We start from the raw sequence: 57,671 nt of genomic DNA on the forward strand, positions 1-57,671 counted from the left end.
CAGATCGTTCGAATTATTCTGAACTTCAGGTTTTTCAACGTTGACGGTTTTTGAACTGAACCGCCGGGAAGAGCGCTGAACCCCAGTCCAGCGCCCTCTGTGCAGATAAGCAAAGGCGCTGATCAGGGGGTTTTTGCGGTTTCCTGTGCGGTGGATTCGCCGCTGTCGGTCCCCTTGCCACTTTCCTTGCGGCGGGTCGGATCGGTCGGACGCAGGGCGTCGTTGTCACGCTCGACTTCACCCGGTGGCCGAGGTTCGTCAGGGTGTTCAGTGGGGATTTTCGGTTTCATGTGGGTTCTCCTTCAAGCGTCGGGATCGTCAACCTCATGAGCAACGTTCACGGCAGGCGAGTCTTTATGGGATTGATCGGCCTTGGCCTTCAAGGCTTGCCACTGTTCCAGGTCGATGGCGCCTTGCCCCAGCAAGTCATCGGCCACCCGCAGCAGTTCGGTGTAATGGGCGTCGGGGGACTGCTGCCAGTATGCCTTGTCTTCGAACAGGCGCTGCCATGAGGCAAGGTCAGGTGGTTTGAGGTCGTCGCTCATGGCGGGCTCCTGAGTACCGGTGTCTTAACTTAGGAGGCTGTCGCCCAACCGAGAGTTCCGACTCAATACCCGGTCATTTCCAGATACCCCTGCCCACCGTGGCTGCCGCTCAATTGCACCGGCCCTTCCCAATAGGGAATGCGCAATGCCATCCACGCATTCGGGTTGAGGGCATTGATTGTGACGTCGAGGTGTTTGTCGGGGATTTTGATCGACCAGCGCACCGGCATCGAACGTCCGGCGACTTTGGCGGTGTCTTGCGGTGTGAGGCTGATGTCGGCGGCGTTCAGCAACTGCGTCTGGCCCTGAACGTCGACCCAGGTGCCGGTGAGATAAGGCGCGCCGTCCTTGTGCCGCATGCGGTAGAGCATCACCTGTTCGCCGCTGTCCAGGTGCAGGGAAAACCAATCCCAGCCAGTCTGGTTGGCGGTCAGGGGTTGGCTGCTCCACTCACGGTCGAGCCAGGCCGGACCGCTGACTTGATACGTTTTGCCGTCGATTTCCAGCGTGCCACTGGCCTGAAAAAACGGCTGGCTGTAGTAGTACGACGCCTGCCCTTGTTCGGATTTCTGACTGAAGCCTTTGTCTCCCTGAAGCACCAAAGGACGTGTGGAGGTCAGCCGCAGTTGATAGCCAAAATCCTTGTCCCGGGCGCTGAGTTGAAGATCCGCCAGAGGATCGGAACCCTGACTGCTGAAACGCCAATCATCGATCCACGCGTTGAACGGCGCGAGACTTACCCCAGCCTGACCCACGCCACCACGGGCATAGCGCTCAGCGGCGTGATGCACCGTCGCCGAGGTCACGGCCGCGTGGCCAAGCCAGATAATTTGATTGCTCCAGCCAGACTGCTCGGGCGTAGCTTTCAAGGCGCTGCGAAACAACGTCCACTGCGCGCCAAACTCGCGACCCTGATCGTCCTTGAGGTTGGCGGTGACGTACCACCATTCAATGCGAAAACCGTCATGAGGACCGTGATCCGCCGGAAAGCTGAACACGCGACCGGGCACCACCGGCGTAAACGCGGTGGCTTGATGACCCAGACCCGCGAAGCCTTTCTCTACAGGCGCCGAGTTATCGCACCCGCCCAACAAAGCCAATAGCAACACGCCGAGCTTAATTTTCATGAGCAAAGGACCTCAACAGATCCGCCGGTTGCGAGCGATGCAGCGAGTACAGCGGCCACGCCGACGCCAGTAACGTCGCCAGCAGCGCCAACCCCATCAACTGCAACAACTGCATCGGAAACACCCGCAGCGGCAAGCGCCAGCCGAAGGCCTGGACATTGATCACCGTGTCCAGGCACCACGCCAGTGCGATCCCCAACGGTAACGCCAGCACCAGGGTCAGCACCGCCAGCAACCAGGTCTGCCCGAGATTGAGCAGCATCAATTGCCGGCGAGTCACGCCGAGCGCCCACAGGGGGGCGAGTTGTCCGAGGCGGCTCTGACTTTGGGTCAACAGGCTGATGAACAGCGCCACGCCCGCCACGCAGAGGGTCAGGCTGTTGAGCGCGGCGGTCGCGGAAAAGGTGCGTTCGAACACTTGCGTGGACCAACCCTTGAGCCGGGCCTGGTCGACGATGCGGCTGTCCTCCAAAGAAAAGCGTGTTTGCAGCGTGGTCAGGAACGCAGGGATCAACGGCGGGTCGATGCGCAGGTTGAAACGGCTCGGGGTCAGCTGCGGCCAGCCGCGCAGCAGATGGTTGACGTTGACCAGGATGTGGCCCTTGGGATTGCCGTAATCGGCGTAGATGCCGACGATCCGTGGCGACCAGACGCCGTTCGGTGTGGGAATCGTCAATTGATCGCCCAGGCGCACCTTGAGCCGACGGGCCAATTGTTCGCTGATCATCACAGCATCGTCCTTGGCCAGTCGGTCCCAAGGGTTGTCGCCCAAGCCTTCCAACAGTGGCCAATGCTGGCGATACGTCGGGTGATCAATCACGCCGAAGACCTCCGCCGGCCAGCCTTGCAACTGGATCGACACTTGCCAGTTGGGCAGCACTGCCGTGAGCTCAGGTTGCTGCTTGAGCCAGGTTTGCAGCTCTCTGGCCTGGGCCGGATTTCGCGGATTTACGTACAGTTCGGCGGTCAAGCGTTGTTCGAGCCAATCGCTGAAGGTCTGGCGAAAACCGGCCGTCATGCTGCCCGCACCAATGTTCGCCGCCAGTGCCAACAACAGCGCCATCAGCGCCAGGCTCAGGGCCGGCAGTTGCTCACGGCAGTCGGCAAGAAACCATTGGCCGAGCACCGAGCGACTGCGTTGCAGCACCAGGTTCAACACAATGTTGAGCACCACCGGCAACGCCAGTGCGGCGCCGATCAACAGTGCCGCCATCAGCACGAAGCCACTGCTCAGGCTGTCGCCAAAGATCAATGCCAGCAGCGCGACCACCGCGGCAATCACGGCGACCCAACCCTGGCGCCGCAACCAGCGCGCGTGAGCCTGATGCCAGGCTTGTGGATCGGCCAGTGCCAGCAAAGGCAGACGCGCAGCCCGCAACAAACTGTTGGCACCGGCCAACAACGCACCGAACAGGCTCAGGCCGACGCCGCTGAGCCACCACCACGGACTGAGGTTCAACTGCCCCGCCACTTCGGCACCGTACAACCCGCGCAGACTGGCGGCGACGTCCGGCAACAGCACGCTGGCCAGCAGGTAGCCGCTGGCGACCCCGGCCAGTCCGCCGATCAACGCCAAGCCACCCAGTTCAACGGCCAGACAGGTAATGAGCAATCGCGCACTGACGCCACAGGCACGCAGGGTTCTGAGCAAGCCACGGCGTTGTTCCAGCGCCAGGCCGATCGCGGCGTGGACGATGAACAGGCCGACCACGAATGACAGAAAACCCAGAGCATCGAGGTTCAAGTGAAAACTCTCGGTCAGGCGCGACAAATTGTTCTCTTCGTCGCTGGTCTTGAACTGCAGTTGTCCCTTGAATTGATCAGGCAGGGTCGCGGTGAAACCCTTCGGCAGCAACAGGCGCGACAGCTGATCCGGCAGGCCGAGAATCTGCTGGGCGAAGCCGATGTCCACCAGCAACACACCCGGAGCCATATCGGACTGGGCATACAGCGGCGGCAAGCTCTGGCCACTCGAACTCACCGGGCGTTCGCCCTCGTGCAGACCCAGTGCCTGCAACGTCTGCGGCGCAATCCAGGTACTGCCCGGCGGGCTGAAAAACTCGACAATCTGCTCAATCGCCAACGCCTGCCCGGCCACTGCGGAACCCGCGGGCAGCGACACCGGCTCGATCCCCATCAGCTGCAAGCGCTGATCGTCATGGCCCTTGAGCGTCACTCGACCTTGCAGGACCGGCGACACCGGCCAACCCGCACGGCGCAGGTCGACAAACACTTGCTGGGAAAAGGTCGCGCCGCTGGGCGCACTGAGGCTGGCCTGGGGTTCGCCGCCGATCAACTGACTGGCCCGGGCATAACTTTCACGCGCCTGACTGTTCAGCGCCTGCACGCCGGTTAGCAGGCTGGTGGCGAGCCAGAGCCCGGTCAGCACACTGAAAAACTGCACCGGATGCTGCCGCCAATGACTGAGCAGCGCCCGCAGCGTTTCGCGAAAGACCCGCACCTCAGCGCTCGTCCGCGCCAGCCAGACGGCCACCGTGGAGCACTACTTTTTCTGCCAGCCGCGCGGCAACCCGTGGGCTGTGAGTGACCATTAATAAAGTGGTGGGACTGTCGTCGAGCAACTCCAGTAATAGCTTCAAGACCTCATCGCTGGTGGCTTCATCGAGGCTGCCAGTGGGTTCGTCGGCCAGCAGCAGTTTTGGCTGTGACGCCAGGGCCCGGCCCAAAGCGACCCGTTGCTGCTGGCCGCCGGACAGCTGTTCCGGATAACGCCGCAGCAAATCCCCCAATCCCAGACGTTGCACCAGATGCGCCTGCCAACGCGGATCATGCCGCCCCGCCAGTCGCGCCTGGAATGCCAGATTGTCCTCCACGCGCAAACTGCCGATCAGGTTGAACTGCTGAAACACCAGACCGATTTCGGTCCGTCGCCAGTTCGCCAGTTGCCCTTCGCTCATCTGCTCCAGCCGATGTTCGCCGCTGCGGATGCTGCCGCGATCGACCTTGTCCAGCCCGGCAATCAGGTGCAGCAAAGTGCTTTTGCCACTGCCCGACTCACCCATCAACGCCAGGCTGCTGCCGGGTTTCAAGGTGAGGTCGACACCTTGCAGAACCGGTAATGGGCCCTGAGGAGTGGCGTAGCTTTTGAAGACGCCTTGGACCGTAAGCATGGGGAAAACCGTTCGATGTGCGTGGAGCAAGGATAGCGGACGGCAGCGGCACCGCGTTATCGACGCAGGCGATGCGGTTTTAGATCTTCACCGCCACCCACGTAAAACACAACGGCAACTGCGCCGTTTGCCGTTCATACCGATCATAGAGTTCCTCGCGGTTGGAATGCGGGTACTCCTTGAAGTGGCTGATCTGCAATCCGGCGTCGATCGCCCCCGTGAAGATGGCGCCCAGGGTGTGGACAAACCAGTAGGACAAAGGCGCCTGCTGGTCGACTTTGCCTTCGTAGACGATCGGCTGATCCTGCACGAAGGGTTCACTGCGAAAATACGAGCTGTCCGGCCGATACGGATCGGCTGACTCGGGGTCGAACATTTCCAGGAAAGGGTGGGTTTCGTACACCACCAGGCTGCCACCGGGCTTGAGGGTTTGTACGACATGGCGCAAGAATTCGGCGATGTCCGGCATCCAGTTCAACACGCCAATGGTGATCAGCGCCACGTCGAAACGGCTGTGTAGCTCAAGCGGCAGATGATGAATATCCGCCTCGATGAACTCAGGCGCATGGGGCGAGCGTGACGCCAGCTCGCGCGCCTGATCGAGGAAGGCCTCGGACTGGTCGACGCCCACGACGCGGTGGGCCCCCAACGCAAACAACGAGATACTTTCACGCCCGTTGTTGCAGCCCAATTGGACGACGTCCTTGCCGTCGACACCCACGTGTTCCAGCAAACCTCGGAGGGTGTCGTCCAGGCAGCAAAAATCCCCATCACCAACAGCTGTCAAACGGGCCTGCCATTCGGGGGTGTCTTTATGGTGTGGGGCGGAGTCATTCCAGGCATCGCGGTTGCTGGCGATGGCTTTTTCTTTTGTCGGCATTTCCATTGCGCGCTCCAGACTGGGGTCTTGATTGACCGGCACGAGTCTAGGTCAGGGTTTCGAAAAACCCAATCGAGTCTTTGTTCACATCTTGTAATCCGGGCATCGCGAACGCGCGCTCGTACGGCAGCTATAGTTAATGACCTTGGGGAAATGCGGGAAAAACCGATTTCGCAGGTGTCACCATGAAAAAAACCGATTTGACGCTACTGTTCGCCCTCTGCCTGACCGCCACAACCGGGGCTCACGCGGACGACAGCCTGCCCCCCACTAGCGATTACAGCAGTGAGTTCAACTATTACGGGGCCGACCAACCCTTTGCTCACCCCGTGCCTCCGTCCCTGAGCGCGGTGCCCCCCGGATCCTACATCCCGACCGCCCCCCAGGATTTCATCCCCATTTCGAGCCAGCATGAGTTCTACGACTCAAGATTGCCGACGGTAGCGGATGCCACTGTGCGCGTGTTCATCCGCTCTTACGATCAGGTACGCGGTGTCTACGTGAACGAAGAAGTCCTCGACCCCACGTGCCTGCTCGCGTGCCTCAGCCGTCAGGGAACAGTGATGCAATAGGCCTACCACTGGCGTCTGTCCGGGCGCGCGAGGCCGAGTTTTTCGATCCGGTAACGCAGCATGTCGCGGCTCAGGCCCAGCAGTCGTGCGGACTTGGTGACGTTCCAGTCGGTCTTGTCGAGCATCTTGCGCACCATGTCGCGCTCCACTTCCGGCAGGTTCATGGACTCGGTGCCGTTGTAGCCCGGACGCGGCTCGCTGTGTTGCGGTTCTTGTTGAAACATCAGCGGCTCATCCACCAGGCTCAGGCACACATTCAACTGATGCGCGGCGATGGTGTCGCTCTGGGCCAGCAGCACGGTTTGCTCAAGCATGTTGCGCAACTCGCGCACATTGCCCGGCCAGCTGTAACTGAGCATCAACGCTTCGGCCTGGTCGCTGAAATGCAGGTTCGGTTTGCCATAACGTTTGCCGTGGATCGCCAGGAAGTGCCGGGCCAGCAACAGGATGTCTTCCCCACGGGCATACAGGCGCGGCACCTTGATCGAGATGATCCGCAAACGGAAGAACAGGTCGCGACGGAACTTGCCCTGCTGGACCATTTGTTCGAGGTTGCAGTTGGTGGCGCTGATCACCCGCAAATCGACCTTGCGCTCCTTCACCGAGCCAACCCGGCGGATGGTCCGGTCCTCCAGCAGTTTCAGCAATTTGGCTTGCAGCAACAGGTCCATCTCGCCGACTTCATCGAGAAACAGCGTTCCGCCATCGGCCGCTTCCACCAGCCCGACGCGGCGGTCCTTGGCGTCGGTGAAGGCGCCTTTCTCATGGCCGAACAGTTCCGACTCCACCAGATTGGAAGGAATAGAGGCGCAGTTGAATTCGATGAACGGGCCTTTGGCACGCGGGCCATCGAAGTGCAGCGCCCGGGCCACCAGCTCCTTGCCGGTGCCGGTCTCGCCTTCTACCAACACCGGCGGCAGATCGGTATTGGCCATGCGCCGTTCGGCGTCGAGTAGCTGGCCAATGGTGCTTTTGAGGTACTGCATCGGTGCCGATTCGCCAATCAATGCCTGCACCCCTGACTTCTGCGCTTCGCGCTCCTGATAGAACGACAGCGTGCGTTCCATTCGGTCGGTGGCCAGCGCCTTGTCCAGCAGCAGCTTGAGCTCCGGCAAGGCCACCGGTTTGGTGACGTAATGGAAAGCGCCCTCTTTCATCGCCACCACGGCGTCTTCGACATTGCCGTATCCGGTCATCATGATCACTTTCAGATCCGGCGCGCTGATGCGCAGCTTCTGGATCAGGTCGTGGCCGCTCATGCCCGGCAGCGAGTTATCGGTCAGCACCACGTCAGGGACGAAAGTGCCCAATTGCTTCAGTGCATCCTCAGCCGAGTGGCAAACCGTCACCTCGAAGTCCTTGCGCTCCAGGTAAGTCTGAATATTCTCGGCGAGGAGTTCGTCATCCTCGACCAGCAGAATGCTGTGCTCCATATTCCCCTCCCGTTGCCACTTTAAAATTGAGACAGACGCGGGTTCCTTCCTGCTCTTGGCTGGTCAGTTCGACCGAGCCTTCGAAACGCTCCATTATTCTTTTGACCAGGGCCAGGCCCACGCCCAACCCTCCTTGTTTGGTGGTGAAAAACGGCTTGAAGGCCATTTGTTGTTGCTGTGGGTTCATGCCCTTGCCGGTATCGCTCAGGGTCATGCGCACCATCCCGGGCTGCGGCGTTTCAATATCGATACTCAGCACGCCGCCCGTGGGCATGGCTTCCAGGGCATTGGAAAACAAGCTATTAAGAATTTGCGTGAGCAGCACCTGTTGGCTGACGACCGGCGGACAACTGCGAGGCGTGAAACGCATGTCGACGTTGGAGCGTTTGATCAGCGCGTCGAACGCACTCAGCGTGTCTTCGATGACCAGCACCAGGTCTACCGTTTCGTAGTCGTCGTTCATGGGTCGCAATGACACCAGCAACTCCCGAACCCAGCGCGACATGCGATCGACCTGACTGATGATGTCGCCGATGTTCTTCTGCGCATTCTGGCTGGCGATTTCCTGAGCCAGTTCGGCGCTGGAACGAATGTTGGCCAACGGATTACGCAAGCTGTGAGCCACTGCCGAGGACATTTCCCCCAGCGCGACAAAGGTTTCATTGTTGATCAGTTGTTTTTGCTGGCTCTGCAGCAGCATTGCCGCACGTCGCACAATCCAGAACAACCCGAGGTAGATGGCCAGACCGCCAAGCAAGGTTGCCAGCCAGATCGACCTGAAACCGCGCTGGATACGTTCCACCAGGTCCGCGGGCTCCTTGTAGATCTCCACCATGGCGATCACTTTGCTCTTGTCGGCATTGAACATCGGGATGTAGTTCTCGATGAACAGGTATGCAGGCTCACGAAGCAGCCTTTGCTCGGGACGCTCCTCATCGATTTCGTGGTAGCTGGTGGACACCGGTTCCTTCATTTCGAAAGAGTCGTCCAGTTCTTGGTCACCTTCGATACGCACGCCAATCAGCTCCGGATTGGTCGACCAGACCACGGTGCGATCCAGGGCGTACACCGTGGCCAACAGAATGTCCGGCAGATGCTCCACATGATCGAGAAACTCGACGCGCGAAGCTGCGCGAGAGGCTGGGCTCACGTCGGGATAGGCGTTGTCCTGGCGTGGGTCGAGCATTTCACCCATGGTTCTGTTCGGGGCAATCGCGGCATGGCGGATTTCGGCATCACCGATGGCCTGGACGAACTGCGCGGTCAGCATCGAATCGCGCTCGATGCTCTCCTCGACCACGAAGCGCGTGGAAATGTAGCCCAACCCCAGCGCCACGGCGGCGATGATGAAAAAGCTGCCCAGGGAAAACCAGCGCAGCAAATTGAACTGTCCTCGCCAGCCCTTGGCTACTGCTGCCGACGTCACCGACGCAGGTATTTTTTGTTGTCCTGGTATCTGCATAGGACCTTCCCGGATGCCCTGCACCAAGCCTTTTCAGCCGTGGTTCGGATCAGTGTAGGTGGCATTGATCGAGACTGACGGCGCCGATGATAGTATTTCGCCGCTATTGCGTTTGCGCTGCCTGTAGCGGTTGCTGACGATCGGTTTCTTCTTGCAAAAATCCCATAATTGACTGCGCAGCGTTTTCATCCAGACGCAGGTTGGGCATGGGGATTTTGTCGAAACGTTCAAACAGTTCCATCGCGATCGGGTCTTTTTCCGCCAGCATGCGGTCCGGCTCGCGAATCCAGCGACTCAGCCATGCCGGATCACGCTGGCGAGTGACGCCGATCAGGTCCGGGCCGATGCTGCGCATGCCGATGCCCTGCCCGTCCATCGGGCCCAGGCTGTGGCACGATGCGCAACGGGTGCGAAACAACTCTTCGCCGTTGCTCGGCGGACGGATCTCGGGCGCATCGGCATAACTTTCTTCAATGCTGGGCTGTTTCCAGTTCTGCAGCGTGTTGGCCAACTGATCGGCCAGAATCCACGGATTTTCGAAAGGTGAAGCTTTCATCCACCGGCCCGTGGTCTGGTTGCCGACGATCAGGCTCAGGTTGTGGTCCTTGCTGCGGCCGTTGTCGACGCCTTCGATGAACAGCCCGAGTTTTTTGCGCAGGTCGGTGACGGCCTCGAATTCCCCGGTGAGAAACTGCCAGCCCGGCCCGACCTTGAAGCGCTGCGCGTAGGCTTTGAGCACTTGCGGTGTATCGCTCAACGGGTCGATGCTGATCGAGTAGAAAAAGATGTCTTGGCCGACCCGGTCCCCCAGCAACTGTTGCACCTGGCGCAGGCGCGCGGTTTCCAGCGGACAGGAGTCGCTGCACGTGGTGAAGATGAAATTGATCACCACCACTTTGTTCTTGATCAGGTCATCGAAAAAACGCACCTGCCGACCGTCCTGATCGGTCAGCAAAGTGTTGGGGAAGTAATCGCCGCCCCAGGGTGTCGCCGATTCCGTCGGCGACGGTGTACTTTCATGAGCGAGCAGCGCCCAAGCGGCCAGCCCACAGGTGACCAGCAGCAACATCAGGTACATGCCCAGGGCGCGGGAGCGCGGCGTACGTGATGTCATGTCGGCTCCCCTGCGGTTCATGGTGTGACCTCTGCTTTAGTCCCGTAGCCGTCGCCGGTGCGGAAGGTTGGCAGCGCAGCGGAGTTCACGTAGCGCACACCATCCCAGCTCGGCAACGGCGTCGGCATCAACTGCAGTTGCCCCGGTTTCTCAATGTCCCACCGCAGCAACATGGAGTTGTCCTCATGTTGCGTGTTGTGGCAGTGCTCCATGTAGGTGCCGGCGAATTCGCGAAACTGGATCGCAATCTCGACATTGTCCGTACCATCCTTTTCCGAACCGACGCGATACACGTCCTTACGTGCCCATTTTTCCCATTCCGGTGGTGGCTTGCCGCCACGGCTGAGGATGATCCCTTCCTCAAAGTGCACGTGCACCGGGTGGCCCCAGCCCGTGTCATTGCCCTTGATGTGCCACACCTCCAGCGTGCCGAAACCCGTGACGCCGGCGTCGGTCGGACCGCTGGCCAGTTTGGTCGAGACGTTCAGGCGGCGCGGGTCCATGCGAAACCCGAAACCGCCGTCGGTCTTGACCGTCCAGGGCGCTTCATCGGTGCCATCGGAACGGCCGAAGGTAAAGGTGCGGTGGCGGGCTTTGGCGAGCAGCGCCTTGTCGGCAGCATTGTCGTGGTGAATCTTCAGCGGGATCATCATCAGGCCTTCAGCCTTGCCCGGTTTGGCCGGTTCATAAGCGGCCGGGTCCATGGCCAAGTCCTGACCGGTGTAGGCCTTGACGTTCAATTGCAAGACCTTGCCCACTGCCGGGTCGCCCCCGTCCCACATGGGTCCCTTGCTGGTTTGCTTGAGGATCGCCTTGTACTTTTCGGACAGCACGTCACCCAGGGAGACGGGTTCTTCCGGACCCTTGCCGTCTTCGTGCACCAGCAGGTTGACGAAGAACAGCTTGTCGCCCGGCTTGATCCCGTTTTTCGAGAAGTTAACGAGGATGTCGTGACGCTCGGCGATGCCCAGGGTTGGCAAAATCGCGTTGTGGTTCTGTTTATCACCGTCGGCATCCAGGTCCATGCTGCCGTCGAACGGCACGCTGTGCTCCATGATATTGCCGTCGTTGGCAATCATGTGGAACGGCACCCGGGCATACGACACGCCCGACCCGGCAGGCCCTTGAAACTCGCCGCTGGTGCCCTTGATCTCGCGCACCAGCGCCATTTTGAAGTAGCGCGACACGGAACCATTGAGTATGCGCAAGCGATAGCTGCGGGCGCGCACGTCCAGGGTCGGTTTCCATTTCCAGTTGACCAGCACTTGGTCACCGAGGAAGCCTGCAGTGTTGAAGGGGTTGAACCACAGTTGACCGTTCTTATCCCACGCCTTGTCGGCAAACATCAGGTTGACGTCGTAGTCGCGGTTACCCCAGGGCAAGGCGCTGCCGCTGGGGAGGCGCAGGTTGACGCCGTCATTCACCGATTCATTGCCGCGGTCGAGGGCGCTGTAGTAGTTCATCATCGCCGCGTTGCCCTTGTAGACGTTCTGCGCGGTGAAATCGAGCATGTGGTCGTGGAACCAGTGGGTGCTCATGGTTTCGCGCCAGTCGCCGCGGACCTTGATCATGCCGTTGTCGCAGGTCTTGCGGCCGGGGGTAAGGTCGTTGGTCCACAGGGTTTCGCCCGGTGAGCACGGAAATGCTGCACGCGGGTCCTCAGCCTTAGTGTTGATGCTGTCATAGCCGGCCAACTGGATCGGCCAGCGATAGTCATAAAATTGCCCAGGGAAGAAAAACGCGTTGGCATAGCCGTCGCTTTCCGCCGGTACGTGACCGTTGTGTTCGTGGGTGGTGATGGTGTGCAGGCCAAATCCCATGTTTGCCGACGGGTCGATCGGCAAGCCATTGTAATGGCGCATCAACATCGGTTGTCCGTACCGAACCATGAGCAATTTGGGCGGCAAGGTGCCGTCGAAGGTCCATACCGAGTTGTGTTTCTGCACCGGCATTTTCGGGTGAAAACGCGGTTCAACGCCTTTGGAGGTGCCTGCGGTCGCCGGCACGCCCGCCACATTGTAATAGAGGCCACTGGGGCCAAACTCGCCCAAGGCATAGCGGTGCATCTGACGACTGTCACGCAAGCCGGTATTCACCCGTGCGCCGGTCTGCACGGTCTTATAGGCCACCTGCGGGTAAAACTCGTTCCAGCGCTGGTGCGACCAGCCTTTTCCTGGCGGACGGCCTTCCGCCGACGAGCCGATACGGCGGTTGAGGAAAAATTCAATCTGCTTCTGCCAAGGGTTGCGGTCGACCACGTTGGAGTAATGGCTGGGGAACGGAGTCAAGCCTGGTTGACGCAAGAACGCGTCGAGCGCCGCACTCGGTGGGGCGCTACGAGCGGCGCTGGTGGGATCTTGTTGCGGCAGCGGGCCGATGGCGGCGGGTGGAAACGGCAACAGTGCCGCCGGTGTCGTGGGGTCGAGTTTTTCCAGACCGAATTCTTCGAACAGCGCCATTTGCTGAGTGAACGGCAGCGCACCGTACAGTGGGCTGGGTTTCCCGTTACTAGGGTAATTGAAACTGGTCTGCAGCGCTGGCGGCAGGATGTTTTCCTGGAGCGGGGTTTTTCGGGTGCCTTTGACGCCACCCGGCAAATCGAAGGAATCCAGGTTAGCCGGGGGCATGGTCAAAATAGCGTTCAAGGCACCTGCTTTGTCAGCCGGTTCTTCGTAATACGCCGAGGGGTCGGACGGTTCGGGCTGTCGCTCATCGTCGATCGGGCTGGCCTGTAGAGTCGCTGTGCCCAGCGTCATAGACAGAAGGACGCTTACACGCGTCAGGTCGAACCATTTGAAGGGATACCGCGCTTTTCTGTCCATTACCAGCCGCCTCAAAGTCGTGAAGGGGTAATGGGGCTTGTGCAAGGACCTCGCCAGATTTGTAACGGTTTTTTACGAAAGCATTAAGACCAACAAAACAATGGCTTATCAACATCAATTTGCCATAATCGGGGAAACGACTGGGGAATGACACCCGCTAACGGGGAACGTTCACACCCATTATCAGGGGACCATTTTGAACGACAGACGGACACTCGTGCCCTCGCCTTCACGGCTTTCCAGGGTCACCGTACCGCCGAACCGCTCCATGATCCGCTTGACCAAAACCAGCCCGACACCGAGCCCGCCTTGCTTGGTGGTGAAAAACGGTCGGAAGGCCATGCTGCGCTGTTCTTCGTTCATGCCTTTGCCGGTGTCGTTTACCACCACGCTGATGCCATGGGAATCGGTCGGCTCCAGCGTGATGGTCAACGTGCCGCCCTTGTCCATGGCTTCCAGTGCATTGGCCAGCAAACTGTTGAGGATCTGCGTCAACTGCACCTGCTGGCTCAAGACCATCGGCGTCAGCGGCGGGTCGAACACCACGTGGACCGAGGCTTTTTCGATTTGGTGCTCGAAAGCCATCAGACTGTCATGCAGCGCCGCCACCAGATTCACAGGCTCAGCCTCGTCGTTGAGCGGGCGCAAGGATTGCAGCAGCTCCCTCACCCACTTCGACATGCGATCCACCTGGCCGATGATGTCGTTGATGTTCTTGTGGGCCGGGCCGCTGTCGAACTCAAGCGCCAGTTCGGCACTGGAGCGGATGGTCGCCAAAGGATTACGCAAACTGTGGGCCACCGCCGACGACATCTCGCCCAAGGCGACAAAAGTTTCGTTGGTGATCAGTTGCTTTTGTTGCGTCGCCAGCAAAATCGCCGCCCGGCGCACGATCCAGTACAGCCCCAGATAAATCAGCCCGCCGCCCAGCGCAGTGGCCAGCCAGATCAGTACCAGACCGCGCTCCATGCGGCTGATCAGGTCCTTGGGTTCCTTGTAGATCTCGACCATCGCCGTGACTTTGTCGCCGTCGGCATCGAACAGCGGAATGTAGTTCTCGATAAAGATGTATTCCGGGGGCGTCACGAACTTCTGTTCCATGCGGCTTTCGTCCACATTGTGATAACTGGCGGACACAGGAGTCTTGGAGGAAAAGGCTTCATCCAGGTCTTCGTCGGCATGGATCGTGGTGCCCATTAACGCCGGGTTGGTCGACCAGATCACAATGCGGTCGGGGGCGTAGATGTTCGCCAGGATCACGTCCGGCAAGTGCTGGATATGGTCAAGAAATTCGCCCCGCGCATCGGCTCGGGCCAGCGGGTCAACTTCGGGAAAATCCTTGTCTTTGCGCGGATCGAGCAGTTCACCCATGGTCCGCACGTTAGGAATCGACACATGACGCACCTCGGCCGAGGCAATCGCCTGAATGAACTGGGACGTCAACAACGCATCGCGCTGCACGCTTTCGGTAATCACAAACCGCGTGGACACCGACCCCAACGCCACCGCCACTGTGCCAATCACAGCCAGGCTGATGAGCGAAAACCAGCGCAGTAAATTGAACGGCGGCTTGCGCGCGCTCAAGCGAACATCACTCTCCTCGTAATGGAGTGTTTGAGTAGGCATGTCCATGGACGTGTTCCCGACGATTCCCCTATAGGGTTATAGCCCACTCATGGCCGTTTGCCCGACGTTGGGTCTTGTCCCCCCACTTTCTCCTTATCCCCCTCTACCCCCAATGCTGGGGACAATGGCCCGTTCCCAAAACTCGCGGTCTGACGCTGTTTGTGCGTGACACGCCCATGGCTCGGGCCTCTGCCGACCGTTTTCGCCGGTTGGTATGGAAGTTGCCGAAGACCTCTCAACTGACCCCCGCCTCCAAGGGGCAGGCATCTTGATAGAGGGCTTAACTCATGCACCCTTTACTGTCCAAAACCGCGGCCGCCCTGGTCGTTAGCGCACTCGCCCAAGGCGTCGCCCAGGCGGCGCTTTATGCCGTCGACCCCGGCCCCTATGTACCCGCCAACGGCTCGTTCGCCGCCTGGTATCAGGACACTCACGGTCGAACCCTCGACCTTTGCCTGTCCAAGGCCGTCAGCTCGCGAGTGCCCGGCGCACCGGGCGCACCGACGTACATGTGCAATTTGCTGCCGGCTCCCGGGATCTTCGACGACACGCAACCGCTCGTCTTCCCGACCAACTTCCCCGATGAGGCGTTCTGGTTTACCGGCGACGGCACCATCGTCGACGCAGCCCGAGGTATCGACCTGACCTATGTCAGCGCCGTTGAAGCCGCCTTCAGCGGTGGCGACCCAGTGGAAGGTGACCAGATCAGCTTCGCCCGCATACGCATACGTATCGATGTACCGACCGCGGGCACCTATGTCATTACCCACCCCTATGGCGTCGATGTCTTCAACGTCGACACCCCCGGGCGTCGGGCGATCAACATGACCCGGGACATTGGCATCGGCGTGCCGGAGACCTACGACGGCGCGCTCAAAGGTGACGTTGGACCGTTCCTGCGCAGCGTCAATGGCCCCTACACCGAGACCAATCCGGTCACCGGTTCAGCCGAGCAATTCGTCGGCGACCCGAACCTGGTGGAAGCCTTCACCGGCAGCCCTTTCAATACCAACTACATCCGCATTGAAGGACCCAACGGGCTGGATTTGCGCACGACGGTGATGGCCATCTCCGGCAAGTTGTCGACCGTGGCCCGGCCGACACCCATGATCACCCAGCGCAGCACCTACTCGCGTAAACCCGGCGCCAGCGCTCCGGTGGCCCAGCAAGACGTGTTCGTCGTGGCCCCGCCGCCACCGGCCAAAGTGACCCTGGACAGCAACAACCCCGTGTTGAACTTTTCCGAGGCCGACACCACCGGCAACTGGTACGCGCAGTCTTCGACCAACCCGAGCTTGCCCAGCACTTTGCAAGTGACCGCCGACAACCACCTGGCCATCGCTGGCAGCACGCCGACCACCATACCCATGCCCCTGACTGACCTGGTGGTGATTTCACGTGCCGAGTACAGCCTCAGCACCGGGCAAATAACGGTCGTGGCCTCGACCAGCGACGAAACTTCGCCACCGGTGCTCACTGCCACCTCTGGCACAGGTGTCGCCATCGGCGCCCTCAGTGGCGATGGCGCAGTGAAAACCCTGGCCACCGGCATCTCGCCGATTCCACCGGCCAAGGTTCGAGTGACGTCATCCAATGGCGGCAGCGACACCGAAGAAGTGGTCATCGTGCAATGAACGCTCACATGCCCAGATCCTCATCAGGAGGCATCATGAACAATTGGCCACGCCTGGCGCTCAACGCCCTGGGACTGACTCTATCGCTGTCCGGCAGCGCGTTCGCGCAACTCGCTGTCGTCGACCCCGGCCCTTACACCTTTGCCACGGGGAAATTCCCGATCTGGTATCAGGACAACAATCTGCTGTCGATGGAACTCTGCCAATCCCGAGCCGCCAGTTCGCGGGTACCGGCTGCCACGCCACCGGCCTACATGTGCACCCTGCTGCCGACACCGGGCATTTTCGACGACACCCTGCCGATGGTGTTCCCGGATAACTGGCCAGACGAAGCCTTCTGGTTCCTCGCCGGGACGAACATTCCCAACAATGCCGCTGGCTATGGAATGGACGCTTACGTGGCCGGGATAGAAGCAGCTTTTGCCGGCGGGACTCCGCAAGACGGCGATCAAATCAGCTTTGCGCGGATTCGTATGCGGATCAATGTGCCCGTCGCTGGGACCTACACCATTACTCACCCTTATGGCGTGGAAACGGTCAACGTCACCACCCCCGGTCGTCGCGCAATCAACATCACCAGAGACATCGGCGTCGGTGTGCCGGGAGTTTTCAACGGGGCATTGAACGGTGCTGTCGGACCCTTCCTGCGCAGCGTCAATGGCCCCTACACCGAAGTGAACCCGGACACGGGCGCGATCGAAACCTTCGTCGGCGACCCCAACCTCACCGAACAAGTCACCGGCAGCCCCAACAACACCAACTTCGTCCGTATACAGGGACCGGCCGGGACCCTCCAGACCAACCTGTTTACTGTCTCCGGCAAAGTCCTCGATAACCGCGCGCAAACACCGGTGGAGATTGACCGTGCCACCTACCGGCGCACCGGCAACAGCGCTCGGGTCGAAGTCTTTGGTAAATCGGGCAACAGTTCGAGCCTGTGCTTGCGCGAAAGCGTTGCCCTGGTACCCGGCCCACCTATTTCGCCGTGTCTGATCAACATGACCGGAGACAACAATGGATTGTTCTTCGGCCAACGTCTGTTCACCGGCAACGTGCCTCCGGTCGTAGTAATCACCGCCACCAACCCGACGGGTACAACTCGGCCGACGGCAGTATCGAGCAAGCTCACTGACGTGGTGAAAATCCAGACCGCTCACTACAACTGGAGCAATCACAGCCTGCTGATCGAGGCGACCTCCACTGACGAAGTGGCAGTGCCTGACATGGTCGCGCAGGGTTACGGACGTCTGTCGAAATCCGGCACCTTGCAACGCCTGACCATCGCCGACCTGACTCAGCCACCGGCCAGCGTCACGGTCAAATCCGCGGCAGGCGGCAGCGATACCGAGCCCGTAGTGGTCGTCGGTACCGCACCGGATACCGGCGAGAACCAGGCGCCGCTGACCGTTGCCGATACCGGCAGCACCAGCTTCGGCGTGCCGATCACCCTCAACCTGCTGGCCAACGACAGCGACCCGGACGGCAATACGCCACTGAGCATCACCGCGCTGACCCAACCGGCCGCCGGCCAAGGCACCGTGGCATTGAACGGAGCGGCATCGGTGGTCTATACCCCACCCGCCGTGGTCAATGCACCGCTGACCACGACCTTCACCTACAAGGCTCAAGACGTCAAAGGCCTGGCCTCGACCGCTGCGGCGACCGTGACCATTACCGTTGCGCCTAACCAGTCTCCGGTGGCTGTCGCCGACAGCATCGCGACCCTGGGCGTGGCGGTTCCGATCAACGTGTTGGCCAACGACACCGATCCGGAAGGCAACGTGCCTCTAGCGGTCGCCAGTTTCACCCAACCACCGGCAGGTCGCGGCACCGTCAGCAGCAACGGCACGGTGATCACCTACACCCCACCGGCCACGGTCACGACGGCCTTCACCACGACCTTCACTTACATCGCCCGGGACAGCTTTGGCGCCCTGTCGACGTCACCGGCCACGATCACGGTGCAAGTCTCGCCAAGGCCTGCTGCGGAAACCTTTGCGGTGACCACTGCAACGGTGTCGGCCCGTTCCAACAACCGCTTCAACTGGGACTTCACTGGCACTTCATCGGTGACCACCGGCAACACCATCACCATCCAGGTCACCACCCCGACCGGGCTGGTAACCCTGGGCAGCACCACAGTGCCGCTGACCGGGCGCTGGCGGTTGACGGTGAGCAACAGCACTACGGTGATTCCGTCGGCTAATCCGACGGCGACCATCCGCTCGTCCCAGGGCACCGTGCGCACGGTGTCGGTGATCTCCAACTGAGCCCTTGCCCCACCCGCCGATTCGGTGGGTGGGGCCGGCCTCTTCCTAAAGGACGCAGCCATGAAAACGCCAACCGCCGCCCTGCTCTGCCTGCTTCTGCTCTGCAACAGTGCGGGCGTGCGCGCCGACGATTTGATGGAGAACGACGACCTGGCCCCCGGCGCCGACCTCGGCGAGTCACCCCCACCGATTGGCCAGCAAGCACTGATCGATCAGAACGGGCAGGCCAACGTCGCGCTGCTGCAACAGAACGGCCAGTCGCTGCTCGGTCGCATCGTCCAGTCGGGCAGTAATCAGGAAGCCTACATCCTGCAACAAGGCAGCGACCTGATGGCAATGATCACTCAGCAAGGTTCCGGCAACGCCGCCTCGATCACCCAGACCGGCAGCCACAACCGCGCGCAGATTTCCCAGAACGGCAATAACAACGACGCCAGCATCGACCAGGCCGGTACGGGGCTTTCAAGCGCCGTGACCCAGTCCGGAAACGGCATGAGCGTTTCGGTCAAACAATACCGCTAAAGCACTGCACCATTTGGAGGTTTCATCATGTTCAAACTGACGCCCCTCACCGCCGCCATCCTGGTCATTGTCAGTGCCCAGGCGATGGCCGCCGACAGCGTTTCCACCCAGGACCAGCTCGGTACCGCCAACGTCGCAGATGTGAAACAGACCGCGGCCCCGTTCAGTACCGCCACCCAGCAGCAACTCGGCGAGGGCAACGATGCCGCGGCGGTGCAAGACAACGCCACCGGCACCATCACCCAGGATCAAGTCGGCGACTACAACGCCGGTTACGCCGAGCAACTGTTCGAGAACGGCAGCACCATCACCCAACAACAGGTCGGCAGCGGCAATAGCAGCCATGCCAGCCAGTCGATCGGCATGGGTGGCAACGAAGCGCTGCAACAACAGCAAGGCACCGGCAACTTCTCGTTCATTTATCAGGACAGTCAGGAAGCCACCAAAGGCCAAACCTTCCAGTTTGGTGACAGCAATGAGGCCAACATCGAACAGATCCAACTGGGCATTGCCAACAACGCAGTGATCATCCAGTACGGCACCGCCAACTACGCCACCGCCGAACAGATCGCCCACATGGGTGGCCAGATCAATCTCAACCAGGCGGGCGAAGGTAACTACGCCTATGGCGACCAGCGCGATGGCAACGGCGGCACCGTGACCATCAACCAGTTCGGCGACTTCAACGGCACCGAAGTCTGGCAAGGCGGGCAAACCGCCAGCGAGGCCACCGTCAACCAGTACGGGCAAACCAACGAGACCGTGGTCGACCAAAGCTTCGGTGAAAACAACAATGCCCAGGTCCTGCAAGTCGGCGACGTCAACGCGATCTACGCCGACCAGTTCGACTCCGTCGGCTCGGTCCTGGCGCTCTATCAACAAGGCACCGGCAACGTGCACTTCACCTACCAGAGCGGCGACAGCCATGTGCTGAACGCCACCTCCGTGGGGACTGAAAACAAGGTCTACGCCAGCGACTGGAAAGGCCCGCAACTGGGCGGCCAATTCGGCAGCAACCAGCGCGCAACCATCACCCAGGCCGGCAACAACAACACCGCCAGCTTCAAACAAGACGGCGTCGGCCACATCATGACCACCAGCCAGACGGGCACCGGCAACAAAACCACGGTCAAACAGGCTGAAAACTACAACGAGCTCTACTTCGACCAGAACGGCAGCGACAACATCCTCATCGCCGACCAGCGCGGCACCACCAACCTGGCCCAAGGCACTAGCACTGGCACTGGCAACACCACCGAGTTCGACCAGTCCGGCACCGGCAACCTGGCGTTCACCACGCAGCTGTATGGCAGCGACAACATGATCACAGTCAAACAGGCTGACACCATGAACGTGGCTTATGTGACACAGGGTGGTACTGGGAACATTGCCAGTGTTGATCAGAGTGGCATGACCCAGATGGCGACTGTGCAGCAAACGGGCAGCGACAACCGGGCGACTGTGTTTCAGCAATAATCGCAAGGCAAAAAAAAACCGCGGCCCTGGGTGGGGGGCGCGCGGTTTTTTTATGGGCTGATTGATCGTTCCCACGCTCCGCGTGGGAATGCATCCCGTGACGCTCTGCGTCACATCCAGAAGCGGAACGCGGAGCGTCCCTGGCGGCATTCCCACGCAGAGCGTGGGAACGATCAGTTACGTGGGTGAGTCTTGCGGATCGATGTTATCCAGCGCCCGATTTACCGCCAGGTCGGCCAGCATGATGACCTGCTGGATGCCCAATAACATGCTGCGCTGCGGCCCCTCCGGAAACACCGCGAAATCAGTGGCCATGACACTGGCTGACGCCAGAGATTCGCAGGCATGGGCTAATAGGCTTTCGGTGTCGATGTCCGGGGCGATGAGGAACATCGTGCCGGGTTTGCGTATCGGGGAGTCTTTGGGGGGATTGGGTGTGGGTTTGAACATGGGGAAGCTCCGTTATACCTGATGGAACCACCAGAACCTGTCGCTAAACAAGTAAGGGTGGCGGCTGTACGCAGGTTAGCGAACCGAGAGGTATAAGACCCGGCAGACCCGAGGGTCTCCCGCGCACAGCCACCATATCGAAACTGCGGACATAAGATCGCCTGCAATATAGACGGGTGCATTGTTGCACTTATACCTGGTCGGGTCGCTAAACCCGATCGCTGGATTGGCAGCGATGGGGAAACGATAAAGACCAGGTACAAAGCACACAAGCCGGCGGATTCTGGCGTAGTCGTAGGCAACGGCGCAAGGATCTGTAGCTTTCAGGAAGTAACGCTAAACGCCATTAAACACGCCCCTCGAATCAGCACATATTCCCTGTGTGCGAGCCTGCTCGCGATTGCGGTGTTTCATTCAACATTGATGTCAGCTGACCCATTGTCATCGCGAGCAAGCTCGCTCCCACAGGGGATTGAGTACGGCCGGGAACAACTGCTCGGCTGTCAGGCCGTCTCGCGTGTTTTGTGCACGACGCGGATCAACTGTGGGAGCGTGGCTTGCCCGCGATTGGCCCTGTCATTCAGCCAGTAACCCGCTGACAAACCACCCTCCCCCAAACACCGAGAAAAATTCGGACTTCCCCTACAAGCCAAACTGAATCCCCCGGCATCCACCATTGAGCCCTATCGCCAAAGTGCCCCGTTTCCAAGGACCGGGTACAAAGCGTGACCAAACTCATCCCCCAACACCAACTCGCTGGCCAGCGCGGCCAGGTACTCGACAGCCATCAAGCCATCGACGCCCTTCGCCAAGCCCTGAACTACCCGTATGACTTACAAGGCTTCGACGACCTGCTGAATGCTGTAGGTGCCAACCACTCCAACTACATGCAGGCCGCCCACCAGCAAAAACTGATCAACGCCGTGAGCAACGGTGATTGGGTAATGGTCACACCTCGCGTCAATCTGGATAACAGTGGCGGTTCATGGAATGGTTTTAAGTCCAAACCCGAACCACCACCGGCGCAACATCTGGTCGAAGATCACGGCTTCACGCAGCCCAAACCGGCGGAGTCCGGATTTCACATAATTGAAAAGCCCATGAGCCTTGAGTCGCTGGAACGCTCGCTGTACGAAGGCTCACCAAGCGATGCATTACTACGAGAATTTCGTTCACTCAATCGCCATCTCGGTGAAAGGGTGAAACCGGGGCAAATGGTGATCTTCAGCGATCCACGGCATTACATGTGCCGGCGAGAAGAGGCGCAGATGATAATTGCTGCCGAGAAGGTCAACGAGGCGCTCAAGGATCTGAGTGATGAAGAGGCTTCGTTTATGGTTGAACACCATGAAGTGATTGAGCCGTTTCTGGAGGTGTCGGCGGGATCGTTGGGTGTGGTGTCGTTCATGATTGGGCAGCATCTGGAGGGTTTGAAAAATGCCCTCAAAGAACTGGAGGAGCTGCATCAGCAACAATATCGCCAGTACCGCAATCTGCATTCGCCAGAGTTTTTTTCCAAGCGTAAACGACTTATGGCGAAGCTTGATGCCAGCCTTGGGTCACTCGTACGCAAAGGCACCGGCATTGCGGATCACCCGAAACTCAAGCGAGCCTTGGGGTTATCAACTCGCAGAACGATTCATCGTTGGGACAAGGCTGGGGCACCAACACAGTTGCCTGGGTACGCAACGAACATTGAGGGTGTCTCACGAGCGGCAAAATATATGAAAGCTGGTGGTTATGTCGGGATTGGTCTGCAGTTAGGCGCATCCAGTTTAAAAATTCATGAGGTATGCACTACTGGTCGCGAGGATGAATGCAAGCAAATGAAATTTGTTGAGGGCGCAAAAATGGTGGGCGGTACAGCCGGAGCTGTCGCCGGGGGTGCAGCAGGCTCGAAAATAGGCACCTCTGTGTGTGCAAAAGTAAAAGGACTCGGAAAACTCGTTTGTGTACTCGTTGCCGGCGCGGTAGGCGCCACCGGAACCGGAACGCTGATGACCGACGGCAGCGAACTGATTGGGCAAGAACTCTATGAGCATTCTGAATAATGGAACTCACTAGAACAACACTCGCCTGGGTCTGGGGAGCGCTTATCCTGCTGAGCCTTTTCGACGTAGCTATCATTTTTTATGCTGCTCATACAAAACTCGAAGCGCTGGAAAAGCATTTCAAGCAACTGGATTCCATATGCGTCAACCGCCTCACGTGGGGCACGGGGCATCATGGAAGAATTTTTCGTCTGGCCGCAATCAGCGCTTTAATCTCGTCTAAAAAAATTCAGCGCCAGGAACCCTTATCAGTTGAAGAAGTGAAACGGTTGCCTAAAAGGCTTAAGCGCTGGGCAGCGTATCCATTTCATGTTGCCTATTTCGTTACAGGGGCGGTGGTGGTTCTTTGGTTATATGGGAAATACACCGGCCTACTCAAATGAAGAACCAGCAGCTAATTCTACGACCCAATACGAGTCCCTACATTCATGAATGAAGCCAAAGACATTTCTCTTATCTTAGGCATGGGTATGTTTTTATTAATTTTTATCAGCCAAGGGGTTCTTTTGTACGCAGCCTATTTCAAGCTCGATCACATTGAAAAACATTTCAGTTCTTATGGTTGGAGGCGCGCCCGATCAAGTGTTCGAAATGGCCCGATTGATCGAATGAGGCGACTTAGGGAAATTGGTGAACTAATGGGCACACCCAATCATCTTTGCATGTTTGATCATGAGTCCTTTCGAGAGGCGGAACTTTTGCCAACGCCGCTGAAGCGATGGGTCGTCATCCCGAGAACCTTAATATTTATCGCATTTGGAATCATCTTGTTTTTGTGGGTAGGCGACGGTTATTTGAACTTGATTTGGACCATCTCCAATCCTATGAGTGAAATGGCGTTAGCCTTCACTGCTGCTTGGGTTGCTTCCGTGATCGTCTTTTTAATGGCTATGTCATTGCGCGCCGGACTCTCTTTTTTCAAGCTTGAGGAATTCGAATCCTATCTTGAGAGTTCATACTTCATCGGCCGCAACCGCCGGGTGTTGGGTGACGGGTTGCTCGGTCGCCTCTGCCGCTTGACTCACATTTCTTTGATGCTGGCGCCAGATAGCGATTTTGTTTTTGGCAGTGATGCGCAGGTGATAAAAGCCGTTAAGACGTTTCCTGGCCATCTTCGACGTTGGATCGAAATCTCGCAGAGATTTACTGCCTGTTCATTCTTCGGTTTGGTAGCGCTTTGGGGGCTGGGGAAGGTCACTGGACTACTGGGCTAACACGCAACGCTTAGACGCATATCTAGATTTTTGCATCCAGATACTAGAGGCCGCTAAAACGCGAAGTCCTTGAAAGGACTAGCCGCAAGGGCGAAAACCTAAGTGGCCGTTGCCGCAGGAATGGATATGTACACCTGAAAGAAATAGGTCGGCTGTCAGGCCGCCATCGCAGCGATGCGGCGACCCGACAAGCCAGCTCCCACAATTAATCGGCGCACACTCTGCCCTTCACCACTCAACAGGCCGAGCGTTAGCTCGCCTGCGGCTCTTGTTCTTGATCCACCCGCCCCTTCACGCCCTGAGCCTCTCCGTCAACCCGGAGCTACCTCCGCCGGTGCCTCTATCAATGTTGATCCCCGCTGCATTAAGACTTGCAGGTAAGCCTTTTGCTTACTTTTTGCTGGGCCGGCACTCCGGCGTTTGAAAAAGTGAGTCGCTGTAAAAGCGAAACCATTAGCGGCCGTTACCGCAGAAATGGATATGTACACCTGGAAGAAATAGGTCGGCTGTCAGGCCGCCATCGCAGCGATGCGGCGACCCGACAAGCCAGCTCCCACAAGGGTTTCGTGTGCATCCGAAAAAGCGAGGTCGGCCCGAAGGCCGCCTCGGTTCACTCTTCCTCACCCTCAGGCACAACCTTGTTCTGAGTCAGATAACGGTCAAGCGTCGCATTGTTATCAGGCGAAGAATTATCCCCCGCCACCTGCCACAAATTCCGCTCAATCCCCTGCGCCAGCAAATGCCCAACGGCCGCCTCGATCGCCGACAACACACACAACTGCGCCGGCTCGTTCGTGGTGTAACCCACCTCAGCCTCCAGCAACTTCTTGAACTCGATAAACTTGAACACCCCGGCACTGCGCCCAACAGAGTAAATCGTCTTACTCGTCATCACATTGGCCAACACCTGCCCACTGCGCACATCGACGGCACGAAGGTTCACCGACACCTGATCCACCCGATACTCACGGGAAATATCGATCCCCAGATACCGCGCCCCTTCCCCGCCACTGCGCACGTTGGTGTCATAGGCAATAATCCCGCCCTCCAGCATCAAATTGGCGGCCTGCAACGGCGGCAACTCGCCCTGGATATTCACCGGCGTATTCGGCTTCTTCTGCGAGGCGCGAATGATCTTGCGTTCAGTCAACAGGTTCTGCAGCCCTTCCCGTTCCAGCACCACAAACCAGCCACTGGCCTGCAACGCATCCATCAACATGCTGGCCGCGCCCTGCGTCACGCTGGTGGAAAACGAACTGGCCGGGGTCGGTTTGTACTGCCCGGTCTGATCCCGGAAGCCATACACCACCGCCATCAACCGGCCCTTGGGTCGTGGCATGTTCAGCAAGTCGTAATAGGTCGACGCCCGAGGTGTCAGGGTCGGTGATTCGGTGTCTTGCTCGGCCCCCATCGGCTCGCGCAAACTGCACCCTTGTAATGTCGCCAACATTAGCCCTAGCGCTATTATTTTTTTCATATCCTTAACTCCCCATCGACCCAAATCCCCGTCAAGGGGCCAGGCCATTCACCTGAATTTCGGAAACTTCACCGGTCGCTCGGTCGGTCACTTCAATAGTCAGTGCCCCGGAGTCATCGATGACGTTCACAACAAAAGCGTCGGTGGTCAGGCTCCCGGCATTGCCCGCGGAGATGTTGTCCATCAACTGACCTAGCAGTCGTGATTGCAGCTGACTGGTGAAGCGCTCCAGGGCCGAAGCGCCGGCCACGGACGCACGGTCCTTCAAGTCAGGGTCGTCGTAGTCGTTCTGCGCCTGGGCGTTGTTGAGCAACCAGGTCCCGTTCAATGGGTTGCCGCCGAACGATGGGTTGACGGGCGTGTAGACCAGCTCCGTGGCCTGGACCAGCCCACAGCTGCCAAGCCCTAGTAACCACATGCCCGTGCGTTTCGAGAAAGTTCCAATGTTCATAGTTCGTCCCTCTCAAGGTCGGTGGTGTCCTGCAACAAGGCTTCCAGCTTGCGCTGGACGATCTGCACGCGGACCAGATCGGCAGCCTCATAGGCCTCGTCCTTCAACTCCACGGTGTTCGGCGGCAGGAAGCGCCGATAAACCAATCGTTGCTGATATTCCACGGTCACCAGGCTGCCCCAGCGTGCCGAAGGTCGTTCACGCACCACCAGGTTGAAGTCCATCGGGCTGGTGGCGCGCAGGCGTTCACTGAACGAGTAGTAAAAGTCGTGGCCGATGTGCGAGATCGTGTCGTCGACGATAAAACCCAACATTTCGTCTTCTTCGGCGGCCGACACGAAAGACGTCATCAGCATCAGGACCAGAGCCGGTAGCCAGTGTCTGTTCATGGCATCACCGCCCCAACGCCTGACGCGTTTTTGGAGGGGCCTTTGGGCGCGGACGCACCCTCGAGGAAGGCCTTCTCGGCCACGAACTGCCAGTCCTTGTAACTCGCCATGCCGGTGAAGTCCGACCATTGAGTGGGGAAATCCGCCTGCTTGAGCGGCTTGTCCGTAGAGGGGCTGTTGAGGCCGGTGATGCGCCCGTCGAAACCACGCATCAGCGTCCATTCGCCCCCCCCGATCGGGTCCGGGTACAGGTTGCGCAAGTGGTGTTTGGGCGACGGAAAACGCTCGTCCTGCACCAGGTCCGCCAGCGCTTGAGGGTACTGGGCCAGGCCAGGTGAACTGCGGTAGTAGCTGCGCAATGCCTGAGCGTATTGAGTACCGACCCAGAGCAACTGGCGTTCACGATCACGGCGCGAGGCGGTGGACCATAACTCGCCAGCGCTGGCCAGGCCCATGCCCATCAACATGATCAGAAACAGCACGCCCAGGTAAGTAAAACCGGCCTCGTTTGAGGGTTTACCACTCAGAATACAGGCTGCCATCACGCGCCCTCCCTGTGGCACCGCTTTTGATATCGGCGACCCCGCCCGGGACGCCGTCAGGCGGCGCCACCAACACCCAGAGGTCTTTGCGTTCAGCGATCGGGTCCATCGGCGGGTTGCGCAGGTAACGCTGCTCGACCATCTGTTCGATGGAATCGGGATAACTCCCGGTGTCGCCGTAGTAGTGATCCAGTGCTTCACGCATGGCCGACAGGCTCTGGCGCAGCGTGGTCTCTTTCGAGGCCTCGAGGCTGTTGAAATAACGTGGCAACGCGATGGTCATCAGGGTGGCGATGATTGCCATGACCACCATCAGTTCCAGCAGGGTAAACCCCTTTTCCCGACGCATAATCTCACCACTCCCGGTAGGCGATGCCGTTGAGACCCTTGCCGCGAGCCTTGGAGTAAACGTCAAAGACGTCTTCGCCTTCGCGCGGGTTTTGAGCCGTACTGTCGTAGGAGCGCACGCCCCAGCCGCCTTCGTCGTCACGCTTGACCGGCGCCAGCGGGTCATGGGGCACACGCCGTAAAAAGAAGAACTTGGCGCCCTTGGCGCTGCGCACATCGCGCACACCGTCCACCAGCACTTGCAGGTTCGGCGGGTAGCCGCTGCTGTTCAGGGATTTCTCGATATAGCCGGCGTCGAAAGCACGTTTGTAGGCGTCGATGGCATCGCGAATCTGGTACAGCGCAGCGCGCAGATCCTGCTCCTTGCCCCGGCGTACCACGGTCTCGGTCAGCGGCGCAGCCATGCCGGCCAGCAAGCCGATCAGGGCCAGCGTCACCACGACTTCGATCAAGGTAAAACCGCGTTGCGAGGCGTTCATGATCAAGGCTTCTCGACGACAACGTGGGTGGAGGCAACCGGAGCACTGAGGGTCTCTGAGCGAATCGCCGAGTCCATCCCACGGTCCGGTGCCTGAATGTGCATGCTGGTTTCGGTACCGGTGGTGAACTCCATGTCCGACGGGCTCTGGTACGGCAGGTTGCGCACGATCCGCGGCGTGATCGACAGCACCAGCTCCGACTTGCCGACTGTGTCCTTGTTGCTGCCAAACAAGCGGCCCAGGCCGGGAATATCACCAAGGCCGGGGATCTTGTTGCCGGTGGCGCCATGGTCGTTGCGCATCAGGCCGGCGAGGATCTGGGTTTCGCCGTCATGCAGGCGCAAGGTGGTTTGGGCGTTGCGAGTATCGACTTGGACAGGAATGGTGCCCTGACGGGTGGGTTCCAGTGGCGTGGCGTTACTCACTTCCAGGGCGATTTTGATCGCCACTTCGTTGTTCAAATGCACGGTCGGCTGCACTTCGAGCTTCAGACCGACGTCCAGGTAGGTGACGCTTTCAGTGATCACCGGGCCTTGAGTCGAGGGCACCGAAGTGGCGCTGATGATCGGCACGCGCTGACCGATGTGGATGCGCGCCTGTTCGCGGTTGCTGACCCGAATCACCGGGCTGGCCAGGGTGTTGATGTCGTTGTCCTGGGCGTTGATCTTGGCCTGCGGCGACGGAGAGATGGAGATCCGGCTGGAGTTGATGCCTTTGAGTTGATCGAGCAGAGTCACGGCCGAGCCGTCGCTGTTGACCACGCCGAAAGTGTTCGGCCATTGCAGGCCAAGGTCGAGAATCCGCTGGGTGGCGACTTCCATCACCTCCACTTCCAGCACCACTTCAGGGTTGGACTGATCCTGCGATTGCAGGAGTTTTTCGGCCATGCGGATCGCGTCTTCAGAGTCGCGCATGGTCAGGGTATTGAGGCGTTCATCGACAAACACGTCGCGGGTCTTGAGCATGGTTTTGATCATGTTCAGCGCGGTGTTGGCATCGATGCTGGTCAGGTAAAAGGTGCGCATCACCAGCTCTTGGTAATCCTTGACCTTCTGCGGCGAGTCCGGGTAGATCAGCAAGGTGTTTTCGTTCACCACTTTCTGGTGCAGCTGGTTCTGTTGCAGCAGCAATTCCACAGCGTCTTCGATGCGCACGTCACGCACGAAGATCGTGGCTTTCATGTCCGGGCGCAGGTCCTTGTCGAAGATGAAATTCAAACCGGCGACCTGCGACAGCACTTCGAAGATGGTTTTCAGGTTGGCGTCGCGAAATTCCAGGGTCACCGGACGGTCCAGACGGGTCCGCAGTTGTGGATACGCAATCACGTTGCGGCTTTGCACCAGGCGGACGTTGCTTTGCAGCTCCAGCGCCCCTTCATTTTTCGGGTCCAGTTCGAGGATCTGTTTCAACTGACGGTCGGCGCCGTAGATATCGCCGCGCCGCAGGTCGCCACGGGCCAGTTCAAGTTTTTCATCCAGGCTGCGCATGTGATCGAGCTGACGCAGCGAGTCCTGGGCACGGCGGTTGTTCGGTTCGATGGTCAACACCCGGCCGTATGCCTGGCGGGCAGAAGCGAAATCACGCTGGGCGCGATCCATGTCGCCCTGGGTCAACAGCGCCGTCACCGCACGGGCACGGCCGCTGTTCAGAGCCAGGTGCAGCTCGGTGTCGCGAGGGTTTTCCCTGAGCCCTTCCTCGATACGGGCCAGGCCGGCTTCGTACTGTCCCGACTCCATCAGGTCAGTCGCCTCTTGTTTGGCGACCTGCGCGGAACTGCACGCGGCCAACCCTGCACAAAGGCAAAGGCTCATCAGCAAACGGGATCTGTTCATTGCGTGCTCCCCACAGACAAAGTCTGAGACAAATGCAGAGGCAGGTAGACAAAGCTGAGTTCCACATCGGAAATCCCTTCTATCCGCCAGGTTTCGTCGATCACATCCCCCTTGCGTACGACGTATATTTTTTCGCCGTCCTGCAAAAACACTTGCAGGTCCGAACGGTCACTCAGCTTGCCAATGAACTGGAAAGGCATCGGTGGTGCGCTGGGGGCTTGCACGACCGGGGTCAGGTTGACGGGTTGTTCGGTGACGGTGGCGAGCTGCTGCGCAGCCTTCCAGCTACGGGCGGCGAACAGGTCGCCAGCCGGGCCCAGGTCCTTGACTGCCGCCGCAGTTTTACCGGCGGACGCGGCGGGCAGCGCACCGCGTATTTTGCTTTTAGCCGGGGTCGCCAGGGCGGCAACCGAAGCATCGCCCTCCTGCGATGACGTGAAATATTCAGGCAGCCAGGTCAGCGCCGACGCCACGCCGAAGAACGCCACCCAGCCCACTACGCGTTTGGTTTTCATCATGACCTCGACAGGTAAAGGGTCATGCGGATCCGCCCGGTGAGGTCGGTGTCGGCGATTTTTTTACGCTGGAACTCCACGTCTTCCACCACCACCGCCGGCAACTGGCCGAGCAAGGCATGCAGGAAGCGCCGCAGTTGCGGGTAGCTGCCGCGCACCGGCAGCAGAATCTGATACCGGGCCAGGTGCGTCTTGGGGTCGATGCCCAGGGAATATTCACCACGCGCCAGGGTGATGTGTTCCTGGGTCGCCAGCGCGTAGATCTTGTCGATGGCCACGGTGGCCTGAGGCTGGGACGGCAACTTGCTGCGGAAATCGTCGAGCTGACGTTGCGGCACCACCGGAGCGGCAACCGTGCCGTCTTCGACGTTGGCCAGGTATTCGCCGGCTTCCCGAGTCTGTTGGCTGAGGGTTTGCAGCGACTGCCAGTCAGGCATCAGGCCCACCAGGCCATACGCCAGCGCCAGCAGCAACATCGCCAGCCCTGCCAGGCCGGGAGTGCCCAAGCCTTGCAAGTATTCGTGGACGATCAATCTAGGGATTTGCATCGCCAATCTCCCAAGTAGCCGACAGGTTGAATTGCACCGGGTGTTCCGGCACGTTCGCGACGATTTCGTGGCTGAGCAGCGACACATCGGACAGCTCGTCGCTGGCTTCGAGGCTGCGGTGGAAGTCGAGCATGGCTTCCAGGTCCCGCGCTTCGGCGCTGATTCGCACCTGGCCTTTGCGGGCATCCGGGGTCAGGGTCAATAAAGCAATGTCGTCCCGGGGCATGGCTTCGAGCATGGCGAACAGACGCTCCCAAGGCCGGCGCAATTGCTGGGACACTTTGCGCATCTCGGCCAGGTTGTGCGCCTGTTCGCGGGTTTCGGCCGGGGTCAGGCTGACTTTGCCGCCGGTGTCGCCGGTGAGTCCACGCTGGGCAGTTTGCAAATGGCCTTGTTGTTGCGCGGCCTGTTCACTGAGGTGTTGCTGAACCAGCAAGCAGGTCAGCGTCAGCACCACGCCACCGGCCAGCAGGCTCCAGCCCAAAGGGCCCGAGCGGCGAGGCGGCTGGAAATCGAGCATCAGGGCGCGCATATCAGGCCACCGCTCGGGACATGACGTACAAGCCATCGCGTACGGATGTCCGGTCTTCTTCGAGGGCGCGCAGGTGCACACCGGGTACGTCAGGGTGCGAGTCAATGCGCGCCGGCGCATGCAGATAAACGCTCAGCGGCCGGTCGCTGATGGACGCCTGCAATTGGTTTTCACGACCGATCAATGCCGTCAGTGCGGCGTCGCTGTCGCTGCTGCCCACCGAACGCACCGATGTCCAGCGCCCTTCCCGGGCCAGCAGCAACACGCTGCGCACCGGCTCGGCGACCACGAACAGGAAGTCGTCGGCGTCCAAGCTTTTATCGAAATGATTGAACGCCGCCATCAGGTACGGCTGCACCGAACGCAGGCGCAGGCCACAAGTAGCGACCTGCGTTCGCAGCTGCGTCAGCAAGTCTTGCGGCAGCGCGGTGGCGACCCGGTCGTAGCCCGCCGGTTCAGCCGACAGCACCATGCTCCAGGGTTGAGTCGGCACACCGTAAAGGTCTTCGAAACACAGTTGGGCAAAACCGAGCAATTCGGCAGGGCTGCTGATCTGTTCGCTCCAAGGCACCAGACAGAAGCGGCTGAAGTGCCCGGAGATCACCACACTCAGTTCGGCACCGGGACGGGTGTGCTCGACCAGCAGACGGTCGAGCGTTTCCAGGGCCACGGCCCAGGCATGGAAGCCTTCGTCGATAAAACCGATGCTGCCCAGCCAAAGGGTTTCACTGCCACGGCGCTGGCCCAGCCCGACACCACTGGCGCCGAGCACGGCGACAAAACGATCACGAGATAAAAGTGACACGATTGATCTCCTCGAGCGTGGTCCGCCCCTCTGCAACCAGCTCCAGTGCCGACTCGCGCAACAGGCGCAAGCCACGGCTGCAAGCCAGGGCCTTGATTTTCGAAATGGGTTGGCGCTCGACGATCATTTGCCGCAGCTCGTCGTCGAGGTGCAGCAGTTCGGCAATCGCTGTACGCCCGCGGTAACCGGTGCCCCGGCAATGGCCGCAGCCCTTGCCGTGGACGAAGTGGTAGTGATCGACCTTTTGCGGATCGAGGCCCGAAGCGCGCAGTTCTTCGTCAGTCGGGTTGCTCGGCGCGCTGCAACTGGCGCAGACCAGTCGGATCAAGCGTTGGGCCAGCACGGCATTGAGGGCGGAGACGAGGCTGTAAGGATCGATTTCCATCTGAGTGAAGCGGCCGATCACGTCGAACACGTTGTTGGCGTGAATGGTGGTAAACACCAGGTGCCCGGTGAGCGCCGATTGCACAGCGATCTGTGCGGTGTCGGGGTCGCGGATTTCACCGACCATGATCTTGTCCGGGTCATGGCGCAGGATCGAACGCAAACCACGGGCGAAGGTCAGGCCTTTCTTTTCGTTGACCGGGATTTGCAGCACGCCCGGCAGTTGGTACTCCACCGGGTCTTCAATGGTGATGATCTTTTCCACGCCGTGGTTGATCTCGGTGATCATCGCGTACAGCGTGGTGGTTTTGCCGCTACCGGTCGGGCCGGTCACCAGCACCATGCCGTAAGGTTCGGCCGCCAGCCGACGCAGATGGCGCAGGATTTCATCTTCGAAGCCCAGGGCTTGCAACTGCACGCCGCAGACCTTGTCGGCCAGGTCCTGTTTGTCGAGGACCCGCAGCACCGCGTCTTCGCCGAAAATGCTCGGCATGATCGAGACCCGAAAGTCGATCTGCCGGCCGCTGATGCCGATCTTGAAGCGACCGTCCTGGGGCACGCGTTTTTCGCCGATGTCCAGTTCGGCCATGACCTTGACCCGGGAAATCACTTGCTCGGCGAACTCGCTGCCCTGGATTTTGCTGATGTTGTTCAACACGCCATCGATCCGGTATTTGATCACCAGGCCGCTGCCGGTGGTGCCCAGATGGATATCGCTGGCGTGCATTTTCAGCGCGTCGTAGAGGGTCGAGTTGACCAGTTTGACCACCACGCTGGCGTCTTCGCTGATGCTGGTCAGGGACAGGCTTTGCAGGGTATCGATTTCGATAGTGGCGCCGGCCTGGGCGTTGAGCGATTCCACGGCGTGGAAGCTCTCCTCGTGGCGTGCCAGGTAGGCTTTCAGGTCATCGGCATGCACCAGGTACAGCGGCGCGCCGTGCAGGCAGTCGTCGATCCAGGCCAGACGAGTCGTGTCGAACGGGTCGGCAAACACACCAATGACCGCATCGTCGTGACGCAGCAGGATGAATTCGCGCTTGAGGCATTGGGCCAGGGTGACCCGGTCGAACACCGGGGTGGCTTGAAACAGGGCGTCGGTGTCGAGCACCGGATAATGCAGGGTGGCGCCGAGGCACTGGATGAAGGGCATGGGGGCCAGTTCGCACAACACCCCGAGGGCTTCCAGGATACGTTCGCCGGAACGGGTGGCCCTGGCCCGGGCCTGAGCCAGTTGTTCACTGGAAAATCGAGACGGTACACAGTCCAACAGCGCCGGTTCGACGGCAAGGGATAGACGGTCCATGGCATGCTCTCCAACGCCGGGGGCTTTGAGCCCTGTCGACGCGGCAGGCCATTGCGGCGGATGCCGGAACGTCTTGTCGCGCCACTACTCCCCGGTGAGCACTTGTCCGTCGTCTGGTGCCATGGAGGTCGATAGACTTCGTCGACGATCTGCCAGCACCCAACTGCCGTCGTACAACTGCAGCGGGAAACTCTCGGTCCTGCTCTGGCGTCGTTCGACGAATCCCTCGGACATGCTCGCTCTGGGTTCGCGCTCCATCCCCAGAAGGTCGCAGACTGCTCGGGCCAATTCCGCCATTGGAAACGGTTTGAACAGGATATGGCTGACTCCCAGTTGCCGGGCCCGCTCACAGACTTCAGCGGTTGGATGCCCGGTAATCAGCACAAAATGACATTTCCTGTTCTGGCGGACAGCATCGAGCACCTCAAAGCCTTCCATGTCGGGCAAGCGGTAATCGAACACCATCACATCAGGTGCAAACTGTTCGGCTTCACCGATACCCGTCACACCGTCATGTGCAATCCGGACGTCGAGCTCTTGCGCCTGAAGGTAATCCTTGAGGTTTTCGGCAAGGAGCTGTTCGTCTTCGACAACCAGTACTTTGTTTAACAAGGTCGACTCCTTGAAACTGCAGGTCCGATGTTCCAGCCCTGGGAGTACGCGCCTTCACTGAGGCTAACGCACACTTCATGCCAGGCTGAGCGCCGGTTTTTTTACCGTTGCACGTCTCTGATTTTCATGAAAAAACCACTTCGTCCAGAAACTCCATCCCCCAAAGGCGGGGAAGCGCTCGGAGGTGCCTTGAAACTATTCCCCACTATTGGGGGGAAACCTTCAATCATCGTCAATCCGTTCGATTCGATTGCTTGATCGCAGCTGCGCGAGAATCTGTAGACGAACCTGAGCCTGTTGCTGTCGGGCAAGGTAAGCCCTGACCATTTCAAGCCCTTGCACCTCTGAGACATCGGTCGCCTCCAGGCGGTTCTGCAGGTAGATTAAATGCCAGCCCAACGGTGTACGCACCGGTGTACTGACAGCCCCCGGTGCCAGGGCAAAGGCCACTGCTTCGAATTCCGGCATCATCCGCCCACGAGGAAAATAGCCCAGATCACCGCCCTCGCTCGCGGAAGCGTCATCGGAACCCGTCCGGGCCACGCTGGCAAAGTCCTCACCCTGACTGATTTTCACACGCATCTCCTCTAAGCGTAGCCGGGCCGCTTCAACGGTGGCGGAATCAGCGCCTTGCGGCACTTTGATCAGAATGTGCCGTGCCTGGATTTCTTCCGGCCGGCTCATCTCGGCGCGATACTCCTCATAGAACGCACGGACCTTTTTTTCGTCTGGCCCGGCGACCTTGGCGAGGTCGGCAAACACCCGCTGGGCCGCAAGCTCACGGCGGGTGTACTCGGTATAGGCGGCCTCGTCAAAACCGGCGTCTTCCAGGCGCCGGGCGAACACATCGGCACCGCCCATGCCTTGCCGGGTCTGATCGACCTGGCTTTGCACCACCTCGTCACTGATCACCACCCCGCGCTTGACGGCTTCCTGCCACAGCAATTCTTTGTCAATCAAGGCCGTCAGTGCCGCCTGACGCAACTGCTTGTAGGCCTTGGGATTGCGGATACTGCCCAGCGCCCGCCCCCGGTCCTCCAGGTACTCGGCGAAATAGCGCTCCAGGCGAAACTCGGAAATTTCCTCGTCATTGACCCGCGCGGCGGCCGGGCCCTCGCTGCCGAACGCCAAGGGAACCCACAACGTGAGCAGGAGCAGCAGCGTCTTGAGCATCATGATCGAGACCTCCGGTCAGGGTGTAGCGGCAATAGGTTTGTAGGGAGCGACCAGATAAAAGCGCTGGTCGGGCAAGTCCACGGTGACGATATGCGCGCCGCTCAAGCCCAGGCGGCGGCCCGGGCCGAAGCTGATCAGCGGGGTCAACCCGGTATCGAAGTCGTGCAGGCCTTCCAGCGCACTGATGAGTTTCTCGCGGCTGGCATCGCGCCCCGCCTGTTTCATGCCTTCGCTGAGCAGCAACATCGAACTGAACGCGCCGACTTGCAGCACCGCATGCTGACCGCCGAGCCCCTGGTGCTTGCGCAATTGGGTCAGGGCCAGGCGTCCGGCCAGCGTCCAGTCACTGGGTACGAACGGATAAGCCAGAAACACCCGCCGGGAAAAAGCACTGGGCACCTGCAACAGATCACCCGCCACCTGGTTCGACGCAGCGAACAGGTAAGGCACTTGTCCCGCCTCCTGCAAGCGCTCGGCGAGGCGACTGAAACCGCCGCCGCTGCCCAGGTAAAACACCGAACGCGAGCCCAGTGGCAGTTCGTCCTGCGCCGAGTCGTAAGCTTTCAGACTGACCTTTTGCCAAGCGTGGTCTTGCAGATACTGGCCGAGGTTCTGCGCCGCCAACCGTTGACTGGGCTCGTCCGCGTAGGTGATCAGCGTCGGTCCCTGGAGCACCCGCAAACTGTCGGTGGCGTAATCGGCCAGGGCGATCAACTGCTCGCGCAAACCCGGCAGCGGTTCGAAAATCTGCCGACTGGGCTGCGCCGTGCCCAGCAACGACAGCGGTCCGATCAGCGGAATGCCGGCCCGCTCCAGGCGCGCGGGCAGATCCAGGTCCAGTGCCGGTGCCAGCGGCGCGATCAGGGCGAACACCTGTTCTTGCTCGATCAACTGATCCAGCGCCTGCTCGGCACTGGCGCGGTCCGGGCCTGGATCGACGATGGTCAGGCGCAACTGCCGGCCATGAACCCCGCCCGCTTCGTTGATTCGCGCGACGCTGCCCTTGAGCACTGCCGCCACCGTGGCACCCTCCTCGCTCAACGGTCCCAGGCGTGGCAACAAGGTGCCCAGGTGCAGGCTGTCAGGCGTCAGGCCGGGGTCGCGGTCATCGGCCACGCGTTTGAGGTAGGCCGTGAGGTTGCGCTGATCATTCGTCGACAGGACGAATCGCGGCATCGCCGGATCAAGCCGATTATTGCCCGGATCACGCCCTTCCTGAATGGCACGCGCCAACGTGCCTTCGGTATACGCCGGGTAATGACGGCCATTGATGTGCTGCTGGCCGTAGGTGCTGGTGAGCCGCGACCAGCTGAGATCCGGCGGTCGCACCCCGCCTTCGGGCCGCCCCAGGCCATCGGCGCCGTGGCAGTTGGCGCACGGCAGGCTGGTGGCCGGCAACAGCATATCCGCCGCCCCGACCCGCGCCATAATCGGCTCGCCACTCCCGGACAGACCCTCGCGATACAGCCGTTTACCGGCGCTTTCGTTGGGGCTCAGCGGCAACGCTTCGGCGGCGAAATGGAGGCCGCCGAGCAGTAACAGGCCGAGGACGAGTGAGGTTTTCATGGCGCAGGCTCAACGGCCGGCTACGGGCATTGTCAGCAACTGCAAGCGCTGGGCAATGGCGGCGGCCGGGGCATCGGGACGGATTTTGCTCCAGCGTTTGTTGGCCACGTCACCCACGATCAGTTGTGTTGAATGCTGCTCGGGAGTTGGCACGATCTGGCCGATGCGTCCCAGTACCAGGTCCATCTGCGCCTTGTCGCCAGTAAGAAAAAGCCAGTGGGGGCCATCGACGCCCTGCTTCAAGGTGTAAGCCTTGAGTACCGCCGGGGTGTCCCGCAGCGGATCACTGGTAAGGGAGATAAAAGTGATGCCGTCAGCCTTGTCGCCCAGTAACTCACGCACTTCCTTGAGCTTGCGGGTGATCAGCGGGCAGGCATCGTTGCAACGGGTGAAAATCACGTTGACCAGCACCACGCGGTTCTGCAGCGCGTCGCTGTAGAAACGCAGGGTCTCGCCGTTCTGGTCCTGCAACGGCGTGTCGGTAAACCAGGTTTTCGCATCGCGGGTGCCAGTGCCCGTCACCCTGCCCGGTGGTGTGTCAACGGCGGCCGCGGGGGCCGGCTCTTCGTGCCCTTCATGGGCGAACGCCAGCGAATTGAAAATACAAAAGCAAACCGTCAGGGTGATCCAGTCGAGGGCTCTCATGGCTGCTGCTCCATAGCGATGGCCGTGTGTTTAGCGTGGACGTTGCGCTGACCGCTGAGTTTCTCCACTTCACGGGTCAGCACCGTCGGGTCGGTGAAGCCGTAGTAGCGGGTCCAGTGGCGGCTGTTGCCGTCCCCCACCAGAATCAATGGCTGATGACTTTTGAAGTCCCCGCTGAAGGTGCCCAGACCCTTCAGGGTATCGTTGATCGACTGCGAGCTGCCGGTCAGCCAGCTCCAGCCCGGGCCGTTCTGGAAGTTGCGGGCGTAGTCGTTCAGGCGTTTGGCGTCGTCGCGCTGCGGGTCGATGCTGATCGACACCAGCTGCACCTCGCCGCCGACCCGCGCACCCAGCTGCTTTTGCACCTTGCCCATGATCGACGACACCACTGGGCAGACCGTGGTGCAACGGGTGTAGATGAAGCTCATGACCACAATCTTGTTGGTGACCAGGTCTTTTTCCAGGCGCACCGGTTTGCCGTTCTGGTCCACCAGTGTCACGTTGGCGAACTTGACCTGGGCGCTCTCCGAACGGGCGCTTTTGGCCGGCATTTCGTGACCGGCGTGCTCATCCGCCGAGTGGGCCAGGGCCTGACCGATGCCGGCGGCCAGCAGGCAGAACGTCAGCAATCCACGGCTTGTGAATCGGTTCATGTCGAACTCCTTTTAGTGGGCAGCGCCGGGCAGAACCCGAACGCTGGCAAAATTCTTGTCGTCGAAACTCGCGCCCAGCGACGCTGCGCGTACGTGCAGGTACCAGGCGCCGTGCTGGTCGAGGGTCACCGGGGCTTCATAAACACCGTCGCCCACTTCCAGCGCGGCGACTTGCTGGGCCCGGGATGTCGGGGCCCGGAAGTAGCGCACCTGAACGTCCTTGACCCCGATGCGCTGGACCTTCTGTTTGCCCTGAACGATACGAAAGCGCACCACGTAAGGACTGCCGAGCGCTGCCGTGGATTTGTCGAGCATGAATTCCACCTTCGGCACACCCGCGTGCGGGTTGAGGTTTTTATCCGGCTCAACCAATGCCGTGAAGCAATGGATGATATTCGGCTGGTTCAGCAGGAAGGCCACGTCGAAACGCCCGGCGGCAGGCAGTTTGATCCGGGCGCTGTACAGCCCCGGCTCGACTTCGCGCAGGCTGCGGTCGATGACCATCGCCGCCCGCGCCACTTGCCCACGATTGGGGTAGCCGGACATCGGTGCGTTCATGCCTTCGGCGTAGAAGTAGGTGGTGTTGTCCACCGGGTTGACCACAAACACCGCGTTGTCGTCCCGCGACACGGCCAGGCTCGATGCCAACGGCAAATCACCCGCCAACCGTGGCGCCTGAGGCCCGGCTTCGAAACCCTGGCTGATGGGCGTGCGGCCCTCGCCGAGGGATGACAGGTTGATCATCGTGACCTTGGCCGAGGCCAGTCCGCGAATGTAGGCATAGGCCTTGGTGAACACCACTTGATAGGGTTCGGTGGACACGTTCAGTTCATGGATCAACGAATCGGTGGCCGCATCGATCACCGAGGCCTGGTTCTCCAGGGTGTTAAGCACGATGCCGAAACGACCGTCAGCACTGAAGCCCATCGGGCCCAGGCCCTGTTTCATTTTAATCACCCGCCGTACCGCGAGGCTTGCGGTGTCGACCACGGTCACCGTGCCGTCCTTGCCGTCGGCGACATACACCGCCTGGGACAGCGGCGAGTACGCCACTGACAACGGGTGCGAGCCGGTTTTGAGTTGCTTGCTGATGGTCAGGCTGGCGATGTCGATGAGGCTCAGCGTCCCGTCATCGCGGTTGGTGACGAAGGCAAAACGGCTGTCCTTGCTGAAGGTGATTTCGTGATGCCCGGCACCGGTGGCCAGGTGCTTGAGGGTCTTGAGGCTGCGCGTGTCGATCACCGTCACCCCGGACTCCTCGGCCGACTTCGCGTTGTTGCCGACCCACAGCAGACGCTCATCGGGTTGCAATGCCAGCCGCACCGGGTTGCTGCCAGCGGCAACCGAGTCGATCAACTTGAATTGCTCGCTGTCGATCACCGCAATCTCATCGGCCGTTGGCATCGAGATGAACACCCGCTTGTTGTCACGGGGTGTCACCCAGTCCATTGGCGGCTGCTTGATATCAATGCGCGCCATCGTGCTGGTGATCCCGCCCACCGACACCGACGGGTCGACCACCGAGACACTGGCATCGCGGTTCATCACCAGCAGGAAGTAGCTGTTCAGATCAAGCAACGGCCGCGCGCCAATGCTTGATTTCAGAAATACCCCGACCCGCGACTTGCAGCTGTGCTCCCGGCCTTGAGCCTTGTCGGCGGCGACGGATTCCGGATCGAGCCAGGCCCCCGGGTTCACGCCCGACAAGGGTTGGCCCGAAGCGCTGTCAGTGACCCGAAAGCGTACGTCGGCGAATCCACCTTCGCGCAGCACGCCGTCCTCCGCCAGCGGCCGCACCTCGAGCGCCACCGACACCCCGTCGCGCTTAAGCTTTTGGCCGCTCCAGGTGTCTGGCAGCGCGACCTTGCTCAGCATGTCCGGGGGTGCCGTGCGCCATACCCCCAGCCAGATCAGCGCCAACCCCACAACCAGCGCACATCCGGCCACTTTGATGGTCCTGCTCATAATGCTTCCCCCCTTCAGATCTGTGTCTGCTATGGCTCAAGGTGCCGGAGCCGGTTCAGGTTCGTTGGTCACCCGCAGCAATCCCCAAAGCCCGGCGGTGTTGCCATAAGCACCGTAATCACGGAACAGGTAGTCGCCCGGTATCGCGTTGCTGCCTCCGGCGCTCGGGTGCATGAAGCTGAAGTGCGCCGCCGGCAGGATGCTTTCGCGGGCGCCGATGTACATCGACATCGGGTTGTAGCCGAACCGCACCGAACCCACCCCTGGTGTATTCGTCGGATAACCGCCGGTATCGCTCTTCTCCGACTGGAACGGGTTGACCGACCAGACGTGACCGTCAAGCTGGAAGGTCGTACCGCGGCTACCACCGGTGGGCATCATGATGTGGGTGCGGAACGGTTGCCCCGGCTTCACATGCAGCACCGGCGTTTGCGGATCGCCTCCCACCAGCGCGTTGCTGTAAGCCATGTGCGCATTGGGCACGTCACCATAACCATGGCCGTCGGCACGGCCGAATGGCGCATCCGGTGCCAGCCCGAAGCGGAACCACAGCGGCTCGGCCTTGTAGTTGATGGCCATGCTCGAGTTGTCCTGCGGATCGGTTGGCACACCCAGGCCTTCGGCGGCAATGCCTTCGACCGGCCGGCCGTTGGCCCAGCGGATGTTCAGGGCTTTTTGCCAGACCATCGCAAAGTCGCGGTAGGTGGTTTGCCCTGCAGCGGTGACCGTCGCCGTCACTTTGCGCGCATCGTCAACCCAGGTCGCCCCGATCGGCAGGATGCTCATCGCCCCGCCCAGGCCTTTCTGCGGCTGTTTGATGACGTCCGCCGGGGTGAAATTCAACCCGCCGAACTCCACCGCCGTGGCGTTGATGTTGTCGACACTGCGGCCCAGTTGCGTGATCGGCTTGCCTTCACGCTCCAGGTGCCCGGCGTAGTACTGATAGGTACGCGTCGGGTACGCGCCAACATTGCCAACACGCGGCGGCACGGTCTGGATCGGGTTGGCGCCGACGTTGGTGCCGTCGGATTTTGTGATGTCGTACGCCAGCAGTTGCGCGTGCAGGCCAACGTGGCTGGACGGCCGCATCAGGTTATTGCTGAAGGTGGTCACCCCCAGGCCGCTGTTGCGATCACGCTTGACCACGCCTTGCATCACCGCTGTCTGGGTCAGGTCCGGCATGATCATGGGCAGACGGTTTTCCAGGGTCATTTTGATGCAATCACCGGCCGCCGCGCGCAGCACCAGCGGTTCGACAGGCACACCGGGTTTGAGCTTGCCGGTGATCGGGTCGAGATCACCCTTGCGCACATAAAGGATCGCCGTCGGGTCATGCAGCGGCCCGCTTTGCCCGCCGATGGTGAAGGTCTCACCGTCTTCGGGATCGGTCACGGTGACCTGCGCAATGCTCACGGGGCGCGAGTTGAACACCAGGGTGCCGCCCGCCGGATTCAACGGCCCGCCGACATGCTGACCCATCCCCGCCGGATCGCCGATGGACAGGTTCAGCGGGTTGCCGAGGATGTCGTTGGCCAGCGCAGCGACCACTTCATAGCTGCGTTGCACGGTCGGCCGGGTACCGATGCCATTCGGGTTGGCGCCGTAGCGTGGGCAGATACCATCGAACGCCACAGTGTTGCGCATACCCATCGGTTTCGCGTTGTTCGGCAGCGCGAACAGATCGCTGCGCTGGGCCGTGTAGTTGCGCATCACGCCCCAGATCCCGCTCCAGTATCCTTCCAGGGAGGCATCCATCGAGTACAGGTAGTCACCCGTGGTCGCGGCCGAGCTGGAGACCATCGACACCGGTGCATTGAAGCCCAATTGCTCGGAGATCCCGACCATCTGCGACGAACGCCAGCCCGAGTTGGAGCTGTTGCCGAACCCGGAACCGCTTTGCAGCCATTTCACGCCATGCAGGGTCACGTTGTGCTCTTCTTCGTGACCGCCGGCATGCACCCGCAGCCGCACGTTGTCACCGGTGTAGGTACGCAGCATCGGGGTGAACGGGTCACCCGGTTCTGCGCCGCCACGATTGATGTGCGGCGGGAACAGCGTAGTGCCGCCGGTTGGACCGGTGGCCGCGGTCACCAGGTTCGGCGCCAGGTTCATCGCCGGGATGGCGCGGTCGGTGCGGCTTTGCATGGCATACGCCAGGTCGCCGCCGAGGCCGTCGGCTTGCATGCCGCGCTTGCCGTCCGGGCCGACCTTGTTCGGGTCGTACACCCGCAGGGCCAGCGGTTCGTTGCGGTAATTGACCACGAACATGCCAGGGTCATCGACTGAGATGGCTTGTGGGCATGGCCGGCTTGGGCAACCGGGCACTTGCCCGCCTTGCACTTCGACGATCCCTTCCAGCAGGTTGCTGGCGTTATTACGCACCGGTGGGTTGATCGCGTAGCGGAAGCTGTCGGCGGTGGCCGGGAAGGCTTGCGGATCGGGCACGCCATTGGGGCCGGCGCCTACATATACACCCGCTTCATAGGCGTGCTGGAAGTCGCTGTACTCAAGGAAGAACTCACGGAAGCTGTCGTTCTTGCCGTCACCATCGATGTCACCGGTGGAAATCACCGCTTGCCATGAAGTCGGCCCGCCATCCTCCCGCGCGCCGCTGTACAACGGCTCGCCGGTTTCGGCGTGGAACCAGGTGGAACCAGCCGGCTCGGCCAGCACAGTGGCGTACAGACCGATCTGTTGGTGAGTCGATGGGCCTAAGTGGTCGTGGGTAAAAATGGTCCCCAGCCCACGATCGACACCTTTGGCGTTGACCACCGGATCGACAAACCAGCGCTGCATCGCCGTGCGCGCCCCGACCCAGTCAGCACGGCCAAATTGACCGAAGTACGGGTGATTGGTGGCTTTCGGACAGGCCGGCGTGCCGTCACGCGGGTCGGTGCCTTCGCACTGGTTGAACTCGCGAATCGCGCGGATGCGTTCTTGCACGGCCCCCGGGGAAAGGACGCCGTCTTCGTAGTTCCAGCCGTTGGCCGAACCATCGGCGGCCGTCAGGTCCCATTTCGGCAGGTGAATATGCTGACCGATCACGTCGGTTGGCGTGCGCACCTGATAGTCGTCCATTTCATAGGTGGCCGGCACCAGGTTGGTTTGCTGGTATTGCACGCAATCGAAGGTGTTCATGCGCATCACCAAAGGCTCTGGCGGACGCTGCTTGGTAATCACCGGCCAGGCGTCTTCCCACAGCGCGAGAATGCGTGCTTGCGGGAAGTGGTAACCGACTTTGTTGTAGACCGCATCGAACTGGATGTTTGCGGCTTTGTAGACGCGCGGACGGTCGGCGGTGAACGTCGACGTACCGGTGAAGGACATGCCGTCGATCCGTTCGCCACTGGCAAACTCGCCGGTGCCGGCGCTGCTGGTCAGGCGTTTTTGCCGATCATCCATGCACGGTTCGTAATACGGTGCACCCGCTATCGGCAAGGCACCGTTGGTGCGGAAGTTGCGCGCCACGACTTGATTGCCGGGTAGCACGGCGAAGCTCGGATGGTCTTTTTTGGCGTGGAACGCCATGGCCGCCTGTTCGACTTCGGTGCCCTCTTCCGGCATGTAAATAGGTTTGGCCCGGGTCACTTTCTTGGAGAAATCCAGGGACGTGGTAATGGTTTGCGCCTGGCCACCGGAGGAAAAGCCGTCCAGCGTATGGCGACCCAGACCGCCGTCCCAACCACCGGACTGAGCCGGGTCGAGGTTGGCCCACAAGGCGTTGCCGCTGGTTTTCAACGACTGAGCCTTGGCAGCGTCGAGCATGTCCAGCGGTGGGGTCGGTGGGCGCTGGCCGACCGAGCTTTCCATGCCGCCGATCCAGAACGGATAGCCAGGGTTTTTCAGGCTGCCATCAGCATTGCGGTTGGCTTCACTGCGATCTACCAGGGCCAGCGAACCGATGGCTTGAGCGCCGCCGTTACCGCCGTGGTGCTCGCCGCCGTCATCCTCTTCGTCATCGTTGCCACCGGCCACCAGGGTTTCGCCGATTTTCGGCACGACCGCGACTTTGCCCGGCATCGGTGCCATGGCTTTGCCTGGCAGCGGCACTACGGCCGGAATCGGTGTACCGGCAACGATCTCGCCATCGGGCAAGGCCCGGGCGCCTGCAGCCGGTTTACCGCTGCGCAGCGCATAAGGCTCGCTGTGATAACCGTCGGCGCCCTGCTGGGACACCTCGAGTTTGGTGCCTTCTTCAAAGACGTCATGCACCCGCCACATGCTCCACATGCCTTGCGCGAAGTGCGGATAGAAGTGGCAGTGATAGACCGCATCGCCCGCGACCCGGTTGCGGTTGCCCGAACCGCCGTTGGCGATTTCGTAGGTGTAGCCGGCGCCCGGACCGATGCCTTGGGCGTCCACATAGTCGGAGTTGTCGTCGTTTGGGTTGAACAACCACTGGTGCCCGTGCAGGTGGAAAATGTGCTGCTCGTGGCCGTTGTGGGTGTTGCGGAATTTGATGAAGTCACCGATGTAGCTGTGGTTGACGTTGGACGGCTCGGACGGATACAGCGCCATGGTCGCCTTGACCCCGACCTGATCGGCGCTCGGTACTTGACCGGGCAGAATGCCTTCCAGGCCGGCGTTGGCCGGCACGTCCACCAGCATCGCCACGTCGCCGACGGTGTGGGAACTGAGGAAGAATTCTTCGTAGGCGCAGGACAGGCAATCGTGCATCGGCCCGACGCCCAAACGGTTGGCGACCACTTCGGCGCCCATGCCGCCGGAGCCATAGTTGATCATGAACGAGTCGCGGGTCGGCTCAAGTACGTGGGCCATCACCGGGTCTGCCCAGTAGGCGGGGAACGCCTGGGTCGCAGCGGTTTCATCCTGGAACTGCGAAGCGAAATCGCGAAACGGTTCCAGACGATTCGGGATCGCCGGGTTGCGTTTACCGATAGATTCCAGCGGATAGGTTGACGGCGGGAAGCTGCCATCGGCGTTGCTGCCCATCACGACCGCGTCACTCTCGCTGGAAATGATTTCATTACCGTCGACCATGCTGATGATCGGCGTGCCGGCCTTGCCTTCACGGACCCACGGCTCCCGTTGTGGATAGCGCGCCTGGTAATCAACGATCGGTTGACCGGCCGGGGTGCGGCCGACGCTGGCCAGGCGCATTTCTTCTTCGGTCACAGTGTTGCGGTAGGTGCGGCCGCCCTTGGGTACCACCACCACTTGACCGAACAGTCCGTTGGCCACGTTGCCCGCATCCCCTTCACCACCGAAGGTCGCACCGCGGCTGCTGGCGGCAAACGCCCCTTCGCGCTCGGCGAACAAGGTGTAGGAACGGGTGGCACCGGGAGGAATCAAGGTATTGGCGTTGCGTCCGGTATAGGACGCAATGTCGTCGATGCTGTTGACCGCTTGCAGGCCATTGACCTGGAAGCCGACGTGGCGGTCGGCGACCTGTTCATCGACCTTGAATTCGTCTTTGTTGCCGATGTCGACTTCCCCCTCAATCTCACCCTCTTCGTCCCCCCCGTCTTCGTGGCTGCCGGGGTTGGCCTGGTAGGCCAGCAGGTTCTGCAGATTGATGGTCAGGCAATCACCGGCGGCGACGCGAAGCACCAATGGACGCGGACGCTTGTCGGGCCGCAGCGACACTTTGCCCGGCACCGCCGCTCCGCCCTGAGCCAGAGACATCTCGTGGTCATCGACCACATCGCGGCGCAGGGCGAACATCATGCCGTTGACGTTCTGCGCGCCGAGGCGGTTGAACATCAGCGGCTGATCCAACGCCACGACGTTAGCCACCAGATTGCGCTCGCAGCGCACGGCCGCCTCAGCCAGCTCAATGCCAAGCATCGACACCACCAACAGCAGCAAGTTAAAAACGGACGGAGCGTTGGGTATGCCGGTCATGATCACGGGCCTCGCTGTGGGTGCTCACAGGGAATAGTCTCGACAAATCCCTTCAGCAATCCGCATGCCATAAATAATTTAGTTGATTTGCAGTCACTTACGAGAACGACTTAATAACTCGGGGGATATTCCCCACTTATTCCCCACTTTTCCGCCGGGGGCCCCATGCCCCACTATTGGGGGAACGTGCCCCACGCTCGCCATTACAGCGGCGCATCCGCGGACAGGCCCTGCAAGCGCCGGTATTGGCGCAAGACACTGGGCACGTAACGCTGGGTTTCGGCGAACGGCGGGATCACCCCGCCACGGCTGAGCACCGCTTGCGGCCCGGCGTTGTAGGCCGCCACGGCGAGGCTGATGTCGTTGTCAAACAGGGTCATCAGGTGCTTCAGATAACGGGCGCCGCCCTGGATGTTGGCCATGGGGTCATAAACGTCTTTCACCCCCAGTTCCCGAGCGGTGTCGGGCATCAACTGCATCAACCCTCCCGCCCCCTTGGGTGACCGCGCGCCGGAGTCGTAGGCGGACTCGGCCTGAATCACGGCATGCAACAGCGCCGCCGGCAATTCATTGGCCGTGGCCGCGGCTGAAACCAGCTCGGCATAGGGCTGCGCGGCAATCATCTGGGGCTGCTGATCGAGGCTGACCACCGCCTTTTCGGGCTCGTGAAACACCCGTTCGTAGGTGCGGCCGGGACGGTGGACATTGGACAGAACGTAGCTGCCCTTGGTGTCCACGGAAACGAACACATCGGCCTGTACGACGCCAGTCAGCACTAGCAGACCGAACAGTCCTGTGGTGAGTGTTTTCATTTTTTTGCCTCCCCTACCCGGCCCCGAAAAATGGGGCTAATGCCCCAATGGCCGGTAGTAAACCAGTCATACGCAAGCACTGTGCCGGATGCGCGAAGGCCCGTAATTCAGGGGTTGCAGAAGAATGTCCGGGCATGTGCATGGCAATTGCATAAGCCTTCACGGCGACCCTTCTGCCGACTGTGTGAGGTCATCATGAATCAGCGTTTGCGTTCCGCCCCGCGTACTCAAAGCGGGTTCACCCTGCTCGAACTGTTGGTGGTGTTGGTGGTGCTGGGGCTGTTGGCCGGCATCGTCGCGCCGAAGTATTTCGCCCAACTGGGCCGCTCCGAAGTGAAGGTGGCCAAGGCGCAAATAGAAGGCCTGGGCAAAGCGTTGGATCTGTACCGTCTGGAGGTCGGTCACTACCCGTCGACCGAACAGGGTTTGCAGGCGCTGGTCACCGCGCCCAGCGATGAAACCCGTTGGACCGGCCCTTACCTTCAGAAAAAAATGCCGCAGGATCCTTGGGGCCGTAACTACGCCTATCGCTACCCCGGTGAAAACGGTGAATACGACCTGCTGTCCATGGGCAAGGACGGTCAACCTGGCGGCGAAGGCGAAAACGCCGAAGTCACCAGTTGGCAATGACGGGAGTGGCAACCATGCGTTTTCATCTCAAAGCCGTTGGCAAGGCCGGCGTAGTCTCGATGACCGTAGAGGCGACCGGTCACAGCGAAGCCCGGCGCATCGTCGAAGACCAGGGCTATCGGGTGGTCAGCCTGTACGCCGAGCGTCATTGGCGTGCGTTGCGCTTACGACAGCGCGAGACCTTCAACCTGGTGCTGTTCAGCCAGGAACTGACCACGCTGCTCACTGCCGGCCTGCCGCTGATCGATGCGCTGGAAAGCCTGGCTGAAAAAGAGAACGCGCCCCAGGCCCGCAAAACCTTGAGCGAACTGGTGCGCCTGCTTTATGAAGGCAAATCGTTCTCTCAGGCTCTGGGCCAATTGTCGGCGGTGTTCCCTCCTCTCTACGTGGCGCTGGTGCAGTCAAGCGAGAAGACCGGCGCCGTGGGCGATGCCCTGGGCCGATATGTCAGCTATCGCCAGCGCATGGACGAGGTTCGACAGAAGATCGTCAGCGCTTCGATCTACCCCATGCTGTTGCTGGTGGTGGGCGGTGGCGTAGTTTTGTTTTTGATGGGTTACGTGGTGCCTCGCTTCAGCCTGGTGTTCGAAGGCCTGGGGAATAACTTGCCGTGGCTGTCGCAAATCCTGATGAGCAGCGGGATGTTCCTCCACGCCCACCAAGGTGAATTCTTCGGCACATTGGCGGCAATCGTCGTCGCCCTCGGCTTCCTCCAGCGCCAACCGGCCTTTCGCCGAGGCGTGGACCGGGTCATTGAAAAACTCCCGGCGGTCCATCAACGCATCTTCATGTACGAACTGGCGCGCTTCTATCGCTCGCTGGGGATTCTGCTGCAAGGCGGTATTCCCCTCGTCACCGCCATGGGCATGGTTCGCGGCCTGCTCACCGTCGCCTCCCGCATGCGCCTGGACCAGGCCTGCGAACGGGTGCGCGAGGGTCAGTCGCTGTCGGCCGCGCTGGAGCTCAATCATCTGGTGACCCCCGTGTCCCTGCGCTTGCTGCGCGCCGGCGAGCAGTCCGGCAACCTCGGGCAAATGATGGAGCGCAGCGCCGACTTCTACGACGAAGAAATCAGCCGCTGGATCGAATGGTTCGTGCGATTGTTCGAACCCTTGCTCATGACCTTCATCGGCCTGCTGATCGGGGTGATCGTGATCCTGATGTACATCCCGATTTTCGAGCTGGCTTCGAGTATTCACTGACCCCTGAACAGGGTCGAGATGGACGTTTCAGAACTCATCGACGTTACAACTGAATAAATCCGTACGTTGAGGTGTTCACCCACTGAATCAAGCGCAAGTTGCATTCATCAACGTTCCAACCTGAATAAGAAGACGGAGAACGATATGCACATGAAAAAGCTTTTGCTCGCAGCGGCTATTGGCGCAGTTCTGTCGGCATCCACCGTTCTGATCCCGGACAGCCTGTCCGGTATGTCGAGCGCTCAAGCCAAAGACGGAGGCAGTGGCGGTAGTGGAGGCGGCAATGGTGGCGGTGGCGGTGGCGGTGGCGGTGGCGGTGGCGGTGGCGGTGGCGGCGGTAGTGGCGGCGGTAGTGGCGGCGGCGGTGGAAGCGGTGGCGGCGGCAATGGCGGTGGTCATGGTGGAAGCGGCAGTGGCGGCAATAGTGGCAGCGGTCACACTGGCAGCGACCATGGCTCGGGGCATTCCGGCAACTCAGCCTCTTCCTCCTCCGGGCGCAGTGGCACTCACGCTGAACCTGGGGATGATCACGGCGCTCATCGCTCCGGTGAAGTGGGCGACGACCACGGCGTGCATCGCTCGGGTGAAGTCGGTGACGACCACGGCGTGCATGTCGGCGGTGAACCGGGCGATGACAAAAGGAACTGACAACCGCTGATGCCCAAACAACATAGATCCCTGTGGGAGCCGACGATAACGTCAGCGGCTCGGGACGGAATGGGATAGCCAGGGCGCGAACAAGCGCGTCGCCATGGGCATGAACAGATACACCACTGAAACCACAATGGTCAGGGTGATCAGGAAAGTGGCGACCACGTAATTGGAGAGGACAGCATTGAGCTGCAACAGCGGCCCCCAGATCAACGGCACCAGCAAGGTGTGCGGCAGAATCATCAACAGCGTCACCACGGCCTGCTTCCAGCGCGGCGGTGGCGAACCCGCCTCGATCTGTGGTGCGAACCAGAATTCGTTGACCGGGTTAACCTCGGTCTGATCGCCGTCCGCCAGCATCGGCGTGGCTTCGTTGACCAGTGGGCCGGCGGTGACTCGGGTTTCTCGGGAGTCTTGAGATCTATCGGTAACCGCGGGCCTGCAAATCAAACAGCTGTGCATAGCGCCCGCCCGCTGCCACCAGACTGTCGTGATCGCCCCGCTCAAGGATCGCGCCCTGATCCAGCACGATGATGTGATCCGCATTGCGCACGCTGGAAAACCGGTGGGAAATCAGCAACGTCATGCGGCCTTCGGTATGCACACTAAAATGCTCGAACACCGCCGCTTCCGCCGCCGGGTCGAGTGCCGAGGTCGGCTCATCCAGAATCAGGATATCCGCGTTGCGCCGCATGTAGGCGCGCGACAACGCGATCTTCTGCCATTGCCCGCCGGACAACTCCTGCCCCCCGGCGAACCACCGCCCTAATTGCGTGGCATACCCTCGATCCAGTCCCTCGATGAAGGGTGCGGCCATGCCCTCGGCGGCAGCTTCCTGCCAGCGCTGTTCATCGTTGAACGCCAGCGTGTCACCCACACCAATGTTCTCGCCGACAGAGAACTGGTAGCGGATATAGTCCTGAAAAATCACCCCGATGCGCCGACGCAACGCGTCTTCTTCCCACGTCTGCAGATCGCTGCCGTCCAGCAGAATGCGGCCCTGATCAGGTCGGTACAGCCGAGTCAGTAACTTGATCAGCGTGGTCTTGCCCGAACCGTTCTCTCCCACCAGCGCCACACTGTGCCCGGGTACAAGGTGAAGATCGATGCCTTCCAGCGCGGCGCGACTGGCGCCCGGATAACGGAAACCGACGTTTTCGAAACGCAGGCCATCGCCGGGTATCGCGCCCACGATGAGATGGCCGGTATCCGCCACCACAGGCTCGGCCAGGTATTCATAGAGACTGGATAGGTAAAGACCATCCTCGTAGAGACCGCTGATCGCACTCAAACTACTGCTGACCGCCGTCTGCCCCTGCTTGAACAACACCAGGTACATGGTCATCTGCCCGAGGCTGATGTTGCCGTGGACGGTATCGACCACGACCCAGGCATACGCCAGGTAAAACGCGCCGGTGCCCAGTAGACCGAGGACAAACCCCCAGCCATCTCGACGTAGCGTCAGACGCCGGTCTTCGGCATAGAGACGTGCGAATGTCTCGCGGTAACGCTTCAACAGCAACGGCGCGAAGCCGAACAGTTTGACCTCCTTGATGTAGCCCTCGTGGGAGAGCAGCGTCTCGATGTAATTCTGTTGTCGACTCTCCGGCGCGCGACGCGTGAACAGCCTGAAAGCATCACCAGAAAAATGCGCTTCGGCGAAGAAAACCGGTAACGCGCCGACCACCAGCAACACCAACGCCCACGGCGAAAAATGCACCAGCAACACACCGAAACTGATCAACACGATCAGGTTCTGGATCAGCCCCAACGACTTCATCACCAGCGCCAGCGGCCGGGTCGAGGCTTCGCGCCGCACCCGAACCAGCTTGTCGTAGAACTCGGAATTCTCGAACTGCACCAGCGATAATGTCTGGGCCTTTTCCAGAATCATCGTGTTGACCTTCTGCCCCAACTGCACCCGCAACAGCGATTGCTGGACTGACAGCGCACGCTGGGCCCCAGACAGCAACGCGAGCACCCCCGCTTCGAATAACACGTAACGCACGACCGGCCACAACGGCGCGCTGCCCTGTTGCGCGTGCAACTGCATGGCGGTGACCACAGCATCGACAATCTGCTGCCCCAACCAGGCCGCCAGTGCCGGAAGCATCCCGGCGATCAGCGTCGCCAGCACCAATCCGAGGAACAGTCCGCGCGACGTTGCCCAGACCAGCAGCAAGGCGCGTCTCGCCTGGTCGAGTAATGAGGTAAAGCGATCAAGAACTGGGTTCACTCCGTGAGTTCCCCCTGATGCCTGGCCCGGTACCGTCCCGGACTTTCCCCCGTCCACTTCTTGAACGCCCGATGGAACGCACTCGGCTCCTGGAAGCCTAGCTGCTCGGCGATATCGCTGATACTCGCCTTGCTCTGACGCAGCTGCTCGAACGCAACACCGCGGCGCACCTCGTCCTTGATCTCCTGATACGAACACCCTTCACGCTCCAGTTTTCGGCGAAAGGTGCTGGGGCTCAAGTGCTGTTCCAGGGCAAAGGCCTGTAAGGTCGGCCATTGGCTGTAATGGCTGTTACGCAGGCGCTGGTGGACCTGCGACGCCAGGCCGTGCTGATTACGAAAACGGATCACCAGCCATTGCGGCGCGGTGCGCAAAAACACTTTCAGCGACGTCAGATCCTGGACCACCGGCAGACGCAGGTAGTGGCTGGCGAATTCGATTTCAGTGCGCTCTGCGCCAAATGTCAGGTTCGGTCCCCAGAGCAAACGGTCATCGCTGAGCGACACACGCTCATGGCGAAAGTCTGCGCGATCGATAGGGATGCGCCGCCCACCCAGCCAGCACAGCAGACTGATCATCAACACCAGAAACGTCTCCTCGCCCAAACGACTGACGTCGCAGTTTGGCGAGTGGTTCTGCAAGCTGATCACCGCGCGTTTGCCGCGCACCGTCAGCGTGCCGCGAAAGTCGTGGAGGAACAGCGCGAAATTGGCCAGGCACTGGCGCATGGCTTTGTGCAGGTCAGGTTCCTGAATCAATGCCCGGCAGATCAGGGCGAAACTGCCCGGCGGCATGCCATGGGAGTCGAGCCCGAAGAATTCATCGTTCAGTTCGCGGATCTGAATCAACCACAACGCGGCGAACGCGCTCGCCGGCACACGCGCCGTGGGCTGCTCCATCAACGTAGGGTCGATGCCCGCCTGTTCAAGCGCATCCCTCAGACGCTGCGGATCTTCCCCCTGCCCATGGATCATTGCCTGCACGAAGTAGGCGGCAACCGAGTCCTTTTCCCGCATGTGAACGCTTCTCTCCCCATCACCCAAATGGCAAAAAACACCAGTGCCGTTGAACAGTTTCGGCATAGGACAACCGCCCTGCCGGCTCTAGACTCGCGGCCAATAGTACGCCTTCGGCCACTACGGCGGCCAAGGTATCGCGGGGTTTGATCGGAAGGACGGAACATGAATCTGCAAAACATTGGCGTGATCGGCGCAGGCACCATGGGCAATGGTATTGCGCAAGTCTGCGCCTTGGCCGGTTTCAACGTGACCTTGCTCGACATCTCCGAGAGCGCCCTGCAAAAAGCCATCGCGACCGTGGGCAAAAACCTCGATCGGCAGATCGCCAAGGACACGCTTACGCAAGAGCAAAAGCTCGCCGCCCTTGACAAAATCCACACCAGTACCAACTACAGCAACCTGCAGAACGTGCAAATGGTGATCGAAGCCGCCACCGAAAACCTCGACCTGAAATTGCGCGTGCTGCAGCAAATCGCTGCGCAGGTCAGCGCCGAGTGCGTGATCGCCTCCAACACTTCGTCGCTGTCCATCACCCAGCTCGCTGCCAGCGTCAGCCAGCCTGAGCGATTCATCGGTCTGCACTTCTTCAACCCGGTGCCGGTGATGGGCCTGATCGAGGTGATTCGCGGTTTGCAAACCAGCGACGCCACCCACGCACTGGCGCTGGACATGGCGACAACACTCGGCAAAACCGCGATCACCGCCGGCAACCGTCCGGGTTTCGTGGTCAACCGGATTCTGGTGCCGATGATCAACGAAGCGATTCTGGTGTTTCAGGAAGGCTTGGCCAGTGCCGAAGACATCGATGCCGGCATGCGCCTGGGTTGCAATCAGCCGATCGGGCCGCTGGCGTTGGCGGACCTGATCGGCCTGGACACCGTGCTGGCGATTCTCGAAGCCTTCTACGATGGCTTCAACGACAGCAAGTACCGTCCTGCTCCATTGCTCAAGGAAATGGTCGCCGCCGGCTACCTGGGGCGCAAAACGGGGCGTGGCTTCCATGCCTATGCCTGAGCGTTGCTCGCGCTTTGCCGAGTACCGGGACAAGGTGCTGGAGTTGTTCGCCAGCAAGGGCTTCGGCCAAGTCGGCATGCGTGAGCTCGCGACCTGCCTGGGGCTCGCCCCCGGCTCGTTGTATCACCATTACCCCAGTAAACAGCACTTGCTGCTCGACCTGATCGAGGAGTTCTACGAAGAGCTGCTGGCAACCTTGGGGCGCATCGAGCAAAAGGCCCCGGCAAAACGTGACAAACTCCATGCCCTTATCCGAGCGCATTTGAACCTGCATCAGGAGATGCCCTGGCATTTTCGTCTGGCGGAGCGTGACAGCGGCTGCCTGAATGAAGAGCAGCAGGACCGGGTTCGGCAATTGCGCGAGCAATATGAGCAAAAATTGTTGGTGATGCTCGGGGCTCGATCGCGGTTCAGTGAACAGGGCAGATTGGCCGCTGGGTACGCGATTGGCAACTTGCTGAACAGCGCGCCCGGCTGGCTGGCGCAGCATTCGCTGGATGAACACGCGCGCGATGAGCTGTTGGAGAGTCTGGTAAGTGGGGCCATCGAGCGTGTGTTGGCGCCGCACCGCATACATGAGGTGATAAGCCTCGCCTCTCCCATAGAAAAAACATCTAAAAAAACCCAACCGCACGCCGCGATTTAGGGCTTTGCTACCCGAGTCAAAGTGCATCGGAATTCACTGGCGAACCAGTCGTCCAACCGATGTGTACCTTCAATGACCGGGAGCTGAAACATGAAAATCAATCCCTACCTAATCTTCAATGGCGACTGCAAAGCTGCCTTCACCTTCTATGCCCAAGCCCTGAAAGGCCAGATCGAAATGATGATGACTTTCGGTGAAAGTCCTGCGCGAGAGCAGTTTCCGGCGGACCTGCACAACCTGATTATCCACACCCGCCTTTCGGTGGGCGATCAGGCGATCATGGGCTCGGACACCACGCCTGATAGCCCCACCGATAAAATGAGCGGTTGTTCGGTCTCGCTGAATGTCGACGGCATCGCCGAGGCTGAGCGGGTCTTCGCCGCATTGTCAGAAGACGGCAGCGTTCAAATGCCCTTGGAAGTAACGTTCTGGGCAGCGCGATTCGGGATGCTGGTTGATCGGTTTGGCGTGTCATGGATGGTGAATTGCGAAAAGGATCAGTGACATACACTTTTCAGGGACCGAGTAGGAGGCGGATTTGCATCCGCCGTCCTCTCACATACACAGACGCCTCCAGCTTGCCAGGCGCTCAATTCGTGACAACACAGACGGGGTTGAGATTGCAGCCATACATCCGGACTTTATGTGAGACTCTGCCTCTGTCCCTAAATGGAATTCGCTGATCGGGCTTTTATCACCAACCACGCGCTCGAAGCGCCTGTCAGCGGGCAGAGTTATCCGGATCGTAAGCGTCCGCCGAAGTCACCTTGCGTGACTCAGGCAGATACCCACTGATGCGGCAGCAGTTGGTCGATCTCACTCGCTCGCTGCGTCGGCAGCCGCGTCAGCACATCTTTAAGATAGGCATACGGATCGTGCCCATTCATGCGCGCCGACTGGATCAAACTCATGATCGCCGCCGCCCGTTTACCGCTGCGCAGCGACCCGGCAAACAACCAGTTCGAGCGTCCAAGTGCCCACGGCCTGATCTGGTTTTCGACTGGATTGTTGTCGATGGGTACAGCTCCATCTTCTAGGTAGCGCGTCAGCGCGACCCAGCGTTTAAGGCTGTAATCCAAGGCTTTGGCCGTCGCTGATCCGTTGGGTACAAGATCGCGCTGGGTCAACATCCAGTCGTGCAGTGCTTTCGCTAACGGCGCCGCTTTTTCTTGCCGTATCCGCCAGCGATCCTCATCGCTCATGTCGCGCGCTTGGCGTTCAACTTCGTACAAGCCGCCAATAGAGTGCAGCGCCTGTTCTGCCAACTGACTTTTATTCGCCACGTGCAGATCGAAAAACTTGCGGCGTGCGTGGGCCATGCAACCAATTTCGGTCATGCCCTTCTCGAAACCGGCTTTGTAGCCAGCAAAATCGTCGCACACCAGCTTGCCGTTCCATGAGCCGAGGAAGTTACGTGCATGCTCACCGGCGCGGCTCGGGCTGAAGTCATAAACCACTGCCTTAAGCGCCGAGAACGGCGTGGTGCAGTAAGCCCAGACATAAGCGCGGTGAGTTTTCTTCTCTCCGGGCGCAAGCATCTGCACCGGAGTTTCGTCAGCACGGACAACTCGTTGGGCCAGAACAGCTTCTCGCAAGGCATCAACCAATGGCTGAAGCTGTACACCGGTCTGCCCAACCCATTGCGCGAGAGTTGAGCGCGCGATGGCTAAACCGGCGCGGCCAAAGATTTTCTCCTGCCGGTACAGCGGCAAGTGGTCGGCGAATTTCGCCACCATTACGTGAGCGAGCAGACCTGCTGTAGGTATTCCCTTGTCGATTACCTGGGCCGGCACCGGTGCCTGGATCAGTGTTTCGCACTGACGGCAGGCCCATTTTCCACGCACATGCTGTTCAACGGTGAACACGCCCGGTGTGTAATCCAGCTTCTCGCTGACGTCCTCGCCGATGCGCTGAAGTTGGCAGCCGCAGGCGCACTGGGTGTTTTCCGGTTCGTGATGAATTACGGTGCGTGGAAACTGCGCTGGCAGCGGCGCGCGCTTGGGTTGCTGGCGCTTCTCTTCTGGAGCGGGAGCTGGTCGGAGGGCCTTCAACTCGGCGTCGATAGCCTCAAGATCAGTGTTGAGCAGATCGTCGAGCAAGTTGCCTTGCTCAGGGCTGATCTGCTCGCTGCGCTTGGCAAACCTGTGCCGCTTGAGGATGGCGATCTCGTGGGTCAGCTGTTCGATGATGGTTTGATCGCGGTGGATCTTTCTGCCCATGGTGTCGACCTTCGACATCAACTGCGCAGCGAATGCACGCAGTTGGTCGGGGGTCATCTGATCGATAGTGGGCGAAGAAGTCATGCCTTGGATTTTACCAAAGCAGATCGCTTACGGCAGTAGGCCAAGAATCTAATTACAGTTTTTACAGCAGTGTGATTGTGCCGGCAGCACCAACACGCGGCCAAGGCAAACCTAATACCAAGGCCTGAAGTTGCTCGGTATCCAGCTCTATCTCACAACCTTGCCGAATGCCTGGCCAGTGGAATTTGCCTTGGTTTAACCGCCGTGCAGCCAGCCAAACACCAATCCCGTCATGAACCAGGACTTTCATTCGGTTAGCACGTCGATTGGCAAAGAGATAAGCACAGTGCGGCTTCGCCGCACCGAATACTGCAATCACTCTGGCCAACGCGGTCTCGGTACCGGCACGCATATCCATGGGCTCGGTGGCGAGCCAGATGGCATCAATGCGGATCACTTGGCAAGCTCTCGGACAAAACGAGCACACCCGCCAGGATCTGAGGATGGCCACTTCACAGTGAGTTTTTGCGGCCCGAAAGGAACCTCGATGCTGACCGACATCTGCTGATCGGGCTGGGTTGCGGGCGCAAGCTTCATCGGAACAAAAGCAGGCAAAGCCGGCGCCTGATGATCACGATAAGCAGGTATCCACTTTCGAACCAGGTTGGCGTTAATGCCGTGACGCAGGGCCACGCTGGCCATCGACACGCCAGGTTGCAGGCATTCTTGGACGATCTGGGCTTTAAAGGGTTTGGGATAAGAGGTTCTTTGGCGCATGGCAATCCTGATGATAGGGGCGATA

The 57,671-nt window shown here is 60.3% G+C and carries 51 protein-coding genes and 1 pseudogene; 14 read left to right on the forward strand and 38 right to left on the reverse strand.

Translation table 11 applies throughout. From position 1 onward, the window contains the following. Window positions 1-122: 122 nt before the first annotated feature. The 6 genes from ACYZTR_RS17730 to ACYZTR_RS17755 all read right to left on the reverse strand — a co-directional run bounded on the left by ACYZTR_RS17730 (window position 123) and on the right by ACYZTR_RS17755 (window position 5,689). Window positions 123-290 carry a hypothetical protein gene (locus ACYZTR_RS17730; protein ID WP_461972920.1) on the reverse strand — a complete coding sequence of 56 codons (168 nt, stop codon included), beginning with the start codon at window positions 288-290 and terminating at the stop codon, window positions 123-125. 12 nt (window positions 291-302) lie between these two features. Continuing rightward, window positions 303-545 (reverse strand): hypothetical protein, encoded by a 243-nt coding sequence (locus ACYZTR_RS17735; protein ID WP_461972922.1) that lies wholly within the window; start codon window positions 543-545, stop codon window positions 303-305. A gap of 62 nt (window positions 546-607) precedes the next feature. Next, the gene (locus tag ACYZTR_RS17740) at window positions 608-1,672 is read right to left on the reverse strand and encodes a lipocalin-like domain-containing protein (protein ID WP_461972924.1); all 1,065 of its coding nucleotides are present in this window, start codon (window positions 1,670-1,672) and stop codon (window positions 608-610) included. Further along, window positions 1,662-4,133, reverse strand: a complete 2,472-nt coding sequence (locus ACYZTR_RS17745) for an FtsX-like permease family protein (RefSeq protein WP_461972926.1) — start codon at window positions 4,131-4,133, stop codon at window positions 1,662-1,664. Before ACYZTR_RS17745 ends, ACYZTR_RS17740 begins: the two co-directional genes overlap by 11 nt. Before the next feature lies 1 nt (window position 4,134). Continuing rightward, window positions 4,135-4,803, reverse strand: a complete 669-nt coding sequence (locus ACYZTR_RS17750; protein ID WP_461972928.1) for an ABC transporter ATP-binding protein — start codon at window positions 4,801-4,803, stop codon at window positions 4,135-4,137. 79 nt (window positions 4,804-4,882) lie between these two features. Continuing rightward, window positions 4,883-5,689, reverse strand: coding sequence for a class I SAM-dependent methyltransferase (locus tag ACYZTR_RS17755; RefSeq protein ID WP_461972930.1), 807 nt, complete (start codon window positions 5,687-5,689; stop codon window positions 4,883-4,885). Window positions 5,690-5,868: 179 nt separating this feature from the next. Between ACYZTR_RS17755 and ACYZTR_RS17760 the strand changes: the two genes are divergently transcribed. Next, complete coding sequence (locus ACYZTR_RS17760) at window positions 5,869-6,255, forward strand: hypothetical protein (protein ID WP_461972932.1); 387 nt, start codon at window positions 5,869-5,871, stop codon at window positions 6,253-6,255. A 2-nt stretch (window positions 6,256-6,257) separates the two neighbouring features. Here ACYZTR_RS17760 and ACYZTR_RS17765 read toward each other — a convergent pair whose 3' ends face one another. From ACYZTR_RS17765 to ACYZTR_RS17785, 5 genes are all read right to left on the reverse strand, one after another. Next, on the reverse strand, window positions 6,258-7,688 hold the full coding sequence (locus ACYZTR_RS17765; RefSeq protein WP_449645920.1) for a sigma-54-dependent transcriptional regulator: 1,431 nt from the start codon (window positions 7,686-7,688) through the stop codon (window positions 6,258-6,260). Further along, complete coding sequence (locus ACYZTR_RS17770; protein ID WP_461972934.1) at window positions 7,657-9,150, reverse strand: sensor histidine kinase; 1,494 nt, start codon at window positions 9,148-9,150, stop codon at window positions 7,657-7,659. The genes ACYZTR_RS17765 and ACYZTR_RS17770 overlap by 32 nt, the downstream gene beginning before the upstream one ends. Window positions 9,151-9,253: 103 nt before the next feature. Continuing rightward, window positions 9,254-10,264: an SCO family protein gene (locus tag ACYZTR_RS17775; protein WP_461972936.1), complete on the reverse strand. Its 1,011-nt coding sequence runs from the start codon at window positions 10,262-10,264 to the stop codon at window positions 9,254-9,256. 17 nt (window positions 10,265-10,281) lie between these two features. Next, window positions 10,282-13,086, reverse strand: a complete 2,805-nt coding sequence (locus ACYZTR_RS17780; RefSeq protein ID WP_461972938.1) for a multicopper oxidase domain-containing protein — start codon at window positions 13,084-13,086, stop codon at window positions 10,282-10,284. Window positions 13,087-13,269: 183 nt separating this feature from the next. Further along, on the reverse strand, window positions 13,270-14,718 hold the full coding sequence (locus ACYZTR_RS17785) for a sensor histidine kinase (RefSeq protein WP_461972940.1): 1,449 nt from the start codon (window positions 14,716-14,718) through the stop codon (window positions 13,270-13,272). A gap of 281 nt (window positions 14,719-14,999) precedes the next feature. Between ACYZTR_RS17785 and ACYZTR_RS17790 the strand changes: the two genes are divergently transcribed. From ACYZTR_RS17790 to ACYZTR_RS17805, 4 genes are read left to right on the forward strand one after another with little or no spacing between them, the layout of a single operon-like run. Then, a complete protein-coding gene (locus ACYZTR_RS17790) occupies window positions 15,000-16,346 on the forward strand; it encodes a hypothetical protein (protein ID WP_461972942.1) in 1,347 nt (448 codons plus the stop codon). A 35-nt stretch (window positions 16,347-16,381) separates the two neighbouring features. Next, window positions 16,382-18,616 (forward strand): Ig-like domain-containing protein, encoded by a 2,235-nt coding sequence (locus ACYZTR_RS17795; protein WP_461972944.1) that lies wholly within the window; start codon window positions 16,382-16,384, stop codon window positions 18,614-18,616. Between the two features lie 60 nt (window positions 18,617-18,676). Further along, entirely contained in the window at window positions 18,677-19,138 is a 462-nt protein-coding gene (locus tag ACYZTR_RS17800; RefSeq protein ID WP_461972946.1) for a curlin, read from the forward strand. Window positions 19,139-19,165: 27 nt separating this feature from the next. Further along, window positions 19,166-20,614 (forward strand): curlin, encoded by a 1,449-nt coding sequence (locus ACYZTR_RS17805; RefSeq protein ID WP_461972948.1) that lies wholly within the window; start codon window positions 19,166-19,168, stop codon window positions 20,612-20,614. Between the two features lie 177 nt (window positions 20,615-20,791). Here the strand turns inward: ACYZTR_RS17805 and ACYZTR_RS17810 are convergent, their stop codons facing one another. Next, entirely contained in the window at window positions 20,792-21,064 is a 273-nt protein-coding gene (locus tag ACYZTR_RS17810; RefSeq protein WP_461972950.1) for a DUF6124 family protein, read from the reverse strand. A 725-nt stretch (window positions 21,065-21,789) separates the two neighbouring features. Here ACYZTR_RS17810 and ACYZTR_RS17815 point away from each other — a divergent pair. From ACYZTR_RS17815 to ACYZTR_RS17825, 3 genes are read left to right on the forward strand one after another with little or no spacing between them, the layout of a single operon-like run. Then, on the forward strand, window positions 21,790-23,115 hold the full coding sequence (locus tag ACYZTR_RS17815; RefSeq protein ID WP_461972952.1) for a hypothetical protein: 1,326 nt from the start codon (window positions 21,790-21,792) through the stop codon (window positions 23,113-23,115). Beyond that, complete coding sequence (locus ACYZTR_RS17820) at window positions 23,115-23,498, forward strand: hypothetical protein (RefSeq protein WP_461972953.1); 384 nt, start codon at window positions 23,115-23,117, stop codon at window positions 23,496-23,498. Before ACYZTR_RS17815 ends, ACYZTR_RS17820 begins: the two co-directional genes overlap by 1 nt. Window positions 23,499-23,543: 45 nt before the next feature. Next, window positions 23,544-24,329, forward strand: coding sequence for a hypothetical protein (locus ACYZTR_RS17825; RefSeq protein WP_461972955.1), 786 nt, complete (start codon window positions 23,544-23,546; stop codon window positions 24,327-24,329). A 610-nt stretch (window positions 24,330-24,939) separates the two neighbouring features. Here ACYZTR_RS17825 and ACYZTR_RS17830 read toward each other — a convergent pair. From ACYZTR_RS17830 to ACYZTR_RS17925, 20 genes are all read right to left on the reverse strand, one after another. After that, window positions 24,940-25,806, reverse strand: a complete 867-nt coding sequence (locus ACYZTR_RS17830) for a CsgG/HfaB family protein (protein WP_461972957.1) — start codon at window positions 25,804-25,806, stop codon at window positions 24,940-24,942. A gap of 31 nt (window positions 25,807-25,837) precedes the next feature. Beyond that, on the reverse strand, window positions 25,838-26,257 hold the full coding sequence (locus ACYZTR_RS17835) for a curli assembly protein CsgF (protein WP_461972959.1): 420 nt from the start codon (window positions 26,255-26,257) through the stop codon (window positions 25,838-25,840). Next, entirely contained in the window at window positions 26,254-26,646 is a 393-nt protein-coding gene (csgE, locus tag ACYZTR_RS17840; RefSeq protein WP_282381189.1) for a curli production assembly/transport protein CsgE, read from the reverse strand. The genes ACYZTR_RS17835 and csgE overlap by 4 nt, the downstream gene beginning before the upstream one ends. Next, window positions 26,643-27,188 (reverse strand): type II secretion system protein, encoded by a 546-nt coding sequence (locus ACYZTR_RS17845; RefSeq protein ID WP_461972961.1) that lies wholly within the window; start codon window positions 27,186-27,188, stop codon window positions 26,643-26,645. The genes csgE and ACYZTR_RS17845 overlap by 4 nt, the downstream gene beginning before the upstream one ends. Then, window positions 27,163-27,537, reverse strand: a complete 375-nt coding sequence (locus tag ACYZTR_RS17850; protein ID WP_461972963.1) for a type II secretion system protein — start codon at window positions 27,535-27,537, stop codon at window positions 27,163-27,165. The genes ACYZTR_RS17845 and ACYZTR_RS17850 overlap by 26 nt, the downstream gene beginning before the upstream one ends. 4 nt (window positions 27,538-27,541) lie before the next feature. After that, window positions 27,542-28,015: a type II secretion system protein gene (locus ACYZTR_RS17855; RefSeq protein WP_461972965.1), complete on the reverse strand. Its 474-nt coding sequence runs from the start codon at window positions 28,013-28,015 to the stop codon at window positions 27,542-27,544. Between the two features lie 2 nt (window positions 28,016-28,017). Next, window positions 28,018-29,847 carry a secretin N-terminal domain-containing protein gene (locus tag ACYZTR_RS17860; protein WP_461972967.1) on the reverse strand — a complete coding sequence of 610 codons (1,830 nt, stop codon included), beginning with the start codon at window positions 29,845-29,847 and terminating at the stop codon, window positions 28,018-28,020. Further along, window positions 29,844-30,362 (reverse strand): hypothetical protein, encoded by a 519-nt coding sequence (locus ACYZTR_RS17865; protein WP_461972969.1) that lies wholly within the window; start codon window positions 30,360-30,362, stop codon window positions 29,844-29,846. The genes ACYZTR_RS17860 and ACYZTR_RS17865 overlap by 4 nt, the downstream gene beginning before the upstream one ends. Then, entirely contained in the window at window positions 30,362-30,910 is a 549-nt protein-coding gene (locus tag ACYZTR_RS17870; protein WP_461972971.1) for a GspMb/PilO family protein, read from the reverse strand. The genes ACYZTR_RS17865 and ACYZTR_RS17870 overlap by 1 nt, the downstream gene beginning before the upstream one ends. Then, the gene (locus tag ACYZTR_RS17875) at window positions 30,897-31,442 is read right to left on the reverse strand and encodes a PilN domain-containing protein (protein ID WP_283183909.1); all 546 of its coding nucleotides are present in this window, start codon (window positions 31,440-31,442) and stop codon (window positions 30,897-30,899) included. Before ACYZTR_RS17875 ends, ACYZTR_RS17870 begins: the two co-directional genes overlap by 14 nt. 1 nt (window position 31,443) lies before the next feature. Next, window positions 31,444-32,247, reverse strand: a complete 804-nt coding sequence (locus tag ACYZTR_RS17880; protein ID WP_461972973.1) for a hypothetical protein — start codon at window positions 32,245-32,247, stop codon at window positions 31,444-31,446. Continuing rightward, window positions 32,228-33,934 (reverse strand): GspE/PulE family protein, encoded by a 1,707-nt coding sequence (locus ACYZTR_RS17885; RefSeq protein ID WP_461972974.1) that lies wholly within the window; start codon window positions 33,932-33,934, stop codon window positions 32,228-32,230. Before ACYZTR_RS17885 ends, ACYZTR_RS17880 begins: the two co-directional genes overlap by 20 nt. An 84-nt stretch (window positions 33,935-34,018) precedes the next feature. Continuing rightward, entirely contained in the window at window positions 34,019-34,546 is a 528-nt protein-coding gene (locus tag ACYZTR_RS17890) for a response regulator (protein ID WP_461972976.1), read from the reverse strand. A 222-nt stretch (window positions 34,547-34,768) separates the two neighbouring features. Further along, window positions 34,769-35,722 carry a peptidylprolyl isomerase gene (locus ACYZTR_RS17895; RefSeq protein WP_461972978.1) on the reverse strand — a complete coding sequence of 318 codons (954 nt, stop codon included), beginning with the start codon at window positions 35,720-35,722 and terminating at the stop codon, window positions 34,769-34,771. 15 nt (window positions 35,723-35,737) lie between these two features. Further along, window positions 35,738-37,288 (reverse strand): cytochrome c/ABC transporter substrate-binding protein, encoded by a 1,551-nt coding sequence (locus ACYZTR_RS17900; protein WP_461972980.1) that lies wholly within the window; start codon window positions 37,286-37,288, stop codon window positions 35,738-35,740. A gap of 9 nt (window positions 37,289-37,297) precedes the next feature. Then, window positions 37,298-37,933: an SCO family protein gene (locus tag ACYZTR_RS17905; protein WP_461972982.1), complete on the reverse strand. Its 636-nt coding sequence runs from the start codon at window positions 37,931-37,933 to the stop codon at window positions 37,298-37,300. Next, the gene (locus ACYZTR_RS17910) at window positions 37,930-38,586 is read right to left on the reverse strand and encodes an SCO family protein (protein WP_461972984.1); all 657 of its coding nucleotides are present in this window, start codon (window positions 38,584-38,586) and stop codon (window positions 37,930-37,932) included. Before ACYZTR_RS17910 ends, ACYZTR_RS17905 begins: the two co-directional genes overlap by 4 nt. A gap of 12 nt (window positions 38,587-38,598) precedes the next feature. Further along, entirely contained in the window at window positions 38,599-40,551 is a 1,953-nt protein-coding gene (locus ACYZTR_RS17915; protein ID WP_461972986.1) for a YncE family protein, read from the reverse strand. 36 nt (window positions 40,552-40,587) lie between these two features. Next, complete coding sequence (gene mnxG / locus ACYZTR_RS17920) at window positions 40,588-46,416, reverse strand: manganese-oxidizing multicopper oxidase MnxG (RefSeq protein ID WP_461972988.1); 5,829 nt, start codon at window positions 46,414-46,416, stop codon at window positions 40,588-40,590. A 203-nt stretch (window positions 46,417-46,619) separates the two neighbouring features. Beyond that, the gene (locus ACYZTR_RS17925) at window positions 46,620-47,228 is read right to left on the reverse strand and encodes a lytic transglycosylase domain-containing protein (RefSeq protein ID WP_461972990.1); all 609 of its coding nucleotides are present in this window, start codon (window positions 47,226-47,228) and stop codon (window positions 46,620-46,622) included. Window positions 47,229-47,423: 195 nt separating this feature from the next. On the opposite strand from ACYZTR_RS17925, the gene gspG reads away from it, so the two are divergent. The 3 genes from gspG to ACYZTR_RS17940 all read left to right on the forward strand — a co-directional run bounded on the left by gspG (window position 47,424) and on the right by ACYZTR_RS17940 (window position 49,708). After that, window positions 47,424-47,858, forward strand: a complete 435-nt coding sequence (gene gspG, locus ACYZTR_RS17930; protein ID WP_461972992.1) for a type II secretion system major pseudopilin GspG — start codon at window positions 47,424-47,426, stop codon at window positions 47,856-47,858. A gap of 14 nt (window positions 47,859-47,872) precedes the next feature. Further along, on the forward strand, window positions 47,873-49,060 hold the full coding sequence (locus ACYZTR_RS17935) for a type II secretion system F family protein (protein WP_461972994.1): 1,188 nt from the start codon (window positions 47,873-47,875) through the stop codon (window positions 49,058-49,060). Between the two features lie 144 nt (window positions 49,061-49,204). Beyond that, entirely contained in the window at window positions 49,205-49,708 is a 504-nt protein-coding gene (locus tag ACYZTR_RS17940; RefSeq protein WP_461972995.1) for a hypothetical protein, read from the forward strand. Window positions 49,709-49,759: 51 nt separating this feature from the next. On the opposite strand, the pseudogene ACYZTR_RS17945 reads toward ACYZTR_RS17940, so the two are convergent. The 3 genes and pseudogenes from ACYZTR_RS17945 to ACYZTR_RS17955 all read right to left on the reverse strand — a co-directional run. Beyond that, a pseudogene (locus tag ACYZTR_RS17945) lies at window positions 49,760-50,092 on the reverse strand (antibiotic biosynthesis monooxygenase); the annotation flags it as partial. A gap of 40 nt (window positions 50,093-50,132) precedes the next feature. After that, window positions 50,133-51,947, reverse strand: coding sequence for an ABC transporter ATP-binding protein (locus ACYZTR_RS17950; RefSeq protein WP_461972997.1), 1,815 nt, complete (start codon window positions 51,945-51,947; stop codon window positions 50,133-50,135). Further along, complete coding sequence (locus ACYZTR_RS17955) at window positions 51,944-52,963, reverse strand: AraC family transcriptional regulator (protein ID WP_461972999.1); 1,020 nt, start codon at window positions 52,961-52,963, stop codon at window positions 51,944-51,946. The genes ACYZTR_RS17950 and ACYZTR_RS17955 overlap by 4 nt, the downstream gene beginning before the upstream one ends. Window positions 52,964-53,128: 165 nt before the next feature. Between ACYZTR_RS17955 and ACYZTR_RS17960 the strand changes: the two genes are divergently transcribed. From ACYZTR_RS17960 to ACYZTR_RS17970, 3 genes are all read left to right on the forward strand, one after another. Then, complete coding sequence (locus ACYZTR_RS17960) at window positions 53,129-53,980, forward strand: 3-hydroxybutyryl-CoA dehydrogenase (RefSeq protein ID WP_461973001.1); 852 nt, start codon at window positions 53,129-53,131, stop codon at window positions 53,978-53,980. After that, on the forward strand, window positions 53,967-54,626 hold the full coding sequence (locus ACYZTR_RS17965) for a TetR/AcrR family transcriptional regulator (protein ID WP_461973003.1): 660 nt from the start codon (window positions 53,967-53,969) through the stop codon (window positions 54,624-54,626). Before ACYZTR_RS17960 ends, ACYZTR_RS17965 begins: the two co-directional genes overlap by 14 nt. Window positions 54,627-54,716: 90 nt before the next feature. Continuing rightward, a complete protein-coding gene (locus tag ACYZTR_RS17970; RefSeq protein ID WP_461973005.1) occupies window positions 54,717-55,130 on the forward strand; it encodes a VOC family protein in 414 nt (137 codons plus the stop codon). Window positions 55,131-55,402: 272 nt separating this feature from the next. Here the strand turns inward: ACYZTR_RS17970 and tnpC are convergent, their stop codons facing one another. The 3 genes from tnpC to tnpA all read right to left on the reverse strand — a co-directional run bounded on the left by tnpC (window position 55,403) and on the right by tnpA (window position 57,646). Further along, window positions 55,403-56,929: an IS66 family transposase gene (gene tnpC / locus ACYZTR_RS17975; protein WP_461973007.1), complete on the reverse strand. Its 1,527-nt coding sequence runs from the start codon at window positions 56,927-56,929 to the stop codon at window positions 55,403-55,405. 61 nt (window positions 56,930-56,990) lie between these two features. Beyond that, window positions 56,991-57,326: an IS66 family insertion sequence element accessory protein TnpB gene (gene tnpB, locus ACYZTR_RS17980; protein ID WP_461973008.1), complete on the reverse strand. Its 336-nt coding sequence runs from the start codon at window positions 57,324-57,326 to the stop codon at window positions 56,991-56,993. Then, complete coding sequence (gene tnpA / locus ACYZTR_RS17985) at window positions 57,323-57,646, reverse strand: IS66-like element accessory protein TnpA (RefSeq protein ID WP_461973010.1); 324 nt, start codon at window positions 57,644-57,646, stop codon at window positions 57,323-57,325. Before tnpA ends, tnpB begins: the two co-directional genes overlap by 4 nt. Window positions 57,647-57,671 lie beyond the last annotated feature (25 nt).

This window comes from Pseudomonas sp. Hz4, assembly GCF_054898165.1.

Excerpts from the sequence above, each read along its gene's own strand:
- ACYZTR_RS17825 (WP_461972955.1), top strand. The coding sequence starts at position 23,544 with ATGAATGAAGCCAAAGACATTTCTCTTATCTTAGGCATGGGTATGTTT.
- ACYZTR_RS17785 (WP_461972940.1), bottom strand. The coding sequence starts at position 14,718 with ATGGACATGCCTACTCAAACACTCCATTACGAGGAGAGTGATGTTCGC.
- gspG (WP_461972992.1), top strand. The coding sequence starts at position 47,424 with ATGAATCAGCGTTTGCGTTCCGCCCCGCGTACTCAAAGCGGGTTCACC.
- ACYZTR_RS17755 (WP_461972930.1), bottom strand. The coding sequence starts at position 5,689 with ATGGAAATGCCGACAAAAGAAAAAGCCATCGCCAGCAACCGCGATGCC.
- ACYZTR_RS17820 (WP_461972953.1), top strand. The coding sequence starts at position 23,115 with ATGGAACTCACTAGAACAACACTCGCCTGGGTCTGGGGAGCGCTTATC.
- ACYZTR_RS17800 (WP_461972946.1), top strand. The coding sequence starts at position 18,677 with ATGAAAACGCCAACCGCCGCCCTGCTCTGCCTGCTTCTGCTCTGCAAC.
- tnpC (WP_461973007.1), bottom strand. The coding sequence starts at position 56,929 with ATGACTTCTTCGCCCACTATCGATCAGATGACCCCCGACCAACTGCGT.
- ACYZTR_RS17740 (WP_461972924.1), bottom strand. The coding sequence starts at position 1,672 with ATGAAAATTAAGCTCGGCGTGTTGCTATTGGCTTTGTTGGGCGGGTGC.
- ACYZTR_RS17790 (WP_461972942.1), top strand. The coding sequence starts at position 15,000 with ATGCACCCTTTACTGTCCAAAACCGCGGCCGCCCTGGTCGTTAGCGCA.
- ACYZTR_RS17835 (WP_461972959.1), bottom strand. The coding sequence starts at position 26,257 with ATGAACATTGGAACTTTCTCGAAACGCACGGGCATGTGGTTACTAGGG.
- ACYZTR_RS17845 (WP_461972961.1), bottom strand. The coding sequence starts at position 27,188 with ATGGCAGCCTGTATTCTGAGTGGTAAACCCTCAAACGAGGCCGGTTTT.
- ACYZTR_RS17915 (WP_461972986.1), bottom strand. The coding sequence starts at position 40,551 with ATGAGCAGGACCATCAAAGTGGCCGGATGTGCGCTGGTTGTGGGGTTG.
- ACYZTR_RS17965 (WP_461973003.1), top strand. The coding sequence starts at position 53,967 with ATGCCTATGCCTGAGCGTTGCTCGCGCTTTGCCGAGTACCGGGACAAG.
- ACYZTR_RS17885 (WP_461972974.1), bottom strand. The coding sequence starts at position 33,934 with ATGGACCGTCTATCCCTTGCCGTCGAACCGGCGCTGTTGGACTGTGTA.
- ACYZTR_RS17760 (WP_461972932.1), top strand. The coding sequence starts at position 5,869 with ATGAAAAAAACCGATTTGACGCTACTGTTCGCCCTCTGCCTGACCGCC.
- ACYZTR_RS17860 (WP_461972967.1), bottom strand. The coding sequence starts at position 29,847 with ATGAACAGATCCCGTTTGCTGATGAGCCTTTGCCTTTGTGCAGGGTTG.
- ACYZTR_RS17850 (WP_461972963.1), bottom strand. The coding sequence starts at position 27,537 with ATGCGTCGGGAAAAGGGGTTTACCCTGCTGGAACTGATGGTGGTCATG.
- ACYZTR_RS17870 (WP_461972971.1), bottom strand. The coding sequence starts at position 30,910 with ATGCAAATCCCTAGATTGATCGTCCACGAATACTTGCAAGGCTTGGGC.
- ACYZTR_RS17770 (WP_461972934.1), bottom strand. The coding sequence starts at position 9,150 with ATGCAGATACCAGGACAACAAAAAATACCTGCGTCGGTGACGTCGGCA.
- ACYZTR_RS17895 (WP_461972978.1), bottom strand. The coding sequence starts at position 35,722 with ATGATGCTCAAGACGCTGCTGCTCCTGCTCACGTTGTGGGTTCCCTTG.
- ACYZTR_RS17940 (WP_461972995.1), top strand. The coding sequence starts at position 49,205 with ATGCACATGAAAAAGCTTTTGCTCGCAGCGGCTATTGGCGCAGTTCTG.
- ACYZTR_RS17970 (WP_461973005.1), top strand. The coding sequence starts at position 54,717 with ATGAAAATCAATCCCTACCTAATCTTCAATGGCGACTGCAAAGCTGCC.
- ACYZTR_RS17780 (WP_461972938.1), bottom strand. The coding sequence starts at position 13,086 with ATGGACAGAAAAGCGCGGTATCCCTTCAAATGGTTCGACCTGACGCGT.
- ACYZTR_RS17775 (WP_461972936.1), bottom strand. The coding sequence starts at position 10,264 with ATGACATCACGTACGCCGCGCTCCCGCGCCCTGGGCATGTACCTGATG.
- ACYZTR_RS17900 (WP_461972980.1), bottom strand. The coding sequence starts at position 37,288 with ATGAAAACCTCACTCGTCCTCGGCCTGTTACTGCTCGGCGGCCTCCAT.
- ACYZTR_RS17805 (WP_461972948.1), top strand. The coding sequence starts at position 19,166 with ATGTTCAAACTGACGCCCCTCACCGCCGCCATCCTGGTCATTGTCAGT.
- ACYZTR_RS17935 (WP_461972994.1), top strand. The coding sequence starts at position 47,873 with ATGCGTTTTCATCTCAAAGCCGTTGGCAAGGCCGGCGTAGTCTCGATG.
- ACYZTR_RS17750 (WP_461972928.1), bottom strand. The coding sequence starts at position 4,803 with ATGCTTACGGTCCAAGGCGTCTTCAAAAGCTACGCCACTCCTCAGGGC.
- ACYZTR_RS17875 (WP_283183909.1), bottom strand. The coding sequence starts at position 31,442 with ATGCGCGCCCTGATGCTCGATTTCCAGCCGCCTCGCCGCTCGGGCCCT.
- ACYZTR_RS17810 (WP_461972950.1), bottom strand. The coding sequence starts at position 21,064 with ATGTTCAAACCCACACCCAATCCCCCCAAAGACTCCCCGATACGCAAA.
- ACYZTR_RS17765 (WP_449645920.1), bottom strand. The coding sequence starts at position 7,688 with ATGGAGCACAGCATTCTGCTGGTCGAGGATGACGAACTCCTCGCCGAG.
- ACYZTR_RS17795 (WP_461972944.1), top strand. The coding sequence starts at position 16,382 with ATGAACAATTGGCCACGCCTGGCGCTCAACGCCCTGGGACTGACTCTA.
- ACYZTR_RS17955 (WP_461972999.1), bottom strand. The coding sequence starts at position 52,963 with ATGCGGGAAAAGGACTCGGTTGCCGCCTACTTCGTGCAGGCAATGATC.
- csgE (WP_282381189.1), bottom strand. The coding sequence starts at position 26,646 with ATGAACAGACACTGGCTACCGGCTCTGGTCCTGATGCTGATGACGTCT.
- ACYZTR_RS17910 (WP_461972984.1), bottom strand. The coding sequence starts at position 38,586 with ATGAACCGATTCACAAGCCGTGGATTGCTGACGTTCTGCCTGCTGGCC.
- ACYZTR_RS17960 (WP_461973001.1), top strand. The coding sequence starts at position 53,129 with ATGAATCTGCAAAACATTGGCGTGATCGGCGCAGGCACCATGGGCAAT.
- ACYZTR_RS17905 (WP_461972982.1), bottom strand. The coding sequence starts at position 37,933 with ATGAGAGCCCTCGACTGGATCACCCTGACGGTTTGCTTTTGTATTTTC.
- ACYZTR_RS17855 (WP_461972965.1), bottom strand. The coding sequence starts at position 28,015 with ATGAACGCCTCGCAACGCGGTTTTACCTTGATCGAAGTCGTGGTGACG.
- ACYZTR_RS17925 (WP_461972990.1), bottom strand. The coding sequence starts at position 47,228 with ATGAAAACACTCACCACAGGACTGTTCGGTCTGCTAGTGCTGACTGGC.
- ACYZTR_RS17735 (WP_461972922.1), bottom strand. The coding sequence starts at position 545 with ATGAGCGACGACCTCAAACCACCTGACCTTGCCTCATGGCAGCGCCTG.
- ACYZTR_RS17730 (WP_461972920.1), bottom strand. The coding sequence starts at position 290 with ATGAAACCGAAAATCCCCACTGAACACCCTGACGAACCTCGGCCACCG.
- ACYZTR_RS17865 (WP_461972969.1), bottom strand. The coding sequence starts at position 30,362 with ATGAAAACCAAACGCGTAGTGGGCTGGGTGGCGTTCTTCGGCGTGGCG.
- tnpA (WP_461973010.1), bottom strand. The coding sequence starts at position 57,646 with ATGCGCCAAAGAACCTCTTATCCCAAACCCTTTAAAGCCCAGATCGTC.
- ACYZTR_RS17830 (WP_461972957.1), bottom strand. The coding sequence starts at position 25,806 with ATGAAAAAAATAATAGCGCTAGGGCTAATGTTGGCGACATTACAAGGG.
- mnxG (WP_461972988.1), bottom strand. The coding sequence starts at position 46,416 with ATGACCGGCATACCCAACGCTCCGTCCGTTTTTAACTTGCTGCTGTTG.